The organism is Streptomyces hyaluromycini (assembly GCF_002217755.1).
In the GTDB taxonomy this organism is placed as follows: Bacteria; Actinomycetota; Actinomycetes; order Streptomycetales; family Streptomycetaceae; genus Streptomyces; species Streptomyces hyaluromycini.
On record NZ_BCFL01000027.1, the window covers coordinates 312082 to 358738 of the forward strand.

Below are 46657 nucleotides of genomic sequence, written 5' to 3' on the forward strand. Positions count from 1 at the left end.
GCCGGTAGGCCTCGATCCACTCAGCTCCCTCGGGTGCCGGATCCGGCAGCGGAAGGTCGAGAATGCCGATCGCCTGCCGGTGCCTTCCTCGTGTACAGACCGCCACGATCTGGCTGCCGGGCAGCAGGTTCACCTTCTTCACGGTGACCTCGACCCCGAGGACGACCGTCTTGAACGGGACGGCCAGATGCTCTGCCAGCATCGTGTAGAGGCCCGTGAGCTGCTCCCCGTCGTCGTAGGCGTCGACGGTGGCCTGCTCGACCAGCTCATCGAGATCCGCGTCACTCAACTGCCCGTCCACAGGGAACACGGTACCGGCGGTGCCCGCAGTTCCCCTTCCTCGGTCAACCGCCGAGAGCTCCGCCCTGAGCGACGACGGTCGTTCCTCCCGCCCCGAGGGCAGGCGTGCTGCCTGGCAGCACGGACCAACTCCCCAGTTACCCATCGCGGGTTGGCGCCGAGGAGCCCGCCGACTGCACGGCGCTGATCAGGCACAGGCTCCCCGCTCGCGACGACCGCTGGGCCATGGCTCTTGAGCAGGGGGAACCAGCCATGTTTTGGGTGCCCCATAGGGCTCGAACCTGTGGCTGACCGCTCACAATTTCGAGCCATGGTCGCGGGGCCGTGACCTGCTTTTTTCCCCGGTTTGGGCGGGATTCCGCCCGCTCGGCCTTTCCTGGCTTTCCCAGGGGCGCACAACCACGAGCACCGCGGCTGAGCGAAACGCGTCCCTGACCTGCGACGATGCCCAGGCAGCGCTGACCACAGGTTGGCGCCCCCGGCAGGACTCGAACCTGCGGCCAAGCGCTTAGAAGACACAGACCCCATCATTCTGTAAACGCTTCTGACCTGCACTTTCATGTCAAAATGATGACCCGTCAGGCGTTTTGGGGGACGCATGGGGGACAGGTGAGGAAGGGAGGCAGCCGGATGTAGGGGTGGGTAGTCGGGGTTGGTCGGTGGCAGCCGGATGGTGCACTCGGGGCTTGTGGTGCCGGTGTGTCTTCGGGAGCGGCGTGTTCTCGCGCGGGGTTCGAGTGAGGGGGCAGGGCACGTGTGAGCCCTGCCGTGAGTGCGGGGCGGAGGGGTATCCGTGCCTGCGGGGCCCGGAACGGCTTTGTTGGCGCCTTGATGCGTATGGGCCTCTGGCGAGGGCGCCGGGGAGAGATGATCACGATGGAGATCTCCTACGACGTGCGGGTGTGGCAGATCGACACCCGACAGAGCCAGCGGCGGGATTCCTACGGGGTGCACTGGTCGGTGGCCGGTCGCAGGCGAGGCAGGACGTTCCAGACGTACGCGCTTGCGGACGGGTTCCGCGCGGAGTTGTTGGCCGCGACACACCGGGGTGACCCGTTCGATGTATCGACCGGACTGCCCGCGTCCCATGGACCCCGGGCGTCCACGGTCGGCTGGTACGACTTCGCCCTGCAGTTCGTGGACTGCCAGTGGCCTCGCGTATCGGCGAATCATCGCAGGAACACGGCCCGCACGCTCATGATCGTGACTACAGCACTGTTGACCCGGGATCCGCCAGGTGTGGCCCCGCGCAGAGTCCGTATCGCCTTGCAGTAGTGGGCCTTCAACACCGGCCGTCGCGACAGCGCGCCGGATGACGTGGTGGCGCTCCTGGGCTGGGTGCGCCGGCACACGCCGACGATGGAAGTCTGGAACGATCCCGCTGCGGTCGAGGACGTGCTGTTCGTGCTGGGCACGCTATTGGACGGCACCCCGGCCGCGGCTTCCTCAGTGCAGCGGCATCGGCGGGTACTCAATCTGGTCATGCGGTATGCGGTCCGTCGCCGTGTCCTACCGGAGAACCCGCTGCCCAGAGGGCGGGGCGGCAAAAGCAAGGGGACTATCGCAGTCGACCGCCGTTGCCTGCTCAATCCCCGACAGGCTGCGGGACTGCTGGACCGGGTGCGTCGTCGCCCGCGCGGCGGCGCCCGGCTGCACGCGTTCTTCGCCACGCTCTATTACGCGGGTATGCGACCGGAGGAGGCCGTCGCTCTGAGAGCGAGTGATTTCGTTCTGCCGCAGTCGGAGGAAGATGACCAGTGGGGCGAGGTAACCGTCCACGGCGCGGAGCCCGAGGTGGGACGGCAGTGGACGCAGACCGGAACCGCCCACGAGCAGCGTGGACTCAAAGGACGGGATGAGCGGGAGACGCGGTGCGTGCCGTGCCACCCAGCCCTTACCCGTGTGTTGCGAGACTACGTCGCTGCCCAGCAACTGCGCCCTGAAGACCGTCTGTTCGCTGGGGAGCAGGGCGGCGTCCTCGCCGGTTCCGTCTACCGACGTGCGTGGCGGCAGGCTCGGCAAAAAGTTCTGCCACCGCACGTGTACGCGACGCCGACCGGGAAGCGCATCTACGACCTGCGGCACACCTGTCTGACGACGTCGCTGGACAGCGGGGTGCCGCCGGCGCAGGTCGCCGAGTGGGTGGGCACCAGCGTAGCCATGCTCTTCGCGGTGTACGCGCACTGCATCAGCGGTCAGACCAAGGAGCTTCAGCGCCGTATCGAGGCGGTGTGGGACACTACGTCCCCTGACGCGGCGGCGTGACGATGGGGCCTTCGTTATCTGTGGCGGGTTCAGGACTGCGGGCGGTAGGGATCCGTGTACGGCTCCATGGACTGACGGACTTCGTCCCGGACCGGGTCCATGAGGGGCCCGGGGGCGTAGTAGCGGGCGCGGGCCTTTCCGTGGGGGACGAGCCAGCCGCGGATGACGAGCTCTCGGATGTCGCGGATGGCCTGTTGGTCGCTCAGGTCCGCGTCCTGCTGGTAGACCGTGCGGCGGACCTTCGCGTCCGAGAAGGCGGGCAGGAGGGCGTAGACGACGCGCTCGTCCAAGCCCGTTGCTTCGACAGCATCGACCAGGCGGGTCCAGGCGCGGGACATCACGTCGAAGCGCCGCTGGGCTTGCTGTGCCTGGCGGTGGTGGGCGGTAAGACAGAACCGGATCCAAGGGCGGGTGTCCCGTTCGGGGCTCCAATGCGGGCCGCCTACGTCCTCCAGGACCTGGTAGTAGGCGTACGTGTTCTGTCCCCGGCCGAGCCATTCCTCGATGGAGGAGAACTCGGGTGGCACCAGAGCCTCGCGGGAGAACACCAACGTGGACAGGGCACGGGACATGCGTCCGTTGCCGTCCTTCCACGGGTGGATCTTGACGAGGTTGAGGTGGGCCATGGAGGCGCGGACGTGTACGGGGACGTCGAGGTCGCCTTCGTTGAGCCAGTCGATGAATTCCCGCATCAGCGCGGGGACGTCTCCGTGGTCAGGCGCGGTGTAGGCGGGGACCAGGGGGTCGTCAGGGCTCGTGACGTAGACGGGGCCGTCGCGCCAGCGGCCGGGGCGCTTGTCGAGGTGGTGGCCTTGCAGCATGAAGTGCAGGCCGTTGAGCAGGCCGGCGTCGTAGCGGAAGTCGTCGCCCGCGTCGGCGAGGGCCTGGATGTAGGTCATGCCGCGCTGGTAGCCCTCCAACTCGGCACGCGTCTTCTCTCCGGTCTCCAATGGTTCCTCGCCGGACATGAGGGCTTCCACGTCGTCCACGGTCGCGGCGTAGCCCTCGATGGTGTTCGACCCGGCGATCGCGCGGGCGGTGAGGTTACGGCGCAGCTGGCGGGTCCAGCGAGGAGTGGCCCGGAGCATGTGTCGCAGGGCTCGGCGCATGGCCTCGAGCTCGTCGAGGACGCGCAGATCGTCGGGGTCCAGGGAGGGTGTCACGTACAGCATCACTCAATGACACGATAATTGTGTCATTGAGTCAAGTCAGCGGAGGAGGTGCGCGAGGATAGGCAGGGTGAGCGACCGCTAATCGGGTGTTGCGGCAGCAGCATGGTGAGGGTAGGTGGGTTGATCGGCTGGAGGCGTCACGAAGTGGTTCGGCACGCGGGCATGGGTCTCCATACATGGCATGACAAGGGGGCGGGGGCACCGTGGACGTATTCAGAGCGCATGAACAGCTCATCGAGGATTACGACGAGTTCACGCGTTCGCTGGTCTGGGTGCGCGACCCCGCCATCCGTGCTCATCTCAAAGAGGAGCGCGACCGCAAGACCCGCTGGCCCGACCCCTGGATCTCGCTCAATCCGATGTTCCGCAAGGGCGGCACAGTGGCGGAACTCACCGAGCCGCGGGACGGCGAGCCTCCGGTACTGGCCCCACTGTGCGCCCAGTACTTCCGGGACAAGCAAGCGGTAGAGGACGTGGACGGCCGGGAGGACGTCACCCTCACGCTCCACTACCACCAGAAACAGGCCGTCGAGATCGCGGCGTCCAACAGCTCATATGTGCTCACGACGGGAACAGGGTCAGGCAAGAGCCTGTCGTACCTGCTGCCCATCGTGAACGAGGTCCTCAAGCATCCGCGGCCGGGCACCATTTCCGCGATCATCGTCTATCCCATGAATGCGCTGGCCAACAGCCAGATGGAGGAGCTCAAACGTTACCTTGAGGACGGTGTGCTGGCCGCGGACCGCAAGGTCACCTTCGCCCGCTACACGGGGCAGGAAAAGCTCAAGGACAAGCAGTCGGTGCTGGCGAGCAAGCCGGACATCCTGCTTCTGCCGCGAATGTGGCCACGACTACCCGGCCGTCACCTACGACAGCCGACAGGAACGCTATTTCGCCCGCAAGGACCCCGAGGCCCCGGCGGAGGCGGGCGACGGGTACCTCTTCGTGGACGAGGAAAGACCCTGGCCCAGCGATCCCGAAGAAGTTCTCGACCGTCTTCCCGCCAGCTGGATGGAGACCGACGACAAGGGTCGGCGCACCGTCGTGAAAGCCCGCAAGGACGACCTTCCGGTCGAGGTCTGGCTCTCCCCGCATTCTGGAAGGCGGACCACTCCGAGGCGGTGAAGCGCAGGGGTTCACCACCGGGGTTCTTGGAGTCCCGGACGGCCCTTGCGCCGTTGGGGAGTTCGGCGACCTCGACGCAGTCGTGCTCCGCACCGCTGGCGGATGCCTTCCGCCAAATCGCAGTGTTGAGGTCATACGCGTGCAACTCGGCTTTGCCGGTGGGTCACTTCCGGTGCCGCTTCTCCAACTCGGTGATTCTCGCGAGCGAGTCCTCCACAGGAAGTGCCGTCGCACGAATGCGTTCGAAGGCTTTGGCGAAGGGCGCCGCATCGTCGCCCTCAACGTACGCGGCGCCGCTGAGGTTTTCCAGGAGCACCACCGGTGGCATCGGCCGGGGGAACGTGGTGAGGGTGAAGCCGCCCACATCTCCGCCTCGCCCTCGAACCTTTGCGCCGTCAGGGAGTTGACCCGCACCGAACTCCTCGCGCAGGGCCTTGTCCCCGGCGTCATCGACGCCGCGCAGCTGGTCCTGTACGAGCTGGTCGGTAACTCCGTACGGGCCTGCGGGACCACGTCCCGCTCGTGGTCGAGGTGTACGTGACGTCGTACGGCATCGCGCTGAACGTGCACGATCCGGACCCCGGTGTGCTGCCGAGGCGGCGTGCGATCCCGCTCGACAGCGCGGAGGCGGAGGGCGGGCGGGGGCTCGGGCTGGTCGACCTGCTCGCGCCGGGGTGGCATGTGCGGTGCTCGGCGATCGGCAAGCAGGTGCGGTGCAGGGTTCCTGCCGAGGAGCCTTGACCGGAACCGGCCGACCCGCGACGCCGTGTCCGGCAGCGCACCGCTCCTCCGGGGCGGCAATGACACCGGACGTGCGTTGTCAGTGGTGGCGGTTATGTTGGAGGCGCTGGAGCCGATCTGTTCGGGGAGCCGCGTGGGTGGTCGGTCGTAGCCCACGGGGAGGGGGATTTCATGAGTGCCGTCACGGAGTTGAGCGCGCGGTCGGTACACGCCGCCATGAAGGTCCTGCACAAGCTGCCGGCCAGGCACGGGCTGGCGTTCACCGAGGTGTGGGAGCGCGTGCAGGAGATCGATCCCACCGTGAAGACGGAGTGGGACGAGGAGTTCCCGGACATCGCCACCAACGCCCGGACTAAGTTGCAGTACGACAGCATCAACCTCGTGAAGGCGGGCTGGCTCCGCAAGACGGGTCGGAAGTGGCGGCTGACCGGCCCGGGGCGCCAGGCGTTCACCGCGTACGAGGGGGACAAGGACGCGCTTCTGGCGCGCGCCTTTGCGCGGTACGGGTACTGGAGCACCGAGCGCGCGGCCTTCAATCAGGCAGCGGAGTTGCTGGAAATGCTGCCCGATCGCAATCAGTGGGTCGCGACCGCCGACCTCGCGGCGGCCGTTGGGCTGGAAGAGGAACCGCTGCGGGCCTGGATCCAGGCCGGCCGGACACTCGGCTGGCATCTCGCCTTGGGACAGGACGGAGAGGTGCCTGAGCAGCTTGAGCTGACGGAGGGCGAATACGACGAGTGGCGCATTCTGCTGGAGGAGAGCCGTGTCTACGACCTCGCGGCCTCCGGCGGCCGGGCGGTGCGAGCGAAGCTCGATCGCAGGCTGCCGACCGAGCAGCTGGCCGAGCTGGTGGCCGAGCAGGGCACCGCACCCGCGAAGACCGAACCGCCCCGTCGTGCCTGGCTGATCCGTGGCATGGACCTCGCCGGGGCACCCCTGATCCGCTCCCTCTGGCGGGACAAGGGCGTCTGCACTCTTGCCGCGGACCGCCTCCCCACCCTCGCACCGATGACGGATCCGGGCGAGGTCCGCGAGATCGTCGACACGTACTACACCGATCTGAGCCAGGCCCGCCGTAGTGAGACCGCCGCCTCCTTCCAGGCGTTCCTCTCGCGGATGCGGCCGAACGACATCGTCATCACGACCGACGGCGACCGCATCTACCTCGGCGAGGTCGGGGAGGGCGAGATGACGCAGACGGCCACCGGCGACGGGACGGTACTGCAACGTCCCGTGAAGTGGGCCAACCTTGACGACAAGCCGCTCACCCTCGACGACCTGCCCCGGCACCTCACCGGCCCCCTGGGCAATCCGAACGCGGGCCTGCTGGAAATCTCCGAGTTCACCGCGGACCTGGAAGTACTCCTCGACGAGGACCCCAGCCGAACCCCGAGCGGCGCGGTTGCCGACGCCGAACTCCCGGACGCCACACAGGAGCTGGCCGACAAGCTGACCATGCCGGATACCGAGTGGCTCCAGGAGTGCGTCGAACTGCTGCGTGACCGGCCCCAGTTGATCCTCCACGGCCCGCCCGGCACCGGCAAGACGTACACCGCCCTCGCGCTGGCCCGCCATCTCACCGGCGGACGTGAGGCCAACATCCGGTTGGTGCAGTTCCACCCGGCCTATTCCTACGAGGACTTCTTCGAAGGCTTCCGGCCGCGTGCCGTTCCCCTCGCGGCGAAGGAAGGAAAGGAGGGCAGGAAAGGGGCGGCCGGTTCGCGCACCGGGCACGACCGTTCACCTGGCGGGTCGGCTGACGGCCGGGGCCTGTCCGACGCCGGTTCGGGCATCGTGTTCGACCTGGTACCGGGACCGCTGAAGACGCTCGCCGAGAACGCCGAGGACAGCAAGGGCGAGACGTTCGTCCTGGTCATCGACGAGATCAATCGTGGACACCTCGCCAAGGTCTTCGGTGAGCTGTACTTCCTGCTCGAATACCGCAAGGAGTTCGTGCACCTGCTCTACGGCTCGGACGAGGGCCACCGGTTCCGGCTGCCTCCCAATCTCGTCATCATCGGCACGATGAACACCACCGACCGCTCCATCGCTCTCATGGACGCGGCCATGCGTCGGCGTTTCTCTTTCATGGAACTCCACCCGGCCCGGGAGCCGGTCAGCCTCTTCCTGGCGGAGTGGCTGAAGCAGAAGCAGCTCCCGCCCGACGCCGCCGTTCTGCTCGACGCCCTCAACGCCCGTATCGAGCAGGTCCGGCTGGACGACCGGGACTTCCGGATCGGCCCCTCCTACTTCATGCGGCCCGCCGTGTACACCAACCCGAAGGGGCTGGAGCGGGTCTGGAAGCACCAGATCCTCCCGCTCCTCACGGAGCTCCACTGGGGCGACGATGACGTGGACGTGAAGGCCGAGTACGGCCTGGACGTGCTCCGGGAAGCGACTGGTCTGACCACGGAGACAGGTGACACGGACGGCGCGGTGCAGGCCGCGACGCTGAACGGCGTCCCGTCAGCGCCGGGGGCGGCGGAGTGACTGCTGCGGGAGACGACGCGCAAGCCGCCCTCGTGGTCGCGGAGACGGCGGCGGTCGTCCGACCGGGCGCCCCGCTGCCCACGAGGCCTCCGCTCGCTTCCGGGACCCCGGCCGTACCGGACCCACGCCGTCCTCGGGGTGCGTCGCGTCGCGCATCCCCGGTGCCGTCGGCGAGCCCTTCGCCTCCGACCCGTCCAGCGGGTACCGGGTGGCCGGCAGAAAGACGTGCCCTCCAGCCCGTCGACGTCAGGGAGGGCGCGGGCTGGCATGCCTGGCCGCTGACCGACGCCCAGGTGGACACCCTGAACACGACGGAAGCCCGGAAACTCGTCGACGTCCGTCCCGCTCGGGACCGCCGGGGCGGCGCACGCTGGGAAGTCCAGGCCAGACGAACCGTCGGCGCCGTCAGACTCGGCGAGGGCGACGGCATCGTCGTACTGCGCATCGCCCCGAAGATCACTGTTGACCGGCTGCTGTACCTGCTGGCCCACGCCCAGGACAGACGACTGCGCTGGCAGCCCGACCCCGTCGACGCCTCTGTCCGGAGGGATCTGTTCCCCGCGATCGCGACACTCTTCATCCGCGCCGCCGAACGGGCCCTGCGTGCCGGTCCGCTCTCCGGCTACAGCGGCCGAGAGGACACCGCGATGATGCTGCGCGGCCGACTCCGTGCCGCCGCCCAGCTCCGTCGTCGCCCCGGCCTCGCCCTGCCACTGGAGATCGCCTACGACGAACACACCCCCGACATACCCGAGAACCAGCTCCTGCTCGGCGCCGCCCGTCGGCTCGCCCGCCGGGCGGACGTTCCGCCCGGCCTGCGTGCCAAGCTGCGCCGGATCGACGCCCGGCTCGAAGGCGTCACCGCGCCGCCACCCGGCGCCCCCGTGGCCGCCTGGACACCGAACCGGCTCAACGCCCACTACGTTCCCGCGCTGCGGCTCGCGGAGATCGTTCTGCGAGGGGCCTCGTTCGAATACGAGGACGGTCGGCACGTCAGCGTGGACGGGCTGCTGTTCAACATGGAGAAGGTCTTCGAGGACTTCCTCGCGAACACCCTCGGCGTGGCCCTCGAACGGCACATCGGTGGACGCAGCCAGCCTCATCCACGCACTCACCACCTCGACGACGCGAGCGAACACATCCTGCTGCCCGACCTGGTGCACCGGCTTCCCGGAGCAGACGGCGGTCTCCACCCCGCGATCGTCGTGGACGCGAAGTACCAGGAAGGAGTCAAGCGCGAGAACCTCTACCAGATGCTGGCGTACTGCACCTGCTTCGGGCTGGCCGAGGGGCACCTCGTGTCCGCAGCGGGCGACACCGACGGCACGCCCGTACGTGTCCCCGTCCCCGGGGGCGCTGTCACGCTCCACCGGCACGTCCTGGACCTGAGGCTGCCGTACACCGAACTCGCCGCCAGAGTCGACGAACTGGCCCGGACGATCGCCGCGGCCCGGACGACCACCCCGCGGCCCCGGGCGAGGGCAGCGACATGACCGGCGTAGGTGTGCGTAGGGGTCGTAATCAGGACAGTTCGCCGGTAACCACCCGCGGGATCCGGCCATTCGGGCGTGGCTGTACCCGGGCCGCGAGGACCATGGACGCGCCATGACGTCCCCAGCAGCCGGTCCCGAAGGATACGCCGATCGCGCGGACGGCGCCGCGCGCGCCGACTACGGTCCCTTCGCGCACCTCACCGTCCCCAACACCGCCCTCTACCGCAGTGTGATGCGTGTGTTCACGGAGGCCAAGGAACGCTTCGCGGTGCACCTGCGGCCGGAGGACGTGTACGCGGCGCTGGCGGTGCCCGAGCGGCCGTCGGACATCGACGCCCTGGCCAAGGCACTGGACAGCCTGGACGACTGGGGCAACCTCCGCGCCGACCCGGACACGGCCCGGGTCACAACCCCTGAGGACTTCTACCGCAAACGCTTCATCTACCAGCTCACCCAGGCAGGGGAGGCCGCCGAGGTCGCGCTGGGAACGTACGAGACGACGCTCGGCAGGCGGGGTGAACTCCAGGCCGTGGCGCTGCACGATATCGTCAGCCAGCTGCACGCCCTACTCGTCATCGCCGCGCAGGACGAACCCGATCCGGCGAAGACCCACCTCACGCTGGTGGCACTCACGGAGCGTTTCACCGCCCTCGCCGACAACGCGCGCGCCTTCATGGGCTCCCTGCAACGCACCATCGACCTGCACGGTGTCGAGGTGGACGCCTTCCTCGCCTACAAGGACCGCCTGATCCAGTACCTGGAGCGGTTCATCCAGGACCTGATCACGCTGGGCGGCCGGATTGCCTCGCTCATCGGGACGCTCGCCGAACAGGGCGGTGTGGAGCCGCTGTTGCGCCTCGCGGCAGCCCGGGAGGCCGTCGACGCGGCTCCCGGCGAGACCGAGGCGGCCGAGGAGGAGGCGTACCGGCGCTGGCGGGCTCGCTGGCGCGGGCTCGCCGACTGGTTCGTGTCGGAGGAGGGCAGGGAGTCGCAGGCCGGCCTGCTGCGCAGACGGGCGCTCGGGTCGATTCCACAGCTCCTGTCCGTCGTACGCCAGTTGAACGACCGGCGGGCGGGACGGACGGACCGTTCGGCGGACTTCCGGGAGCTGGCCCGCTGGTTCGCCGAAGCCCCTGACGACGAGGCGCGGCACCGTCTGTGGCGGGTCGCTTTCGGACTGCATCCCGCGCGGCACCTGACCGTGGACGGCGACACCCTGGCGGCCCGCCAGGCCGAGCCGGTGCCCGCCGCCATCCCTTGGCGGGAGGCCGAACCACTCCGCATCAGCCCGCAGTTGCGCCGCACCGGCAGTTATGAACGCCGTGGCAAGCCGCGCCGGGTGGCAGACCGGACCGAGGCCCGTCGGCAACTGGCCGAACTCGCCGCGCGGCAGGCCCGGCAGACGGCCGAGGCCCGCGCGGCGCTCGCCACCGGCGGCGAAACCCGGCTGTCCCGGCTCGGCCAACTGGACCCGACGGCCTTCGCCCTCTTCCTGCGGCTGCTCGGCGACGCGCTCTCGACCTGGCGTCCCGGCATGACCCGGACGGTGGCCACCAGCGGCGACGGCTCGATGGAGATCCGGCTGACCGCCCTCGACGACGGGAGCCGGGCCGAGATCCGCACCCCGGTCGGGGTGTTCCGGGGGCCGGACCATCTCGTGGAGATCATCGACCTGGCCGAGGTCCGCCGGCGCGACGGCCCCGTGGACCGCACCCCGCCCGACGACCCGGAAGACTCGGAGGGTTTCCATGGCTGAGCAGCTCGGCGAGGTACTGGAAGGCCAGCGCGCCGCCGACCTCCAGAAGGCGGCCCGCGCCCTGCTGAAGGAACCGCTGCTGACCGTCGACGGCCCGTACCCGGACGAGTTCCGTCTGGTCCGCCGGTACGAGACGGAGCTGCGCGAGTGGTTCGATCGTAACGTCGGCTGGTCCCTGCGTGTGGACGCGGAGGCCGCCCGGCTGCGCAAGAATCCGGGTACCCTCACCGACGCCACCCACCCGGCCCGCGAGCCGAGCCGTGCGGCTCTGCCCTTCACCCGCCGCCGCTATGTGCTGCTCTGCCTCACTCTGGCCTCCCTCGAACGTGGCGAGACACAGGTGGCCCTGGGCAGGCTCGCCGAGCAGGTGGTGCTGGCCGCCGCCGACCCTCATCTGGCAGCCGCGGGCATCACGTTCACCCTGGAGCGCCGGGACGAACGCCTCGACCTGGCGGCCGTCGTACGGCTGCTGCTGCGGTTCGGAGTACTGCGCCGGGTGGCCGGCGACGAGGAGGCGTACGTCAACGGGGCGGGTGACGTGCTCTACGACGTGCAGCGCAGGGTGCTGGCCGGGCTGCTCTCGACCCGCCGGGGGCCGTCCATGGTGACCGCCACCGGCCTCGACGAGCGGCTGACGGAACTGACCGCCGAGGCCGCGCTGGACAGTGACGAACTCCGGTTCCGGGCGATCCGCTGGAAGCTGACCCGCCGCCTGCTCGACGACCCCGTGGTCTACTACGACGAGCTGACCGAGGACGAGATGTCCTACCTCACCCGGCAGCGCGGGTTCCTCACCGCACGCATCACCCAGATGACCGGACTCGTCCCCGAGGTGCGCGCCGAGGGCATCGCCATGGTCGACCCGCTGGACGACCTCACCGACGTACGCATGCCGGAACAGGGCACCCGCGGTCACATCACCCTGCTGCTCGCCGGACACCTGGCCGCAGGCGAGGGACGCGTCGGCCTGGAGGAACTGGAGCGCAAGGTGCGTGAACTGGCCGTGGAGTACGGGAGTTTCTGGTCGAAGTCGGCCAAGGAGCCCGGGTCCGAGGCCGAGTCGGTCGCGTGGGCCGTCGAACGGCTCGTGGCCCTCGGGCTGGCGACCCGGACGGCCGACGGAATCATGGCCCGGCCCGCTCTGGCCCGCTACGCGGTCGGCGTCCCGCAGGTCAGGGAGAGCGGAAGCCGCGATGGCGGAGGCCGCCGGTGACTTTCCAGCCGACCGCCCACCCCGTCCCCCTACAACGAAAGGCCCGCCGGTGACCGCACTGCCCACCCCCGCCCCCGGCCGGTGGCGCCCCCTGCGCATCGGACTCGTCGACCTCTTCCACTACGACGTCGAGGAGTTCTGGTTCCACGACGGCAGACTCCTGCTGCGCGGCAACAACGGCACCGGCAAGTCGAAGGTGCTGGCCCTGACCCTCCCCTTCCTCCTCGACGGCGACCTCTCGGCCCGCCGGGTGGAACCCGACGGCGATCCAGGCAAACGCATGGAGTGGAACCTACTGCTCGGCGGGGAACACCCGCACCCCGAGCGGCTCGGTTACACCTGGATCGAGTTCGGCCGCCGGGACGAGACGACCGGAGAGGAACACTTCTGCACCCTGCTGTGCGGAATGAAGGCGGTGAGCGGGCGGGGCATCGCCCGGCACTGGTTTGCCGTCACCGACCAGCGCGTGGGCCCCGGGCTCGGCCTCCTGGACGCCACGGGAACCGCGCTGTCCCGGGACCGGCTCGCCGAGGCCATCGGCGCGCACGGGATGGTCTACGACACGGCCAAGGCGTACCGCAGGGCCGTCGACGAGACCCTCTTCGGCCTGGGCGAGCGGCGTTACGGCGCACTGGTGGACCTGCTGATCCAGCTGCGTCAGCCGCAGCTGTCCAAGCGGCCCAACGAGGCGGCGCTCTCCCGCGCGCTCACGGAGGCGCTCCCGCCCATGGACCATGCGGTGATCGCCGACGTGGCCGAGGCGTTCCGGTCCCTGGACGAGGAGAAGGAGGAGCTGCGGGCGGCGAGTGAGGCGGAGCGGGCGGCCACCGCCTTCCTCGACCACTACCGGCGTTACGCGCGCGTCGCCGCCCGCCGACGGGCCCGGCTGCCCCGCAGCGAGCACGCCCGGTACGAGCAACTGCAGCGCGACCTTACGCACGCGCACGCCGACCATGAACGTGCCGTAGCGGACCGGGCGGCGGCCGAGGAGAGGTCCGGGACACTGGAGGAGCGCATCGCCCGCCTTGCCGCGCAGGAAGCGGCACTGCGCGCCGGACCGGAGATGCGTGACGCGCGGGCACTGGAACAGGCGGCGGCCGACGCCTCTCGTACCGCCGCCGAGCGAGTCCGGGCCGACGAGGACCTCGGGCAGGCCGAGGCCACGCATCGTCGTGCCGCGGCCAGGCTGGCCGCCGCAGGGAATCGGCAGGCCGCCGCCGAGCGGGCGCTGACCGGCCTGCGGGACCTGATCGAGGAGACCGCCCAGGCCGCCCGCATCGCCGGCCCGCTCGTGCCGGAGGGTGCCACCGAGGCCGAACTGCGCCGCACGACCGGGGAATCGACCGACCGCCGGCGCCGCACGGTCGAACACCTGGAGCAGCTCACGGACCGTGTGGGCCGGGCGGAGGCCGAGCGCCGGGCGGCGTCGCGCCGGGCCGACGAGGCGCAGGAGGAGGTCGTGCACAGTGGCTTCCGGCAGGCAGAGGCCGAGGAGAACGCCGTCAACCAGGGACAGTCACTGATCGACCGTGTCCGCGCCCACCTCGCCGGTTGCCGGGAACTGCCGGTCCCTGATCTCTTCGGACTGCTCGACGGCCTCCAGGACTGGGTGGTCACCCTGGACGGGCCCAACCCCGCCCGTGCCACCGCGGCCGGAGCGCACCGGGCCCGTGCCGGGGAACTGGCCGACCACAGCGCCGAACTGAGCCGCCAACGTGCCGAACTGGCAGACCAGCAGGCACTGTTGGAGCGCGAGCTGGCCTCCCTTGAGCAGGGCGGACAGCCTGTTCCCGAACCGCCTCACACCCGCACACCCGGTGTGCGGGACCGGCTGGACGGAGCGCCGCTGTGGCGGCTCGTCGAGTTCCACCACACCGTCGAAGACCGCGAACGAGCGGGTTTGGAAGCCGCGTTGGAGGCGTCCGGCCTGCTCGACGCCTGGGTCCGGCCGGACGGTACGGCGGTGGCGGTGGACGGCCACGACGTTCTCCTGCAGCCGAACGCGGCCGTCTTCGGACCGAGTCTCGCGGATGCGCTGCGTCCGGCGGTGGACCACGGCGAGGGGCCGACGGCCACCGTCGGCGAGCCGGTGGTGGGACGCCTGCTCGCCGCGATCGGCCTTGTGCCGAGCGGTGGCGAACCACCCGAAGCCCGCGTCGCGGGAACCTGGGTGTCCGGCGACGGCCGCTTCCGGTCCGGCGCGCTGACCGGAAGCTGGACCAAGCCCGCCGCCGAGTACGTGGGCGAGGGTGCGCGAGAAGCGGCCCGACGGTCACGCATCGAGGAACTGCACGCGGAACTGACTGCTCTGGGCGAGCGGACGGAGGCGGTGCAGGACGCACTGCGGGCGATGGACCTGCTCCGCCACACCCTGGACGACGAACTGGCGTCCTTCCCCGACGACGACGCCCTGCGCACCGCCCACGCGCTCGTCGCGGCGGCCGTGGATGCCACGCACCGGGCACGCGCGCGGCACGAGGAACGGACCCGGGACTTGGCTGAGGCGATCCGCGGCGCCGACGCGGCGACGGCGGAACTGACCGCCACCGCCGCCGAAGTCGGGCTCCCCGCCGACCGGGAGGCCCTGGCCGCCGTACGACGATCCCTCACCGAACTCGCCACGCTGTTGGCCACGTTCTGGCCCGCGCTGCGGGAGCGTGCTGAAGTCGAGGGGGCCGTCGCCGCCGAGCGAGTGGAGAGCGATCGGGCCGCGGAACGGACCGCCGAACTCGCGGCGCGCGCCGGTGAGGCCGCCCGCGCCGCGAACACGGCCGACGAACGCCATACGACCCTGCTCTCCACCGTGGGCGCGGCGGTCGCCGAACTCCAGCGACGTCTCGCCGAGACCGCCGCGGAGACGCGGACCTGCGCGGACGGCCTGAAGGCCGCCCGGCAGGACTGGACCGATGCCGACCGGCTCGCCAGTCACGCCGAGGGCCGCACCGAACAACTCGGCAAGGACCTGACCGAGGCGATCGCGGCCCGGGAACGGGCCATCGCCGCCCTGCGTCGTTTCGCCGCGACCGGACTGTTGGACGTGGCCCTGCCGGGTACCGAAGTCCCCGAGACGGACAACGAGGCCGGGGTCTGGGCGGCCACACCCGCGATCGCCCTGGCCCGAGCCGTCGAGGCGGAACTCTCCGGCGTCGACGACTCGGACGGTGCCTGGGAGCGTGTACAGAAGCGGCTGAGCGAGGAGTTCGCCAGGCTTCAGGACGCGCTGTCCCGCAACGGGCACAGCGCCTCCGCGTATCCGAGCGAGGACGGGATGCGCGTCGACATCGTCTACCAGGGACGACGGCGAGCCGTTCCCGAGATCACCGAGGCGCTCGCAGCGGAGGTCGAGGAGCTGACCCGGATCCTGTCCGCGCATGAGCGCGAGGTCCTCGAAACCCACCTGATCACCGAGGTCGCCGGCACCCTCCAGGAGCTGATCGGCGCCGCCGAACGGCAGGTGCGGGCCATGAACTCGGAGCTGGAGGAGCGGCCCACCTCGACCGGGATGAGACTGCGGCTGGTCTGGCGGGGCTCCCGCAAGGCGCCTCAGGGGCTCGCACAGGCCCGTGAGCGGCTGCGGCAGTCCGCGGACGCCTGGTCTCCCGAAGACCGGGCGGCGGTCGGTGAGTTCCTCCAGGCCCAGATCGCTCGCCAGCAGGCCCACGACAGTTCCGGCAGCTGGCTGGAGGACCTGACCGCCGCGCTCGACTACCGTGCCTGGCACGAGTTCGGCATCGAGCGGCAGCAGCACGGCAAGTGGGTCTCCGCCACCGGACCGGCCTCGGGTGGGGAACGTGTACTCGCCGTGTCCGTACCCCTGTTCGCGGCGGCGTCCTCGCACTACGCGAGCGCGCGGGCACCGTATGCTCCCAGGCTGGTCACGCTCGACGAGGCGTTCGCCGGAGTGGACGACGACTCCCGCGCCAAGTGCCTCGGCCTGCTCCACGCCTTCGACCTCGACGTCGTCATGACCAGCGAACGCGAGTGGGCCTGCTATCCGCAGGTTCCGGGCATCGCCATCGCCCAGCTCTCGCGAGTCGACGGGATCGAGGCGGTCCTGGTCACCCGCTGGGAGTGGGACGGGACCGAGCGTACGCGTGGGACGGAGCCGGACAGTGCCGGATCAGAGGCGATGGCGGCGGTGGACGACGGCCAGCGGTGGGCGGCTGTCGGCGGGCAGACTCAGGAATCGCTGTGGACATGACTGAAGCCGTGGGCATGAAGCGGTGGCCATGACAGAAGACGCCGAGCGGCTACCGGCAGGTGTCGACGAGGAGCGTCTGCGGCGCCTCTTGGGCAGTCCGGAGCTGTCCTGGCTCGTCCAGCGTGTTCGACACCGTATGGCCCGCGAGAAGCCGCTCACTGGCGCGGCCACGCTCACCGCTCCTACAGATGCCCAACGGCGCGCGGCCGAACGCCTGCTGGGACGCGGTCCACGCGAGGGTGGGTCACTCACGGTACGGCTGGAGGACGTGGACGCGGTGTTGCGGCGTTCCGGGGTGAGCCCGGACGGTCTCGCCGCCGCCATCGTCACCCTGACCGGCCCGGTGGATCCGATCGGCGAACAGAGAGCCAGGGAGGCCTGGGCATGGGAGCAGGCATACGCTCCGCTCCGGCTTCTCAGATCTGACCTTGCCGAATGGGCGGCCAGGGTGACCGGCAACGGTCAGGTACGACGGCTCGCCCGTACTCCGCAATCCGCGCGTGTCCTTTTGGAGAACGCCGTCAAGGCGCTTGACGCTCTGCCTGCCGACCCCGCCGTGTCCGTCACGGCTTTCGCGGCACAGATCCTCGGAGACGCCCATGCTCTGGACGACGGAAGGCCGTTGACGACCGTTGTCCGGTCCGCAGTTCACGCGTGGACCGGGCTTGAGGAGGAGAAGGGGACTCGTCGGCAGAGAGAGGTCTGGGCCGCGGTGGGGCTCCTGAAGGACGACGTGTCGTCGACTGTTCTCACCCTCAACCTTCGTGGAACACCGGCTCTGGACTGGATGGCGGACATGGGGGAACCCGTGGTCCTGACCCTGCGCCAATTGGTTCGTCAGCCGATGGCACCGACAGCTGCCGGAGAGTGGACCGGCCCACAGCTGATTCGCGTCTGTGAGAACCCGGCCGTCCTCGCGGCAGCGGCGGAAGCGTATGGGCCGGAATGCCCGCCCTTGGTCTGCGTCCAGGGTCAACCGTCCGCCGCGGCGCTCACCCTGCTGCGCCGGATGCACGACCAGGGAACAGCCTTCCTGTACCACGGAGACTTCGACTGGGGCGGCCTGCGTATCGCCTCGACACTGCTGCGGAGCGTTCCGTGGTCTCCCTGGCGTTTCACGACCGCCCACTACCGTGCTGCGGTCGCTTCAGGTCTCAGTTCGCTGGACCTGACTGGAATACCGACCGACGCGCCCTGGGACCCGTCTCTCGCGCAGTCGCTTGCCGAACTAGGCGTCCGCATCGAAGAGGAGACTGTCCTTGACGACCTCTTGGGTGATCTCAAGCCAGTTCGCTGAGATGGGGAGAACAGGGCGGGTGCCACTTTGTCGCCTGCTCTGTGTTTTCCCAATGGGCCGCCAGGATGGCTCTGACCAGGCATTACTCGCCCGCAGGTGGCGACTGGCCGTGGAGCGACTCCCGAATCGGGGGACGTATGTGGGACGGGGAGCCTGAGTCAGGGGTGTGAATCGGGGCAAAGCTGCCTCTCGGGCACCGAAAAAACCCTCCACGACTGATCTTGTGAAGGGCTGGAAAGCGGCTCTGACCTGCAAAAATGCGCGCCCCCGGCAGGACTCGAACCTGCGGCCAAGCGCTTAGAAGGCGCCTGCTCTATCCACTGAGCTACGGGGGCCGGCTGTGCTGGCCTCGTACGTACTGCCCTGGTGGGGGCGGGTCCGTGACGCTGCCGGGGACAAGGATAGAACTCCCCGATCCTTCTCCCTGCTGCTTCGCCTCCGTGGCTCGATGTGGAGGTTCAGTGAAGCGGTCCTGATAATCGCAGGCAGGTACGAATCGTGCATCGCTTTTGGCGCCTGGCGCACCGGGTGTTGTGCACTCGTTATGCCTGGACTGTGCCTCCGTCCCAGTCGCCCCTTCCGCCCGTTGTGTCCTGTCGGCGCGCAGACATGTCTATATGCTTCATAATTCCCCTAAAATTGGGCATTCTTCGCATGTGGTGACCTTGGACGTACGGCCCCAGCTGCTCGACACACTCTCCGCCCTGCGCGACCGTGTCGCTGCCGCACGCTTTCCGCTGCCCCTGGCGGGGGCTCCACGCGCGCGTGCCAACCGCGACGAACTGCTCGCACAGCTCGACGACTACCTGGTGCCCCGCCTCAGAGAGCCCGAAGCGCCACTTCTGGCCGTCGTGGGCGGATCGACGGGCGCCGGCAAGTCGACCCTCGTCAACTCACTCGTGGGCCGCCGGGTCAGTGAGGCGGGCGTGCTGCGGCCGACCACCCGCACGCCGGTCCTGGTCTGCCATCCGCAGGACCATCACTGGTTCAGCGGCATGCGCGTGCTGCCCGACCTCACCCGTGAGTGGGTACCGCACCAGGAACCCCGCGACGCCCCCTTCCTCCCCGACGAGAACCGCGCGCGCGTGCTGCGCGTCGAGACCGCCGACAGCATCCCGCGCGGCCTCGCCCTGCTCGACGCCCCCGACATCGACTCCCTGGTCGTCGACAACCGCGTCCTCGCCGCAGAGCTCATCTGTGCCGCCGACGTCTGGGTGATGGTGACCACCGCCGCCCGCTACGCCGACGCCGTCCCCTGGCACCTGCTGCGCGCCGCCAAGGAGTACGGCGCCACCCTGGTGACCGTCCTCGACCGGGTCCCGCACACGGTCGTCTCCGAGGTCTCCCGGCAGTACGGCGCCCTCCTCACCAAGGCCGGACTCGGCGACGTACCCCGGTTCACGGTGCCCGAACTGCCCGAGTCGGCCTGGGGCGGCGGCCTGCTCCCGGCCACCGCGGTCGCCCCGCTGCGCGCCTGGCTCCTGCACCAGGCCCAGGACCCCGGCGCCCGCACCCACACCCTGGCCCGCACTGCCCACGGCCTCCTCGACTCCCTCAAGGCCCGCATGCCCGAACTGGCCGGCGCCGCCGCCGCCCAGTACGCCGCCGCCCTGCGCCTGACCTCCGCCGTCGAGACGGCCTACGACAGCGAGCACGCGCGCGTGCGCGGACGCCTCCAGAGCGGAGCCGTCATCGCCGGCGACGCCCTCAAGCGCTGGCGCGCCTACCCCCTCGACTGCTCCCCCGGTGAACTCCTGGACGCCCTGGTGGAGAGCCTCGCCGCCCTGCTGCTGTGCTCCGTCACCGCCGCCGACGAACGCGTCGACGACGCCTGGCGCCGCGAGCCGGCCTCCGCCGCTCCCGGACTCACCGACCGGGACCCCTCCCTGGAGAGCGCCGAGCACCGCATCGGCCTCGCCGTACGGCGCTGGCGGCGCGAGCTGGAGGAGTACGCCGAGGACGAGGTGCGCGAGCTCGACCGCAGCGTCGCACCGGACCCCGAGGCCGTCGCCGCCCTGGTGGCCACCGCGCTGCTCGGCGGACGCCGCACCAAGGCGGCGGGGGAGCGGCTCGCCGAGCGCATCGGCGCCCACGGCGCGCTGCGGCTGCGCGACCGCGCGGGACGGCTGCTCACCGAGCACGTGGACCGCGTCCTGCACGCCGAACGCGAACGCCGCATCGCCCCGCTCGACGCCCTCGACGTGCACCCCGAGCCCCAGGCCGAACTCATCGCCGCCCTGTCCGTCCTGCAGAAGGAGAGGTGACCGGTGACCGCCGTCACTGACCACGACCACACGGATCACATGGAACGCATGGATCACACCAGTGACTACACCGGTGACTACACCAGCGACTTCGAAACCGGCCTGACCGCGGCGGACCCGACACCGGACGCCGCACGGCAGCCCGGACGAGAAGCCGGACGAGAAGCCGGACGAGAAGCTGTACGAGAGCCCGCGCGGGAACGTGTCCCGGACTCCGTACCGGACGCCGCCCCACGCCGGGACGCGACCGGGAAGGAGCCCGCGGGCACCGCCGGGCGTCCCGAAGCCCCGGAGGCCCCCGAGGCGGGCGAAGCCGCCCAGGGCTCCGCCGGAACCGAGAACGTGCCGCACGCGCGCGTGCGGGAGCAGCGGGAGCCGGCAGACGACGACCCGGCCGCCGAGGGCGATGCGGCCGCCGACGACGACGCCTGGGACGACGGCCTCATCGCCCGCCGCGTCACCGAGACCGCCAAGGCCGCCGTACCCGTGGAGACCCGCGGCCCGGGCGCCCCGCCCCCCGCCCCGCTCGCGTACGACGGCCCGCTGCGCTCCCGCCTCGACGCCCTGCGCGAGCTCGTCGGCCTCTCCCGCACCCGCCTCGACAGCACCGCCCTCGCCGAGGCCGGCCGGGTCCTGGACGAGGCGGCCGCCCGGCGCCGGCTCTCCGGCCAGCACACCGTCGTCGCCATCGCCGGCGCCACCGGCAGCGGCAAGTCCCAGCTGTTCAACGCGCTCGCCGGAGTCGCCATCTCGGAGACCGGCGTACGGCGCCCCACCACCGCCGCCCCCATCGCGTGCACCTGGAGCGACGGCGGCGCGGCCCTCATCGACCGGCTCGGCATCCCCGGCCGGCTGCGCCGGCGCCCTGTGCACAACCCGGAGGCGGACGCGCAGCTGCGCGGACTGATCCTCATCGACCTGCCCGACCACGACTCGGCGGCCGTCCAGCACCGCGAGCACGTCGACCGGATCCTGAAGCTGGTCGACGCCGTGATCTGGGTCGTCGACCCGGAGAAGTACGCCGACGCGGTCCTCCACGAGCGCTATCTGCGGCCCATGGCCGGCCACGCCGAGGTCATGTTCATCGTCCTCAACCAGACCGACCGGCTGCCCGGCGAGGCCACCGACCAGGTCCTGGACGATCTGCGCCGGCTGCTCGACGAGGACGGCATCGCGCTCGGCGAATACGGCGACCCGGGCGCGACCGTGCTCGCGCTGTCCGCGCTCACCGGCGACGGCATCGGAGAACTGCGCGAGGTGCTCGGCCAGTTCGTGTCCGAGCGGGGCGCGGCGGTCCGCCGTGTCGCCGCCGACGTGGACGCCGCCGCGGCCCGGCTGCGGCCCGTCTACGCCACCGGGCGGCGTGCCGGGCTCAGCGAGGAGGCGCGCGACGATTTCGCCGCGCGGCTCGCGGACGCGGTCGGCGCCACCGCCGCCGGCGAGGCCGCCGAACGGGCCTGGCGGCGCAATGCCAACCGGGCCTGCGGCACGCCCTGGCTGCGGCTGTGGCGCTGGCGCCAGAAGCGCGGCGAGCTGCCCACCGGGCGCCTGCAGCAGGCCCAGCCGGAGGTGGAGGCCACCGCGCGGCAGCGCGTCGAGCAGGCGGTCCGTACGGTCTCCGAGCGGGCCTCGGCCGGGCTGCCCGCGCCCTGGGCGCAGGCGGTGCGCGAGGCGGCCGTACGCGGCGCGCAGGGCCTTCCGGAGGCGCTCGACGACCTGGCCGCGCGGGCCGGGCTGCCGCCGGGGCGGCCACCTCGGCCGGGCTGGTGGCCGGTGGCGGTGCTCGCCCAGGCCGCCATGACGCTCCTTCAGGTGGTCGGCGGGCTGTGGCTGGTGGGGCAGATCGCCGGGGTGATGGCGCCCAACCTGGGCGTTCCGGTGCTGCTGATGGTCGCCGGGATCGTCGGCGGACCGCTGGTCGAGTGGGGCTGCCGGATGGCGGCCCGCGGACCGGCCCGCCGCTACGGCCTGGAGGCGGAACGCCGGCTGCGGGAGGCGGCGGCCGGCTGCGGCCGGGCCCGGGTGCTGGACCCGGTGGCGGCGGAGCTGCTGCGGTACCAGGAGGTGCGGGAGCAGTACGGGAGGGTGACACAGGCGAACGCCGGAGTGGTGTGACGCGGACGGGCGCCGGAGCGGTGTGACGTGGCCGGGCCGGGGCAGGCGCCCGGTCCGGGTGGGGCTCGGTCTGGGTGAGGCTTCGTCCGGAGGACGCGGGTCACTCCTCAGGGTGGTGGAGTTTTCCACAGGCCTGCGGTGGTCCACAGCGCTCGGCGGGCCCGGGCCGACGGCGGCAGTCTGGTCCCGCGGCGATCGCGACGCACACGGACGCACACGCTCGACGAACACGAGCGTGAACGCATCCCACGCATCCCAACCATGCGGTCGCCGCGGTGGACACCGCCGTACGGGACGGACCCGTACGCGGATCCGCCCGGCCGCGGCGGCCGGGCGAGGGAGGGGTTCGTGATGAACGAGACGTTGGTCTGCGCGGTGGGCAATGTGGCGACGCAGCCGGTGTACCGGGAGCTGGCGGCGGGACCGTCGGCGCGGTTCCGGCTGGCGGTGACCTCGCGCTACTGGGACCGGGAGAAGAACACCTGGACGGACGGCCACACCAACTTCTTCACGGTGTGGGCCAACCGGCAGCTCGCCACCAACGCGGCGACCTCGCTGACGGTCGGTGACCCGGTCGTCGTGCAGGGCAGGCTGAAGGTGCGCACCGAGACCCGGGAGGGCCAGCAGTGGGCCTCCGCCGACATCGACGCGGTGGTGATCGGCCACGACCTCGCCCGCGGCACGGCGGCCTTCCGGCGCACCGGCAAGCCGGACACGGCGACACCGGCACCATCGGCACCACCACGCCCCGAGCCGAACTGGGAGACACCGCCGGAGCCGCCGGCGGAGTCCCCGGCCGCCATCGCGGAACCGGTGGCCGTGCCGTGACGTGAAGTCGGCCCGCACAGCGGCCTGTTCGCTATGGACCACCCGAGCCGCCTCCAACTGGCGACCCGCCGGCGACCCGTGACGGCGCATCGGCTCATCGGTGAATCGGCGCACCGGCGACTGTGTTCGGTGTGCTCGGAAGTACCCGCCAGGACGATCGGGTGGATTTGTCGACAAGCCCTGCTCGCAGGTGCCCCCGCGATAACGATTACGGATCGGATCGCTCATCCGACCATCTCATCGGGAAAGGCCGGTCCGGCTGATCCATAGGATGCCGGGCGTGGCCTCTGGGGTCGCTGATTCTGCTGGTGGGACCACCCCCCCCGCGTCCAACGGGTCCTGCTCGAAGGGGAATTCTGTGCTCGCTGCGTTCTCTGGTTCCTCGGCGCCCCGTGCGTCCGCCAGGCACTACGGCCCGGCCGCGGCCGCGAGAGGCATGGCCCGCCTCGCCGCCGCGGCACTGGTGTCCGGGCTGGTGGCCGCCGCCGCGCTGACCGGCGCCGGCCGGGCCGCCGCCGACGACGGGACCGCCGCGAGCCAGAGCGGGGCGACCGCGACCATGAGCGGCCTGAAGACCTACGGCGAGGCCGTGGTGCACGGCGACAGCGGCGACGAGCAGGTGGCCGCGGGCCTGTTCGAGATGTCCGTGGACGGCGGCGGCACCCTCCAGACGTACTGCGTCGACCTCCACAACCCCACCCAGCGGGACGCCAAGTACCACGAGACGGCGTGGAGCGGCACCTCGCTCGGCGCCAACAAGAACGCCGGCAACATCCGCTGGATCCTGCAGAACTCCTACCCACAGGTCAACGACCTTGCCGCGCTGGCCCGCAAGGCAGGCGTCGGCAACCTCACCGAGCAGGACGCGGCGGCCGGCACGCAGGTGGCGATCTGGCGTTTCTCGGACGGCGCGGACGTCGACGCCGTCGACCCGCAGGCCGAGAAGCTCGCCGACTACCTGGAGAAGAACGCCCGCGGCCAGAACGAGCCGCAGGCCTCGCTGACCCTCTCCCCGCCGGCCGTCTCCGGCCGCCCGGGCGGCCTGCTCGGCCCGGTGACGGTCCACACCAACGCGGGCACGGTCACCGTGGTCCCGCCGTCCGACGCGGCGCTCAGCGGCGTACGGATCACCGACAAGACCGGCAAGCCGGTCACCGCCGCGCAGGACGGCAGCGAGCTGTACTTCAAGGTTCCCGACGACGCCGCGGACAGCTCCGCCGAGTTGGCCGTCCAGGCGTCGACGACGGTCCCCGTCGGCCGGGCCTTCGCCTCCGAGAGCCGCAGCCAGACGCAGATCCTGGCGGGCTCCAGCGAGTCGACGGTCACCGCGACCGCGAACGCGACCTGGGCGGGCCAGGGCGCGATACCGGCGCTGTCGGCCGAGAAGAACTGCGCCCGCGGCGGCGTGGACATCACCGCGGCCAACACCGGGGACAAGCCGTTCACCTTCGAGCTGGTGAGCACCGAGTACAGCATCCCCGCCCGCACCTCCCGGACGGTGACCGTCCCGCTCCAGGAGGACCAGTCCTACGACTTCACGATCACCGGGCCGAACGGCCTCGAACGCCGGTTCACCGGTGTCCTCGACTGCAAGACCCAGGGCACCGACGCCGGCCTCACCACCCAGACCCTCAGCGAGCCCAGCCCCGCCTCGGTCGGCGGCACCGCGGCCGACGTCAACCTCGCGGCGACCGGCGGTGACTCCGCGACCGGCGTGATCACGGGCGTGGCCATCGGCCTGGTGGTGATCGGCGGCGCGGTCCTGGTGATCCTGCGCCAGCGGGAGAACCAGCAGACCGACTGAGTCCGGGACGCGCGGGCGACCCGCCGGGCACTATGGCGTCATGACCAAGTCACCCGGCGCGTCGTCGCCCCCGGACTCCGTCCTGTCCCTGTGGTCGCACGACTCGGTGCTGTCGATCGGCTCGGTGGGCTCCGTGCTCTCCATCGGGTCGGTCGGCTCGGCCCTCTCCGTCGGCTCGATCGGCAGCGCCCTCTCGGTGGGCTCGATCGGCTCGGCGCTGTCCTTCGTCTCGGCCGGCTCCTGGCTGAGCACGGGCTCCGTCCTCTCGGCCAACTCCCGCTGGTCGGCTCTCTCCTGGCACTCCGACCGCACCTTCCGCACCGCCGGCGCGGTGGCGGCGGTGGCGGCGACCGCCCTCCTCCTGCACAGAGCCCGGCGCTAGACAGACCCTTCTTCGTCCCGGTCCCGGCCGTCGTCGAAGACGAAGAGCGGTTTGGCGCCATGGGCGGGTGCTTCGGCGAACGAGACGGCCTCGGCGAAGTCTTCGAGCGGGAACGGCCGGCCCTGGGGGATGCTCAGCACTCCGTCAGTGACGAGGGTGCGCACCTCGCACAGCGCGTCCAGCACATCCGCGGGCGAGGCAGCGCCGAACCAGCGGTTCAGCCAGAAGCCGCGGACCACTTTGGTCTCGTAGATGAGCGAGCGCGCCGACAGCGGGATCGTCAGCGCCGCCGGGTCGGTCTGCCGATGGGTGGAGAGCGCGCCGTAGACCACGGCCTCTCCTCCCGGAGCCAGCGCCTGGGACACCTGGGCACCCAGATGCCCCGCGACACAGTCGACGGCCTTGCGTACGCCGGCCGGTCCCGCGATCTCGGTCACACGCTGCAGCAGGTCCTCGTCCTCGGTGCAGATGACCTCGTCGCCGCCGAGCGCCTTGATCTCCGCAACGGCATCGCGCCGCCGCACCACATTGATCGTGCGAATACCCAGATGCCCGGCCAGCTGGACGACGAGCCGGCCGACGGTGGAACCCGCCGCCGTCTGCAACAGCCATTCGCCCGGCTGTACATCGAGTTCGCGATTCACCAGGAGCAGCGCGGTCAACGGGTTGACGGCGAGTTGACAGGCGCTGGAATCACTCAGACGGCCGGGAACCGGCAGCAGCCTGTGCGTGTCGGCAACGAGGTATTCCTGCCAGGTACCGGCCACCCGCGGCCCGGGTACGGCCGGGACGGCAGCGACCACCACACGCTCGCCGATCCTCAGTCGTCCCCCGGTCTGCGGCCCCAGGGCCTCGATACGACCCACGCATTCCATGTACCCCCCGACAGCGGGAAACCCGGGGGAGAAACCGTAGCGACCACGCACCACGTGCAGGTCACTGGCGTGAACCGGAGTCGCCTGCACACGGATCAACGCCTGGCCGGCACCTGCCGTGGGAACAGGCCGGGACTCCAGCCGCAGCACCTCGTCCGGCTCGCCGACCTCGACGGCTACGAGTGCGCGCATGGATCGCGGCATGAGCGGCCTTCCGTCTCCCGGCACCCGACGGACTCCCGGATGTTCCGGGCACTCCCTTCAGCCTGCGCCCCTCCCCGAGCGCTGTCACGTCGAAAGGAACCGAGCCGGACACCACCCTCCGGCTGCCGCGTCCTCACATCCCGGCCATGCCGCCACCGGTGAGGCCCGGCGCCAGTGCCGGGACCCAGAAGACGGCGCCGGCCAGGGCGATCGAGGCGATTCCCACAGCACGGGCCACCAGCCGGCCGGCCGGCGCCAGCTTCTCGGCGGTGATCACGGCGGTCAGGACCACCATGGCCCAGAGGTTCATCACACCGAACGCCGCCAGCAGGACCATCAGCGACCAGCAGCAGCCCAGACAGAAGGCCCCGTGGTGGGCTCCGGCACGCAGATCGCGCGAGGGCCCCGGGTACGAGGCGTAGCGCAGCATCAGCCCGATCGGTGAGCGGCACCTCGCCAGGCAGCGGTCCTTGAGCGGCGTGAGCTGGTAGACGCCGTTGGCCGCGAACACGGCCGCGGCCACCGCGGTCCCCGCCAGGGCCGGGAGGCCCGCCGCCCGGCCCAGGCCGGCGGCCAGCCCGTACGCGGGCAGCCCGGCCGCGGCCCAGACCAGCAGGTAGGCGACCGCGAAGACGACCATGCGAGGTGCCCGGTGCACGGTGATGGTGCGTGCGTACAGCGCGCCTACGGGCGCCGTGGCGGGCAGCATCATCGCGGCCGTCATCAGCGTCCACACGGCCAGGAACGAGGGCAGGCCGAGGCCCATGGTGCCCGGCATCGCCTGCATGCCGCCCCAGCGTGTCACCACCCAGACCCAGGCGGCGGCCGCCGCGGCCAGCAGCAGTCCCGCCGGACCCGCCCTGCGGCGGACGGCGACCGGCCGACCGGTCACGCGGACCACGTGAAGGGCGCCGAGTGTCCGTTGCCGCCGGAGAAGTCCCAGGACCGGCCGTACACGCCGTCGCCCGTCGCCCGGGTGGACCGGGCAATGGTCAGCGTGCTGTTCACCGGGTGGAAGATGCCGGTCAGGCCCATGACCGGACCGTCCGCACCGAACTGCGGGGCGACCTGGTCCTCGATCTCGATGTCGATGGCGTCGCCCACCCGTGCGCTGTGGCGGCGGCCGTCGTCGCGGTAGTCGATGGGAACGCGCGCCACGCCGAGCACCTCGCCGATGAGCGGAGTGAGCGCCGCCATCGGCCCGCCGGCCTGACCGGAGAAGACCTTGCCCAGCGCCTCCGCCTGGCCGTCGTCGGCCGAGGCGTCCACGTACATCGCCACCTGCCAGCCGCCTTCGGCCATCACTTGGGGCGCGTCGATGAAGACGGCGACGCTGCGGTCGGAGACGTCCACGCCGTCCACGTTCCCGCTGTCCACGTGGAACGCGAAGGTCACCCGGCAGCGCTCGTGGTCGGCCGGTGCGGTGAGGCCCGAGGTGGTGCAGGGGCACACCACGTCGCAGTTGCAGCTCTCCAGATAGGTGCCGTTCAGATTCCAGGGCACGGCTTTCCGCCTCCCTCTTCCACGTCCCCCTCGGCTGAGGGAATGCATCGGGAGGCTCCGTTCCGTCCCGGTGCCACTCCTCTCCAGGCTATTCCCGACGACCCTCGTCGCGCAGATGGCACGCACCGAAGCGTTCCGCGGACAGCCGCCGGCGCAGCGTCGCCGGCGACATCGACGGTGGACAACCTCAAACGTATGTGCGCATCATCGATCGGCACACTCGTGGCGGACTGCCGTCAGCCGGGGTCCGTGCCACAGCCGCGCCGGATGTCGCGGCCGCACCGGTCTCGAAACGCCAGGTCAGTGACATGATGAGGTTGTTTCCGTCGGGATCTGTGCCGACGGCCACAGCGAGCAGGACACACGAAGGCGCATACTGACCCATGACAAAGCCTGCGGCACCGAAGCGTCACCTGCCTACCAGCCCCTTCAAGGCCCCGGTCACCCGGGCTCCCGAGCAGTTCGCCATAGGCGACCAGGTCACACATGACGTGCACGGCCTCGGCCGGGTAGTCGGCATCGAGGACGGAATCGCGGCGCTCGTAGATTTCGGCTCGGCACAAATGCGGATCCTGAGCCCGTACACCAAGATGACCAAGCTGTAGGACCCCCTGTGCCCGGTCACGGCACGCCAGGCCCCATCAGGGGCCTGTAACGAAAGGCAGACCTCCCATCGACTCGACGTCGCTGTTCTCCGCCCTGGAAGGGCAACCCCGCAGTTCCACCGCAGTATCACCGCCTCCGACGACAAAGCCCTTCCAGGCCCCGGACTTCGGAGAAGACGAGAGCTCCTGGTCCGAGGACGCACAGGAGCCCGCCTCGGACCCGCGAGTGGCGCGGTCCCAGGCCGCCTAGCGGTGGTTTCCACGGCTGCCCGCGGGCTGTCCGAGGTGCTGCGGTGAGGAGTACGGGCCGTCCCGGTCACGGCTGAACTCCCCACCGCCACAGTTGGAAGGCGCGCATCTGGCAGCGAGACCGCATACGCCACGCACCACGGCGTCGAGCGCGGCTCGCTGCCAGATCCGCGCTGTACGGTCCGGCCCAAGGCCGGGCGACCGACGACGAGTTGGCGCGAAGGCCCACCCCAGGAAGCCGAGGAACTCACAGCCGGCCCCCTGGAACGCCTCACCGCCCGTGCCCGCCGGTCAGTGCGTCACTGACCATTGGCCCTGGTTCTCAAGGAGCATGAGGGACAGCCACCCCCTTGGCCGCGCTCTCTCCCTGCCGAGACAGGGAGAGCGGCTCAGCCCAACGAGGTGACGCACAAAGGGTTCGGCCATGTCGGCGCACCAACTGCTGCCAAAATGCCTCAGCTTCCCGAGCCGAGGGCACATCGTCGGCCTTGACCTCCTCGCTTCGCCCTGATCGGCTGGTCCCATGGCCACGGACCCCAGCGACTACGACGAGGCGATCCCGATCGTGGCGGCCCACTTGGCGAAGATCGAGCGGGCAGTCGGCCGGACCCGGTCCTCTCACGCCGGACGGGCGTACGCGGTGGTCCGGCCGGCCCTCCGACAGGCGCTGGAGGACGAAGACGCCCCGCGAGTCGTACCCCAGGTCATCGACGAGTTCGCCAGGCGCATCTCCGAGGACCCGGACAACCTCCCGTTCTGACATCCATGTCTGACATCCACGTCTGACATCAACAACGGCGGATGGCAACGGCCACGAACGGCCGACGCCAAGGTCCCCGTACCCGCCGGCATCGCCGCGCGGCTGGGCAGCCCCCTCAGGCCATTCCTCAAGCCCAGGGCAGCGCCCACGCCGGCGGTCCCCGACTTCCCCGCATCCACGACACCGTGCCCGATGTCCGCCTCCGTGGGGAGGCGCCAGCCGGAGGCGCAGGGCATCCTCGCCGGGGACCGCCGCGGTCCCGACGATACCGAGCAGGCCCAGTCACCTGATATCACGGGTCGGCCGGCTCCTGGGCCGCCCGAGGGCACTCGACAGCGACCGGCAGTGACGGACGGGTCACCGTGACCGCCGGCGAAACGCCAGGTCACAGCCCCCGGACCAAACGGGTTAACACCCGAGGCTGGACGTCAGGCAAGATGGGGTGTATCTGCCCACTGCCAGATTTCAAGCTGCCGGACGGTTTCTCTTGGCTGAGTACATCTACACCATGCGCAAGACGCGTAAGGCAATCGGCGACAAGGTGATCCTTGACGACGTTTCGCTGAACTTCCTGCCCGGCGCGAAGATCGGTGTGGTCGGCCCGAACGGAGCCGGTAAGTCGACCATTCTGAAGATCATGGCGGGGCTTGACCAGCCGTCCAACGGCGATGCCTTCCTCTCGCCGGGATACACCGTCGGCATCCTGCTCCAGGAGCCGCCGCTCAACGAGGACAAGACCGTCCTGGAGAACGTCCAGGAGGGTGTCGCCGAGGTCAAGGGCAAGCTCGACCGGTTCAACGAGATCGCCGAGCTGATGGCCACGGACTACTCCGACGCCCTGCTCGACGAGATGGGCAAGCTCCAGGAAGAGCTCGACCACGCCAACGCGTGGGACCTCGACGCCCAGCTGGAGCAGGCCATGGACGCCCTCGGGTGCCCGCCCGGCGACTGGCCCGTCACCACTCTCTCCGGTGGTGAGAAGCGCCGGGTCGCGCTCTGCAAGCTGCTGCTCGAAGCCCCCGACCTGCTGCTTCTCGACGAGCCCACCAACCACCTCGACGCCGAGTCGGTGAACTGGCTGGAGCAGCACCTCGCCAAGTACGACGGCACCATCGTCGCCGTCACCCACGACCGGTACTTCCTGGACAACGTGGCCGGCTGGATCTGCGAGGTCGACCGCGGCCGCCTCCACGGCTACGAGGGCAACTACTCCAAGTACCTGGAGACCAAGACGACCCGTCTCAAGGTCGAGGGGCAGAAGGACGCCAAGCGGCAGAAGCGGCTCAAGGAAGAGCTGGAGTGGGTGCGGTCCAACGCCAAGGGGCGTCAGGCCAAGTCCAAGGCGCGTCTCGCCCGCTACGAGGAGATGGCCGCCGAGGCCGACAAGATGCGGAAGCTGGACTTCGAGGAGATCCAGATCCCGCCGGGCCCGCGGCTCGGCAGCATCGTCGTCGAGGTCACCAACCTCACCAAGGGCTTCGGCGACAAGGTCCTCATCGACGATCTGAGCTTCACGCTGCCCCGTAACGGCATCGTCGGCGTCATCGGTCCGAACGGCGCAGGCAAGACCACCCTCTTCAAGATGATCCAGGGCCTCGAGACCCCGGACTCCGGCGACATCAAGGTCGGCGAGACCGTCAAGATCTCGTACGTCGACCAGAGCCGAGCCAACATCGACCCCAAGAAGACCCTGTGGGCGGTCGTCTCCGACGAGCTCGACTACATCAACGTCGGACAGGTCGAGATGCCGTCCCGGGCCTACGTCTCCGCCTTCGGCTTCAAGGGGCCCGACCAGCAGAAGCCCGCCGGCGTCCTCTCCGGCGGTGAGCGCAACCGGCTGAACCTCGCCCTCACCCTCAAGCAGGGCGGCAACCTGCTGCTCCTCGACGAGCCGACCAACGACCTCGACGTCGAGACCCTCAGCAGCCTCGAGAACGCGCTCCTGGAGTTCCCCGGCGCGGCCGTGGTCGTCTCCCACGACCGCTGGTTCCTCGACCGGGTCGCCACCCACATCCTCGCCTACGAGGGCGAGTCCAAGTGGTTCTGGTTCGAGGGCAACTTCGAGTCGTACGAGAAGAACAAGATCGAGCGGCTCGGCGCGGACGCCGCGCGTCCGCACCGTGCCACCTACAAGAAGCTGACCCGGGGCTGATCGAACTTGCGTCATCTCTACCGCTGCCCCCTGCGCTGGTCCGACATGGACGCGTACGGCCATGTCAACAACGCGGTCTTCATCCGCTATCTGGAGGAGGCCCGGATCGACTTCCTTTTCCGCCCGGACAAGGAGTTCAAGCAGGGATCGGTGGTGGCGCGCCACGAGATCGACTACAAGCGGCAGCTCGTCCACCGGCACCACCCGGTCGACATCGAGCTGTGGATCACCGAGATCAGGGCCGCGTCCTTCACCATCACCTACGAGGTGAAGGACGACGACCTGCTCTACGTACGGGCCTCGACGGTCGTCGTGCCGTTCGACTTCGACGCCGGACGGCCGCGCCGGATCACCGCCGAGGAGCGGGACTTCCTGGAGGAGTACCGCGACGACGACAAGGAGGAGGCCGTCGCCGCATGACGGTGCTCCACCTCGCTGACGACGGGGAGGCGGCGGACCTCGCGGCCTTCCTCTCCCGGCTGCTGCGCTACGACCGCTCGGCCGCGGTGCGGTTGCAGGCGGCCGGCACCGCGCTCGCCGTCTTCGGGCGGCCGCCGTCCTTCGAGGTGCTGGCGATCCGCGCGGTGCGGCTCGCCAAGCCGTACGAGGACGGCCTGGACGTCACCCTCGACGTGACCGTGTCGGCGGGGGAACTGCTGGAGTCGGTCGACGAACAGGCCGCCACGGCCGCCGTGCCGGGGGCGGTGACCGGGCCGCCGTGGGCCGGGGTGCTGCCGCCGCGGGGCGGCTGGCGGGCCGAGCCGGGGCTGCCCGCGCCGCAGGCGCTGCGGGCCACGGTCGCCGCCGCGGTCGGTGAATTCCGGTCCCGCACCGAGGAACTGGCCCCGGACGGTCGTACCCGGGCCGCACTCGACCGGATCGGGCGGGACATCTGGTCCCGGACGGTCGGCGGCACTCTGCTGCCGGTCCGGGCCGTGCACGCGGCGCAGTCACTGGGCTTCCTGCGGCCGGACGACGAGGCCGTGCTGCTCTCGGCGGGCGCGTGGCTGCGGCTGCGGACGCCGTTCGGGTCGATCGCCGTACGGCGGGCGGGACTCGGGGCACTGGACGTCAGCGTCCGCTGAGAGCCGCCGGGAGCCTTCGGCGGAGCTGTTCCATCATGGGGATTGATCGGTACATATAACTGGTGCGTCGTGGCGGTGCCGTTACGTAGAGTATCTACCGTGGCGTGTTCCGACCACGCGAGGTGTCAGTGTGAGAACCCGCTTCGGAACGAAACGGAGATCGGCGCTCGGGGTCACGGTCACGGCGCTGGTCGCGATCGTCGCAGCCTCGGCCGTACCGGGAGCGGCCTCCGCCGTCCCGGACGGAGGAAGCCACGGACGATCGGCCCACTGGGGCGTCATCACCCGCAACACGATCGGCTCTCCCGTCGCCGCCCTGCGGCCACGGCAGCCTCGGCATCGAGGTGGCGGACCACTCCACCTCCCTCAGCCCGCCCAGTGAGGCCGTCCACTTCGGCAACGAGGTCGACTTCTACGGCGACCCGGTCCTGCAACTGCATCAGGTCGGCTTCCACGTCTTCCAGACCGGTGAGAACGTCGGCTACGGCGGCGCCAACGTGAACATGCCGAACATCAGGTTCGAGATCAATCCGAACCTCGGCAACTCGCCCGCCATCTACTCCTCGATGGTGTGGAATCCGCCCGCCTCGCCGGTGACGAACCGGTGGAGCGGCTACCTGGACGCCACCACGACCGGCACGTGGTGGCTCACGGGCAGCGCCGGGCCCGCGATCCACTGCGCGCTGGCCGACAACTGCGACTTCCAGACCCTGATGTCGAGGCTCGACGACGGCGGTGCGGCGCCCGTCATCTACACCGCGGGGGTGAGCAAGGGCCGCGACTTCATGTGGATCGGGGCCGTCGACGGCCTGCGGATCAACCGGACCGTCTTCGACTTCGAGGCCAACGGAGTCAGAGCGTTCAGCGTCCGCTGAACAGCCGCCCGCCGAGGCCGGGCGGCGGTCAGTCGGGTGTGTTGACCATCGAGGCGGCCGCGTAGGCGAGGTAGTTCCAGAGCTGTTCGCGGTGCTCCTCGGAGAGACCGAGCTCGTCCACGGCCACCCGCATGTGCTGCAGCCAGGCGTCGTGCGCCGCCCGGTCCACGGTGAACGGCGCGTGCCGCATCCGCAGCCGCGGGTGGCCGCGGTTGTCGCTGTACGTCGTGGGTCCGCCCCAGTACTGCATGAGGAACAGGACGAGCCGCTCCTCGGCCGGTCCCAGGTCCTCCTCCGGGTACATCGGCCGCAGGATCGGGTCCCCGGCGACGCCCTCGTAGAAACGGTGGACCAGTCGGCGGAAGGTCTCCTCCCCGCCGACCTGCTCGTAGAAGGTCTTCTCCTGAAGCGTGCCGCGCCGAATCTCTCTCACCCGTACATGGTCTCAGACAGGGTGACCCAGGACTCAAGGCTTAGGACCCGGGGCAGGGGCACGCGCCTAGGGTGGAGACATGGGCGCCTACGACAGCGGGACCGAGGGGCTCGCCGCCACGGCCCGGGCCGCGCTGGTGCGGGAGATCGAGGCCGAGGGGGTCTGGGCGGCGGAGCCGGTGTGGCGGGAGGCGTTCGCGGTGGTGCCCCGGCATCTGTTCGTGCCCTACTACTACGTCGCCGGGGCGCACGGCTATGAGCGCCGGTGGGGCGAGAGCCCGGATCCGGCGGCCCGGGAACGGTGGGTGCGCGGCGCCTACGAGGACGTACCGCTGGCCACCCGGCTGCGCGACGGCGAGCTGCTCTCCTCCAGCAGCCAGCCCTCGCTGATGGCGCGGATGCTGGTCGCCCTGCGGGTGGCCGACGGTGACCGGGTGCTGGAGATCGGTGCCGGCACCGGGTACAACGCGGCACTGCTGGCGCATCGGCTGGGCGACGACGACCTGGTCACCACCGTCGACGTGGAGCCGGAGATCAGCGAGTCCGCGCGGCGGCACCTGGCCGCGGCGGGGTACCGGCCGGCCGTGGTCACGGGGGACGGGGCGCGGGGGCTGCCGGAACGGGCGCCGTACGACCGGATCATTGCGACGTGTGCGCTGCCGAGCGTGCCGCGCGCGTGGGTGGCGCAGTGCGGGGAGGGGGCGCGGATTCTCACGCCGGTGGCCACGGGGTTGCTGGCCCTGACCGTGCGGGGCGGGTGCGCCGAGGGGAGGTTCCTGCCGTCGGGGGCGTTCTTCGTGCCGTTGCGGGGCGTGGCGAGGGCGCGGGCGGGAGACATGGGTGAGGTGCCGCCACGGGCTCGGGAGGACGAGCTGTTCCAGTTCCTGGCGGAGCTGACCCAGGGGGTGCTCAGTCCGCGGGAGGCCTACGAGGTGTGGGTGCGGGAGGGGAGGCCGGGGCGGGAGCGGTTCGGGGTGAGCGTCGGGAAAGACGGGGAGTGGGTGTGGCTGGACGACCGGGAGGGGCCGTTTGTCTGGCCGCTCCCGGTCTGAGCACGGTTCTTCGGCTGCGGGCCGGTGGAGGCTGGCCGCGCCCACGCGGCGGCAGCCGCAAATTCAACACAGCCCCGCGCCCCTAAAAGGGGCGCGCTGCAGCTCAGCCCCGCCTGACAGTGATCGTCGTCCAGGCCCCGACGTGCACCCGGTCCCCGTCCTGCAGCGGTACCGGGACGAAGGGCTGGATCGGCTCCTCGCCGCCGTTGACCGTGGTCCCGTTCGTCGAGTTCTGGTCGACGACCGCCCAGCTGCCGTCGGGCTGCTGGACCAGGACCGCGTGCTGGTGCGAGACGCCCGGGTCCTCCGGCGGCACCGACAGGTCGATGTCGGGGGTGTCGCCGGTGGAGTGCCGGCGGCGGCCGATGGTGACCTGGTTGCCGGTGAGCGTGCGCTGCTGCTCCGGGGAGTACGCGGGCAGGTTGAGGCCGGCCGCCTCGGGGCCCGAGCGCTGCATCATCGCCATGAAGTACTCGCGGTCCGGGCCGATCGTCGCCATCCAGGTCGCCGGGCCCTGCGGGGCCTGCGGGAAGGCGGGGCCGGGCGGGGCCTGGGTGGCGCCGGGCTGCGGGTAGCCGTAGCCGCCCGGACGGGCGGGCGCGCCGGGGCCCGCGGCCGGTCCCGGCGGGGAGATCACCCAGTCGTCGTCACCGCCGCCGAAGGACGGGCCGCCGGCCGGCGGCCTGGTCTCCTGCGGGAAGCCGGGCGGCGCGGGCGGGGCCGACTGCTGGAACGCTCCGGGAGCGCCACCGGGGCCGCCGGGCGGCGGCGGAACCGGCGGCCGGGACGGGTCCGCGCCACCGAAGGGCCCGGCGGGGCCGCCGGAGGGGTCGCGGGTGAAGGGGCCGGAGGCCTGGCCGGGGCCGGGAGGGGCACCGAACGCAGACGGACCGCCGGCGTTCTGGCCCGGGGCGCCGCCGTAGGGCGGGGGCGGCGCCGAGGGGCCGCGCTCGCCGCCGAAGGGCGGGGGACCGGACTGGCCCCGGTCGCCGCCGCCGAAGGCGGGCGGACCCGACTGACCGCGATCGCCGCCGAAGGCCGGAGGACCGGACTGGCCCCGGTCGCCGCCGCCGAAGGCCGGAGGGCCGGACTGGCCGCGGTCGGCGCCGAACCCCTGCTGACCAGGCGGGCCCGACGGGCCGGGCGGCTGGCCGCGGTCGCCGCCGAACGCCGACGGGCCGCCGCCGCGCTCGCCCGCGAACGGCGTCGGGCCCGAGGGCTCGCTGCCGAAGGACGGGATCGGCTCGGCCGGACGGTTCATCTGCGAGGGGCGCGAGCCCTGGTACTCGTACGAGTCGCCGCCGCCGAACGTCGGCGGGGCCGGCGGCCGGAAGGTGGGCGCGGCCGGACCGGGACCGCCCGCCGGCGGGCGCGGGGCGGCCGGGGTGTACGAGGTGGCCGTGTTGGTCAGGAAGTTCCAGCGGCACTCCTCGCAGAACGGCGCACCGCCCTCACGGGGCGTACGGCACTGCGGGCAGAGCTCCGGCTCGTGTGCGTTCGGCACCGCGGACAGATGGCGGCCGCCGCCCATCGGGCCACCGGCCGGGGCGCCGGGCGCGGGCGGCGGGAAGCCGTAGCCGCCGGCGGTCGGCGGGGGCGGCGGAGGTACGGCACCGGCCATGCGGTGACCGCACACCTCGCACCAGTCGTCGGAACCCGACTGGTGTCCGTTCGGGCAGGTCGGCATGGCGGGCTTCCCTCTCTGTCAGGATCGTCCTGAGCCTGTCTGGGTGGTCCTGCGTGTGGACTGTCAGGTCACTTCTTTACACGAACAGTCTTTGTGGACCTTGTCTCGAGAGTCATCTCGTCGGCCTCCTCGACCTTCGCCTTCAGTCGCACAGTACCTGTCGTGGCGTCGACCACGTCCACCACCTTCGCAAGCAGTTTCGCAGTATCCGCGTTCCCGGAAGCGCTTGCCAACTGAACGGCCCGACCCAGTTTGGCCGTTGCCCCGTCCATATCGCCTGCTTTGCGAAGATCGAGACCCTGCTGGATGGCTTGTGCCAGTTCGGCCTGGCCGGTGTAGTGGGCGACTTGGGGGTTGATGGAGGTCGAGGCGACCATGTCGTCCGTCCACACCGCCCTGATCAGGCCCTGCGCGCCCAGGTTCTGGATGCTGCCGTCGGGCTGCGGGACGACCAACGACACCCGTGCGGCGAGCATTTCCCGGCCGAGCCCGGCCGTGGGGACCTCCACGCACACGTGGTAGTCACGCGACTCGTCGCCCCAGGAACCGGTCGGGTAGTCCCCGGCGCGCGGCCCCGCCTCGGTGCGCCGGTCGGTCAACGCCTCGACCGTGGGTGCCACTTGCTTGACGAACTTGATGGTCGTGCCGACCGGGGTCCACAGCCGCAGCGCGACGTCCGCGACCTCCTTGCCCATCGCCGTCTCCATCATCTGCGTGAAGTCGGCGGCCAGGCCCGTGGGGTCGGCGACTATGTCGGCGGTGCCGAGCAGCGCGGAGGCGATGCCTGTGACTTCTTTCACTTCCCAGTCGGTGCCGACACCGCGCGCGTCACAGGTGAACCGTCCGGCGCAGGAGTCCAGGGCGGCCCTGAGGTCCTCCGGCGCCTCGTGCTCGTTGCGGCCGTCGGTGAGCAGGATGCCGTGCCGGATGGTGATGTCCGCGGAGGAGAGGAGACGGTCGGCGAGCCGGAGCCAGGTTCCGATCGCCGTACCGCCGCCCGCGCTCAGCCTGCGCAGCGCCTGCTTGGCCTGCTCGCGCGAGGTGCGGTCGGCCACCGCGAGCCGGCCGCCGCCCGGGTAGACCTCCTTGGCGACGTGCGTGCCGCCGATCACCGCGAAGTGGGTGCCGTCGCGCAGGGTGTCGATCGCGGCCGCGGTGGCGTCCCTGGCGTTGCGCATCTTGGTGGGCGGGTAGTCCATCGAACCCGAGCAGTCGACCATGATCGCCACCCCGGCGGAGGGCCCCTGCCCGGGTGCGTACGAGGCCCCGACCGCGGTCCCGACGGTGCCGCCGCCGGTCGCCGTCACCGTGACGATCGCGTTGACCTCGCGGCCGCCCTCCGGCAGGTACTCGTTCTGGTACACGTCCACCGAGAACTGCGGCACGTTCGACTTCGAGAAATTGGCCATGACTGCTCTGGTCCCCCTCCACCCCACGCGTGGTGGGTGCTGCTGACACTGTGCGGACCGGTCCCCTCCGGTCCGCCGATGCTTCCCTGTGCGTCTCTTCCCCGTTTGCGGCCGTTTTGCGGTGGCCTCAGGCGGATCCTGCCCCCTGTGGCGGTTCCGGGAACGGCAGCAGCGCCACTGTTACGTTGTCGTGGCCCCCGCCGTCCAGGGCGTGGCCGACCAGTACCCGGGCCGCGTGCAGCGGTCGTACGGCCGCGTCCGCGGGGACGATCTCGGACATCTCCTCGGCCGTCTCCGCGTAGTTCCACAGGCCGTCGCTGCACACCACCACCACACCGGGCCGGTCCGGCTTGAAGGAAGCGGTGTGCGGCTCCACCTCGTAGGCGTCCGCGCCGAGCCAGCCGGTGATCGCGTGGGCACGCTCGTCGGCGTACGCCTCCGCCTCGCTCATCAGGCCCGCGGCGACCATCTGCGCCGCCCAGGAGTCGTCCTCGGTGAGCCGGGCCGCCGGTGCGCCCCGGTCCACCGGCACCCAGTAGACGCGGCTGTCGCCCACCCAGCCGACCACCAGCAGGCCCGAGGCCACGATCGAGGCGACGATCGTGCACGCCGGGGCGTTCTGGTGCGGGGTGTGCTCACGGGCCGACGGGGGCTCCTCCGCGAGGGCGTTGACCGCCTGGGAGGCCGCGACGATCGCGTCGTGCAGCGCCTGCTGCGGATGGGTGCCCTGCTGCAGCGCGGCCAGCAGCGCCTCGATCGCGGCCCGGGAGGCGGCCATGGACGCCTCGTCGGGACGGGTCGCCGAGGAGACGCCGTCGCAGACGACCGCCACCGAGGCCGGGGTGCCGTCGGGCAGCGCGGTGTGGCCGACGGCGAACGCGTCCTCGTTGCGGTGGTGGCGCAGCCCGCGGTCGCTGACGGCGGCCACCGGGCCCGCCTCCTGCTCCATGTGGTCGCGCTCGCGGGGCTGGGCGTGCCCGCAGTTCTCGCAGTAGCCGTCGTCGTCGACCCGGCCCGCACGGCAGGCCACGCAGACCTTCGGCAGCTCGGTGGTCTCGGCGGCGGAGGCGGCCACCCGCGGGTCCGGCGCCTGCAGCGGGTACTCGTCGGGCTCCGGCGGCCGGTCGAACCGCACCCCGGAGGCCGGCGACACCGGCGATCCGTGCGGGGGCGGCGATCCGTGCGGGGGCGGCGACGCCGGCGAACCGTGCGGCGACGCCGGCAGCTGCTTGCCGCCCGAGTCGGTGCCGGGCAGGTCGGTCGGCAGATGCGGTGCCGCGGGCGTTCCGGAGCTCTCCGGCTCGGGCGGGGGCCAGTCCACGCCCGAGGATCCCACACCGGCGGCGCCCATGGTGAGGGTCGGGTGGTCCTGCGGCGCGGCGGGTACGACCGACAGGTCGTACCCGCACGCACCGCAGAACAGGTCACCCGATTCGAGCGGCTCCGCGCAGCTCGGGCACTTCGCCGGTGCGGCCTGCTGGGGCATCTGCGACATCAACTACACCCACGTCCGGGGGCGGTAACGGTTGGCCCGTTCCACCAGGTCGATCCTCTCCTCACCGCCGGTCGCCAGTCTGGCCAGCGTGCGGTACGAGCGTTCCAGGCCGAAGCGGAGGCCCCGCTCGTCCAGACCGCTGCCGAGCAGCACCCGGCCGCCGACGGCGGGCTGGGAGTCCTGGCCCCCGGAGAGTATCCAGTCCAGCGCGCAGCCGAGGACTTCCGCCGACAACTGCTCACGCCGGGCCGGATCCAGACCGTATGCGTCCAGTCCCTCGATCTGCCCGGCGGCGGCCGTCAGATCGTCCAGGAACGGCGTGTCGTCGGCCGCCGCGGTCCGGTGCCGCAGCCGCGCCCGTACGGCCGCCACCCGGGCCGCCGTGTAGTGGATCGAGGCCTCCGGCACCGACTCCAGCGTCCGTACGGCACCCCGCCGGTCCCCGGCCGCCAACTGCACCCGGGCCAGGCCGAACGCGGAGCTGACGAAGCCCGGGTCGGTCGCCCACACCAGCCGGTAGTACTCGGCCGCGTTGTCCAGCTGGCCGAGCACCTCGGCGCACAGGCCGAGCGCCAGCTTCGGCGCGGTCTCGCCGGGGAAGGCGTCGTAGATCGCGTCGAAGGACAGCGCCGCGCCCTCGAAGTCGCCGGTGACCAGGGCGGCCACGCCCCGGTACCAGACCACCCGCCAGTCGTCGGGCTGCTCGTCCTCCAGCCGGCCGAGGCTCACCAGCGCGGCCTCGAAGTCGCCGTTCTCCAGCCGCGCGCGGATCTGCCGCAGCTCGGTCTCGACCGTCTGCGCCGGGACCGCGGCCAGCGCGCTGAGCAGGCTGACCTCGCCCACCAGCGAGGTCGACAGGCCCGCCAGGAAGCCGGCGTTCGGGTCGTTCTGGTCGACCAGCGGGACCGGCAGGGCGAGCGCGGCGGCCGGGGTGGCGATCGGCCTGACCAGCGCGGGGTCGGCCGGATCCGGGGCCGCTCCCGACGGGTCCAGCGCGAGCGTCCTGGAGGCCACCGCCCGCGCCCCCAGCCGGGACACGTCCCCGTCCAGCTTGGGGAACAGCTCGGTGTCCGTGACCTTCACCTCGGGCCCGAACAGCGTCGACAGCGCGGGCCGCGCGGTGCCGGACTGCACCGACACGACCTCGCGCAGCACGCCGGTCAGCTGCTCGGCCATCTCCTGCGCGGAGGCGAACCGGCGCGCCGGGTCGGGGTCGGTGGCCCGGACCAGCAGCCGGTAGAACGACTCGTACTGCCGGAAGACCTCGATGTTGTCCGGGTCGGGCAGCGAGTCCACGAAGACGGTCGTGTAGCCCTGGAAGTCGAAGGTGAGGACGGCGAGGGTACGGCCGACCGTGTACAGGTCGGAGGCGACGGACGGGCCGACCTCGGCGACCTCGGGCGCCTGGTAGCCGACCGTGCCGTAGATGGCCGACTCCTCGTCGTCCATCCTGCGCACCGCGCCCATGTCGATCAGCTTGAGCTGGTCCTCGGTCTGGATGGCGTTGTCGACCTTGAAGTCGCAGTACAGGAGGTTGCGGCTGTGCAGGTGGCCGAGGGCCTCCAGGGCCTCGATGCCGTAGGCACAGGCCTGCTCCACCGGCAGCGGGTCCCGGCGGCCCTCCGGGGTACGGCGGTCGTTGGCGATCTCCTTGAGGGACTTGCCGCCGACGTACTCCATGACGATGTAGCCGTCGAGGGAGCCGGTGCGCTGGTCGAGGTGCTCGACGAAGTTGTAGATCCGCACGATGTTGGCGTGCTCGATCTCCGCGAGGAACCGTCGCTCGGAGATCGCGGCGGCCATCGCGTCCTGGTCGCCGGTGTCCAGGAGGCCCTTGAGGACCACCCAGCGGTCGGCGACGGCCCGGTCCACGGCGAGGTAGATCCAGCCCAGGCCGCCGTGCGCGATGCAGCCCGCGACCTCGTACTGGCCGTGCACCACGTCGCCGCCCTTGAGCTTGGGCACGAACGAGTACGGGTTGCCGCACTTGGTGCAGAACCCCTCGGTCCGCCCCGGCCGCTCCCCGCGGGCCCGGCCCACCGGCGCCCCGCAGTCCGAGCGCGAGCAGAACCGCTTCCGCTCCGGCACCTCGGGGTTCTCCAGGACCATCTCGCGCGGGTCCGGCTTCGGCACCTGCGGCACCGTGACCAGACCGGCGCCCAGCCGGCTGCGCCCGGACGCGCTCGTCGACGAACCGGAGCTGCGCACCGACACCGAACGGCCCGTCGCATTGCCCGACAGGGACCGCGACAGCCGCCCGGAGACCGAGCGCCGCGACTTCGACGACTGCGACGACGTACGCGTGCTGCCGCGGCTGCTGGAGCGCGAACTCCCGCTGTCCGTCGAGCCCTTGCCGCCGGCCGTGATCCCGGTGTGCGGCGACTCGACCATTCCGGTCGCCGAGACGACCGGCGCCAGACCGCAGGTGTCGCAGTACAGCTCACCGCCGCCCACGTCCTCGTACGACCCCTCGCAGCCCGGCCGCTGGCAGGCCTCTCCCGCCTGACTCACGACTACTCTCCCCTCCGGTCCTCTGGCCCGCCCTGCTGCGGCACCCGCGGCACCCGCGGCGCCCCCAGCGCCTCGGCCGTCGCCTGCTGGTAGCGCAGCACCGCCTGCTCCGCGACCCTGAGATCACAGGGCGCACTCCACAGCATCCGCCGGGCCGCGTCGTACCGCTCGATCAGGAACGGGTCCTCCGCCAGCCCGTGCCGGGCCACCTTCGCCTTGTACGCGTCCAGCCGGCCGCGCAGCTCCGCGCGCACCGCGAGCGGCGCGGTGACCGCCGTCAACGACTCGCGGGCGCGCAGCAGTTCGTCCTCCGCCTTCTGCTCCAGCGATTCGAGCAGCGGTGACAGGCGGTGCCACTGGGCCTGTCTGCGGTACTCGGCGGCCGTCGCCAGCTGCTCCTGCAGCACGGTCGGCGGGCCGCTGACCACCGGCACCTCGGTCGCCGCGATCTTCGCCAGCACCTCACCGCGCGCGGTGCGCGCCTCGGCGAGGGTGCGGTCCGCGCGGGACAGCACGTCCCGCAGCTTGATCAGCCGGGCCTCGGCGTCCTGCCGTACGGTCAGCACGGCGTCGATCTCCCGCCGCACCTCCTCCAGCGCCTGCGCCTCCCGGTCGTACACCGTGGTGTCGGGACGGCCGCCGCCCGGTGCCGAACTCCCCTGCGTGGGAACCCAGAACGTCAGCGGATCCGACACGACGTCCTCCCGGAGCCTCGTCAGCGTCCGGGTGATCCGCTCCAGGTCGTCGCCCGCCGGGTGCTCGCCGGGGCGCACCCCGACGGAGTGTGCCAGCTTGCGGGTGCGCTGCAGCTCCGCGGCGAGTAAATCGATCCGTGCGGGCAGCGCCGACCACACCGCGTCGGCGGTGACGACCATGTCCAGCGAGGTCGCGTACAGCTCGTTCATCCGGTCGACCAGGGCCGCCAGCGAGAACCGCTCGCTGAGCCGGCCGGCCGCCGACAGCAGGGTCGGCGCGTTCGCCGTCGCCGTGGCGCTGCCCGCCACCGTCACGGACTCGCCGCGCAGCAGCTCGGTCAGCTCCACCAGGTCCTCACGGCTGGACCAGCGGCGCCGGGCCCTGATCTCCCGGGCGGAGCGCAGCGCGTCCGTGTAGGCGTCGAAGTAGGCCCACAGCAGGGTGATCGACGCGTCCGCGGCCGCCCACCGCTCCCGGGTCGTCCCGGTCAGCTCGGCGCCTTCGAGGAGCCTGCGGCCCGCGTGGTCCTGCAGGGCGAGCAGCGAGGTCTCGATCGCCTCGTGCTCCGCGCCGAGCCGCGCCAGCGCACGGTCCACCTCGTCCCGGTCCATCACCGGCCCGGCGGGGTCCGTGACGCCCATCGATCACCTCTCGCTTGCTTGTCGGGGCTGGGCCTCGCGGATGCGGGTCAGCTGCTGCGCAGGTACTGCGGCGCGGCCGGTTTCGACGCCGCCGAGTCCCCTCCCAGTGTCGCCGACAGCCACTTGTCGTACGACGCCTGCCAGCCGTCGGCCCGGTACTCCACCAGGATCTGGTTGACCCGGCGTACCAGATCGGTCGCGTCCTTCTTCATCGCCACGCCGTAGTACTCGGTGGTGAACGGGGCACCCTTCAGCTCGACCGTCGGGTCCTGGGCGGCCTGGCTGGCGGCCAGCGCGCCGTCGGTGACCACCGCGTCGACCTCGCCGAGCTGCAGCCGCACCAGGCAGTCGAGTTGGTTGGGGACGGTGGTGGAGATGTCCGCCGAGGCGACCAGCTTCCCGGACTTCCGGTCGGCGTCCAGCTTGGCGTACGCCGTCGAACCGGCCGCCGTGCAGATCTTCTTGTGCGCCAGCGTGCCGTTGTAGCCGGTGATCGAGGACGACTTGGGGGCGAGGACCTGCTGCCCGGTCTTGAAGTACGGCGCGGAGAACGCGACGTCCTTCAGCCGGTCGCAGTTGATGGTCATCGTGCGCACCACCATGTCGACGCGGCCGTCCTGGATCGCCGGTATCCGCTGGCTCGTCGGAATCGCCTTGAACTGCACCGCGTTCGGGTCGCCGAGGATGTCCTGGGCGATCCGGTGCACCAGGTCGATGTCGAAACCCTCCAGCTCCGCATCCGAGTTGTTCGGGTTGCGGTAGCCCCAGCGGTAGCTGTTCTGGTCGACGCCGACGATCAGCTTCCGCTTGGCGCCGGTACGGGCCTTGATGGCGTCGATGGTGGACCCGTCCGCGCCCGACGGCGACCAGGTCTCGTTCTGCGCCTGGGAGTCGGTGCAGTCGTCGGCCTTCGCCGGGCTGCCGGTCGCCAGCCCCGGGCCGCCGAGCCCCTCGCCCCGGCCGCCCTCACCACGGGACTGGGTGAGCGGCAGCAGCAGGACGAACGCCAGCGCCAGCGCGCAGCCGACCGCCATCGCACCCACTCCGCCCCAGCCGCGCAGGGAGGCCCTCATCCGCCGCACGAACATCGCCACGCCCCCTCTCACCGGTACTCCGAAAGCCTGCGCCCGATGCCGAACAGCGCGCCGGACGCCGCCGCGACCCCCAGCATGGCGGCTCCGATCGGCAGTCCGGACATCGCGTTCCGGCCGTCGGTGGCCTGCTCCTTGAACTCGGTCTCCTCGTACGCCAGCGCGCTCTTCAGGTTGGTGTCGACGCTGTCGAAGCACTCGGCGGTCGCGTCCTTGGTGCCTATCACCTTGTCCAGCGCCGCCTGGTAGTCGCCGTTCTCGTCCTCGGTGCGGGCGGCGGTGTGCCGCTCCTTCCACACCTTCATGTTCCCCTCGGCCGCCACGACAGGCTTGCCGCCGGCCGTGCCGTGCGCCAGCGCCGCGGCCTCGGTGAGGCCCTTGCCCAGCGCCGTCATGTCCTTGTCGAAGTCGTAGTAGTACGCGTCGTACGTCTGCCCGCCGACCGTGACCGTCTCGGCGCCGCGCGCCACCAGGCTCAGGTTCTCGTTCCCGCGGGCCTTCAGGGAGGCGATCCGCGCGTCGTGCAGCACGTTCAGCGAGCGGACGCCGTGGTCGTAGGAGCCGTCCAGGCCGGACCGGGCGACGGTGTGGCCGACGACCAGCCACAGCAGCGTCACGACGGTGGCCGCCGAGGCCGCTACCAGGCCGTGGTTCAGCAGGCGGTTCGTCCGGCGGTAGTGGCGCAGCTGGGCCCAGGCGAGCGCGGCGAGCGCGAGGAGGCCGAGGACGATCGCCGCCCACGGGTACGGCGTCGCGTCCGAGTAGTCGGAGGCGAGGCGGGCGTTCTCCTTCGTGTAGAGATCCTCCGCGGCCGGGAGCATCTCCTGCTGCATCTTCTCGTTCGCGTACCGCAGATACGCGCCGCCGACCGGGTAACCCTGCCGGTTGTACACGCGGGCCCGCTCCACCAGCCCCTCGTACTCCGGCAGCAGCTTGTTCAGCTTTGCCACGGCCGCCTCGGAGGGCGAGCCGGGCTCGGAGTTGGCGGCGGCGGTGACCAGCTTGGCGGCGGCGGTCTGGACGTCCGTCTCGTACCGCGTGCGGGAGGCGGCCGTCTCCTGGCCGCCCGCCAGGAAGCCGCTGGAGGCCGTGGTGTTGGCGTCCGCCAGCGAGCGGTAGATGTCGGCGGCGCCCGAACTGAGCGGCTGGCTGCGGTGCAGCACGTCGTCGGCGGCGGCCGCGCGGTCGGTCATCTGCCAGGCGGTGACGGCACCGAAGGCGACGATCAGCACGGCCAGGACGGCGCCGATGATCCGGAGCCGGCCGGGCTCGGTGGTGGCGGCGGCGCGCACCTGCTCGACGCCTTCCGCGAACGCGGAGCGGCGGCGCGGGGGTGCCGCCTCGGGCGCGGGGGAGCCGGTCCGCTGTGCGGGCAGGGCGGTGCCTGCTCCTGGCGGTGCCGCGCTCTTCGTCGGCGGGTGTGTCACTTGACCTCCCCCATGGTCATCCGGTCGCCGCCCAGTATCGCCGCCCGGACTGACATTCGGCACCGGCCTTCACTCGATCTTGATCGGATCGCAGCGGAACCCCTGCCCATGAATACGCCGGGGGAATCGGTTCGGTTCCGGAGGGGTGGGGGAGGTGCACTGCCGGTGGTGAAGGGGGTGGTGCGGTGACGTTTCGGGGTGAGGGCTCGGTGGGGGCTGGTCGCCCACTTCCCCACTCCTACTGCGGGGGGGGGTGCCCCTATGGGGTTCGTCAAGCTGATGGGGCGGGCTGTGGGTCGTAGAAGGTGCCGTCGCGGAGCATTGCGAAGAGCACGTCGGCTCGTCGTCTCGCGAGGCAGAGGAGGGCTTGGGTGTGGTGCTTTCCCTGGCTGATCTTCTTGTCGTAGTAGGTCCGGGAGACCGGGTCGGCCAGAGCCGCGAACGCGGACAGGAAGAAGGCCC

36 protein-coding genes, 1 tRNA gene and 2 pseudogenes (1 of these 39 cut by a window edge) are annotated in these 46657 nt (G+C 71.2%); 23 read left to right on the forward strand and 16 right to left on the reverse strand.

Going from position 1 to position 46657, the window contains the following annotated elements:
• Nucleotides 1–301 carry the 5' portion of a hypothetical protein gene (locus SSP29_RS37210; protein ID WP_089105372.1) on the reverse strand. 14 nt of this gene lie to the left of the window's left edge, so the window shows 301 of its 315 coding nt (coding positions 1–301); it begins with the start codon at nucleotides 299–301; its stop codon lies off the left edge, out of view.
• Between the two features lie 866 nt (nucleotides 302–1167).
• Here SSP29_RS37210 and SSP29_RS60335 point away from each other — a divergent pair.
• Both SSP29_RS60335 and SSP29_RS37215 read left to right on the forward strand, forming a co-directional pair.
• Entirely contained in the window at nucleotides 1168–1575 is a 408-nt protein-coding gene (locus tag SSP29_RS60335; RefSeq protein ID WP_150135632.1) for a hypothetical protein, read from the forward strand.
• A gap of 45 nt (nucleotides 1576–1620) precedes the next feature.
• Nucleotides 1621–2565, forward strand: a complete 945-nt coding sequence (locus SSP29_RS37215; protein WP_150135633.1) for a tyrosine-type recombinase/integrase — start codon at nucleotides 1621–1623, stop codon at nucleotides 2563–2565.
• A 29-nt stretch (nucleotides 2566–2594) separates the two neighbouring features.
• Here the strand turns inward: SSP29_RS37215 and SSP29_RS37220 are convergent, their stop codons facing one another.
• Entirely contained in the window at nucleotides 2595–3737 is a 1143-nt protein-coding gene (locus SSP29_RS37220) for a Fic family protein (RefSeq protein WP_150135634.1), read from the reverse strand.
• A 359-nt stretch (nucleotides 3738–4096) separates the two neighbouring features.
• Here SSP29_RS37220 and SSP29_RS60340 point away from each other — a divergent pair.
• Nucleotides 4097–4555: pseudogene (locus tag SSP29_RS60340) on the forward strand (DEAD/DEAH box helicase); the annotation flags it as partial.
• A 470-nt stretch (nucleotides 4556–5025) separates the two neighbouring features.
• Here the strand turns inward: SSP29_RS60340 and SSP29_RS60350 are convergent.
• Nucleotides 5026–5190, reverse strand: a complete 165-nt coding sequence (locus SSP29_RS60350; RefSeq protein ID WP_245883457.1) for a hypothetical protein — start codon at nucleotides 5188–5190, stop codon at nucleotides 5026–5028.
• A gap of 75 nt (nucleotides 5191–5265) precedes the next feature.
• Here SSP29_RS60350 and SSP29_RS59175 point away from each other — a divergent pair, with 75 nt between their 5' ends.
• The 8 genes from SSP29_RS59175 (at nucleotide 5266) to SSP29_RS37270 (ending at nucleotide 18053) form a co-directional block, all read left to right on the forward strand.
• A complete protein-coding gene (locus tag SSP29_RS59175; RefSeq protein ID WP_174856040.1) occupies nucleotides 5266–5403 on the forward strand; it encodes a hypothetical protein in 138 nt (45 codons plus the stop codon).
• Nucleotides 5385–5603: an ATP-binding protein gene (locus SSP29_RS59180; protein ID WP_150135636.1), complete on the forward strand. Its 219-nt coding sequence runs from the start codon at nucleotides 5385–5387 to the stop codon at nucleotides 5601–5603. The genes SSP29_RS59175 and SSP29_RS59180 overlap by 19 nt, the downstream gene beginning before the upstream one ends.
• Nucleotides 5604–5774: 171 nt before the next feature.
• Entirely contained in the window at nucleotides 5775–8093 is a 2319-nt protein-coding gene (locus tag SSP29_RS37245; RefSeq protein ID WP_123060339.1) for an McrB family protein, read from the forward strand.
• Between the two features lie 293 nt (nucleotides 8094–8386).
• Nucleotides 8387–9586, forward strand: a complete 1200-nt coding sequence (locus SSP29_RS37250) for an McrC family protein (RefSeq protein WP_167450083.1) — start codon at nucleotides 8387–8389, stop codon at nucleotides 9584–9586.
• A gap of 112 nt (nucleotides 9587–9698) precedes the next feature.
• Nucleotides 9699–11342, forward strand: coding sequence for a TIGR02677 family protein (locus SSP29_RS37255; RefSeq protein WP_089105323.1), 1644 nt, complete (start codon nucleotides 9699–9701; stop codon nucleotides 11340–11342).
• Nucleotides 11335–12555 carry a TIGR02678 family protein gene (locus tag SSP29_RS37260; protein WP_089105324.1) on the forward strand — a complete coding sequence of 407 codons (1221 nt, stop codon included), beginning with the start codon at nucleotides 11335–11337 and terminating at the stop codon, nucleotides 12553–12555. The genes SSP29_RS37255 and SSP29_RS37260 overlap by 8 nt, the downstream gene beginning before the upstream one ends.
• A gap of 49 nt (nucleotides 12556–12604) precedes the next feature.
• Nucleotides 12605–16756 carry a TIGR02680 family protein gene (locus SSP29_RS37265; protein ID WP_089105325.1) on the forward strand — a complete coding sequence of 1384 codons (4152 nt, stop codon included), beginning with the start codon at nucleotides 12605–12607 and terminating at the stop codon, nucleotides 16754–16756.
• 28 nt (nucleotides 16757–16784) lie between these two features.
• Nucleotides 16785–18053 (forward strand): TIGR02679 family protein, encoded by a 1269-nt coding sequence (locus SSP29_RS37270; RefSeq protein WP_089105326.1) that lies wholly within the window; start codon nucleotides 16785–16787, stop codon nucleotides 18051–18053.
• 262 nt (nucleotides 18054–18315) lie between these two features.
• Here SSP29_RS37270 and SSP29_RS37275 read toward each other — a convergent pair.
• Nucleotides 18316–18388, reverse strand: a tRNA-Arg gene (locus SSP29_RS37275).
• 321 nt (nucleotides 18389–18709) lie between these two features.
• On the opposite strand from SSP29_RS37275, the gene SSP29_RS37280 reads away from it, so the two are divergent.
• The 5 genes from SSP29_RS37280 (at nucleotide 18710) to SSP29_RS37300 (ending at nucleotide 25446) form a co-directional block, all read left to right on the forward strand.
• Nucleotides 18710–20317 (forward strand): dynamin family protein, encoded by a 1608-nt coding sequence (locus SSP29_RS37280; RefSeq protein WP_089105327.1) that lies wholly within the window; start codon nucleotides 18710–18712, stop codon nucleotides 20315–20317.
• Nucleotides 20318–20320: 3 nt separating this feature from the next.
• Nucleotides 20321–22432 carry a YfjP family GTPase gene (locus SSP29_RS37285; protein ID WP_089105328.1) on the forward strand — a complete coding sequence of 704 codons (2112 nt, stop codon included), beginning with the start codon at nucleotides 20321–20323 and terminating at the stop codon, nucleotides 22430–22432.
• A 351-nt stretch (nucleotides 22433–22783) separates the two neighbouring features.
• Nucleotides 22784–23260, forward strand: a complete 477-nt coding sequence (locus SSP29_RS37290) for a single-stranded DNA-binding protein (protein ID WP_089105329.1) — start codon at nucleotides 22784–22786, stop codon at nucleotides 23258–23260.
• Between the two features lie 436 nt (nucleotides 23261–23696).
• Nucleotides 23697–25064: a Cys-Gln thioester bond-forming surface protein gene (locus SSP29_RS37295; protein WP_089105330.1), complete on the forward strand. Its 1368-nt coding sequence runs from the start codon at nucleotides 23697–23699 to the stop codon at nucleotides 25062–25064.
• Nucleotides 25065–25104: 40 nt separating this feature from the next.
• Nucleotides 25105–25446 (forward strand): hypothetical protein, encoded by a 342-nt coding sequence (locus SSP29_RS37300; protein WP_089105331.1) that lies wholly within the window; start codon nucleotides 25105–25107, stop codon nucleotides 25444–25446.
• Here SSP29_RS37300 and SSP29_RS37305 read toward each other — a convergent pair.
• The 3 genes from SSP29_RS37305 to SSP29_RS37315 form a co-directional block, all read right to left on the reverse strand.
• Entirely contained in the window at nucleotides 25443–26471 is a 1029-nt protein-coding gene (locus SSP29_RS37305; RefSeq protein ID WP_245883447.1) for a zinc-dependent alcohol dehydrogenase family protein, read from the reverse strand. The two genes, SSP29_RS37300 and SSP29_RS37305, sit on opposite strands and share 4 nt — an antisense overlap.
• A gap of 187 nt (nucleotides 26472–26658) precedes the next feature.
• A complete protein-coding gene (locus SSP29_RS37310; protein ID WP_089105375.1) occupies nucleotides 26659–27417 on the reverse strand; it encodes a DUF2182 domain-containing protein in 759 nt (252 codons plus the stop codon).
• Nucleotides 27414–28028 (reverse strand): DUF1326 domain-containing protein, encoded by a 615-nt coding sequence (locus SSP29_RS37315; protein WP_089105333.1) that lies wholly within the window; start codon nucleotides 28026–28028, stop codon nucleotides 27414–27416. Before SSP29_RS37315 ends, SSP29_RS37310 begins: the two co-directional genes overlap by 4 nt.
• Before the next feature lie 383 nt (nucleotides 28029–28411).
• Here SSP29_RS37315 and SSP29_RS37320 point away from each other — a divergent pair, with 383 nt between their 5' ends.
• From SSP29_RS37320 to SSP29_RS37350, 6 genes are all read left to right on the forward strand, one after another.
• Nucleotides 28412–28633 carry a hypothetical protein gene (locus SSP29_RS37320; RefSeq protein WP_089105334.1) on the forward strand — a complete coding sequence of 74 codons (222 nt, stop codon included), beginning with the start codon at nucleotides 28412–28414 and terminating at the stop codon, nucleotides 28631–28633.
• Nucleotides 28634–29405: 772 nt separating this feature from the next.
• Nucleotides 29406–29642 carry a hypothetical protein gene (locus SSP29_RS37330; protein WP_089105335.1) on the forward strand — a complete coding sequence of 79 codons (237 nt, stop codon included), beginning with the start codon at nucleotides 29406–29408 and terminating at the stop codon, nucleotides 29640–29642.
• 487 nt (nucleotides 29643–30129) lie between these two features.
• Nucleotides 30130–31794, forward strand: a complete 1665-nt coding sequence (gene ettA / locus SSP29_RS37335) for an energy-dependent translational throttle protein EttA (protein WP_089105336.1) — start codon at nucleotides 30130–30132, stop codon at nucleotides 31792–31794.
• A gap of 6 nt (nucleotides 31795–31800) precedes the next feature.
• Nucleotides 31801–32214, forward strand: coding sequence for an acyl-CoA thioesterase (locus SSP29_RS37340; protein ID WP_089105337.1), 414 nt, complete (start codon nucleotides 31801–31803; stop codon nucleotides 32212–32214).
• Nucleotides 32211–32879 (forward strand): DUF8010 domain-containing protein, encoded by a 669-nt coding sequence (locus SSP29_RS37345; protein ID WP_089105338.1) that lies wholly within the window; start codon nucleotides 32211–32213, stop codon nucleotides 32877–32879. The genes SSP29_RS37340 and SSP29_RS37345 overlap by 4 nt, the downstream gene beginning before the upstream one ends.
• Nucleotides 32880–33223: 344 nt before the next feature.
• On the forward strand, nucleotides 33224–33754 hold the full coding sequence (locus tag SSP29_RS37350; RefSeq protein WP_150135644.1) for a hypothetical protein: 531 nt from the start codon (nucleotides 33224–33226) through the stop codon (nucleotides 33752–33754).
• A 28-nt stretch (nucleotides 33755–33782) separates the two neighbouring features.
• Here SSP29_RS37350 and SSP29_RS37355 read toward each other — a convergent pair whose 3' ends face one another.
• Nucleotides 33783–34187, reverse strand: a complete 405-nt coding sequence (locus SSP29_RS37355) for a globin (RefSeq protein WP_089105339.1) — start codon at nucleotides 34185–34187, stop codon at nucleotides 33783–33785.
• Between the two features lie 79 nt (nucleotides 34188–34266).
• Here SSP29_RS37355 and SSP29_RS37360 point away from each other — a divergent pair, with 79 nt between their 5' ends.
• Nucleotides 34267–35238 (forward strand): methyltransferase domain-containing protein, encoded by a 972-nt coding sequence (locus SSP29_RS37360; protein WP_089105340.1) that lies wholly within the window; start codon nucleotides 34267–34269, stop codon nucleotides 35236–35238.
• Nucleotides 35239–35341: 103 nt separating this feature from the next.
• Here SSP29_RS37360 and SSP29_RS37365 read toward each other — a convergent pair whose 3' ends face one another.
• The 8 genes and pseudogenes from SSP29_RS37365 to SSP29_RS57060 form a co-directional block, all read right to left on the reverse strand.
• Nucleotides 35342–36925, reverse strand: coding sequence for an FHA domain-containing protein (locus SSP29_RS37365; RefSeq protein WP_089105341.1), 1584 nt, complete (start codon nucleotides 36923–36925; stop codon nucleotides 35342–35344).
• A gap of 68 nt (nucleotides 36926–36993) precedes the next feature.
• Nucleotides 36994–38334, reverse strand: a complete 1341-nt coding sequence (locus SSP29_RS37370) for a vWA domain-containing protein (RefSeq protein ID WP_089105342.1) — start codon at nucleotides 38332–38334, stop codon at nucleotides 36994–36996.
• A 127-nt stretch (nucleotides 38335–38461) separates the two neighbouring features.
• Nucleotides 38462–39829, reverse strand: coding sequence for a PP2C family protein-serine/threonine phosphatase (locus SSP29_RS37375; RefSeq protein WP_089105343.1), 1368 nt, complete (start codon nucleotides 39827–39829; stop codon nucleotides 38462–38464).
• A 3-nt stretch (nucleotides 39830–39832) separates the two neighbouring features.
• Nucleotides 39833–42340: a serine/threonine-protein kinase gene (locus SSP29_RS37380; protein ID WP_089105344.1), complete on the reverse strand. Its 2508-nt coding sequence runs from the start codon at nucleotides 42338–42340 to the stop codon at nucleotides 39833–39835.
• Nucleotides 42341–42342: 2 nt separating this feature from the next.
• Nucleotides 42343–43677 carry a hypothetical protein gene (locus tag SSP29_RS37385; RefSeq protein ID WP_089105345.1) on the reverse strand — a complete coding sequence of 445 codons (1335 nt, stop codon included), beginning with the start codon at nucleotides 43675–43677 and terminating at the stop codon, nucleotides 42343–42345.
• Nucleotides 43678–43724: 47 nt separating this feature from the next.
• A complete protein-coding gene (locus SSP29_RS37390) occupies nucleotides 43725–44765 on the reverse strand; it encodes a glutamate ABC transporter substrate-binding protein (RefSeq protein WP_089105377.1) in 1041 nt (346 codons plus the stop codon).
• Nucleotides 44766–44779: 14 nt separating this feature from the next.
• Nucleotides 44780–46195: a GlnX family signal transduction membrane protein gene (locus SSP29_RS37395; RefSeq protein ID WP_150135646.1), complete on the reverse strand. Its 1416-nt coding sequence runs from the start codon at nucleotides 46193–46195 to the stop codon at nucleotides 44780–44782.
• Nucleotides 46196–46466: 271 nt separating this feature from the next.
• Nucleotides 46467–46657: pseudogene (locus SSP29_RS57060) on the reverse strand (IS110 family transposase); the annotation flags it as partial.

What these genes read in the sequence shown, in the direction of transcription:
- SSP29_RS60335 (WP_150135632.1), top strand. Translation starts at nt 1,168, where the DNA reads ATGATCACGATGGAGATCTCCTACGACGTGCGGGTGTGGCAGATCGAC.
- SSP29_RS37220 (WP_150135634.1), bottom strand. Translation starts at nt 3,737, where the DNA reads ATGCTGTACGTGACACCCTCCCTGGACCCCGACGATCTGCGCGTCCTC.
- SSP29_RS60350 (WP_245883457.1), bottom strand. Translation starts at nt 5,190, where the DNA reads ATGCCACCGGTGGTGCTCCTGGAAAACCTCAGCGGCGCCGCGTACGTT.
- SSP29_RS37245 (WP_123060339.1), top strand. Translation starts at nt 5,775, where the DNA reads ATGAGTGCCGTCACGGAGTTGAGCGCGCGGTCGGTACACGCCGCCATG.
- SSP29_RS37255 (WP_089105323.1), top strand. Translation starts at nt 9,699, where the DNA reads ATGACGTCCCCAGCAGCCGGTCCCGAAGGATACGCCGATCGCGCGGAC.
- SSP29_RS37260 (WP_089105324.1), top strand. Translation starts at nt 11,335, where the DNA reads ATGGCTGAGCAGCTCGGCGAGGTACTGGAAGGCCAGCGCGCCGCCGAC.
- SSP29_RS37270 (WP_089105326.1), top strand. Translation starts at nt 16,785, where the DNA reads ATGACAGAAGACGCCGAGCGGCTACCGGCAGGTGTCGACGAGGAGCGT.
- SSP29_RS37290 (WP_089105329.1), top strand. Translation starts at nt 22,784, where the DNA reads ATGAACGAGACGTTGGTCTGCGCGGTGGGCAATGTGGCGACGCAGCCG.
- SSP29_RS37295 (WP_089105330.1), top strand. Translation starts at nt 23,697, where the DNA reads ATGGCCCGCCTCGCCGCCGCGGCACTGGTGTCCGGGCTGGTGGCCGCC.
- SSP29_RS37300 (WP_089105331.1), top strand. Translation starts at nt 25,105, where the DNA reads ATGACCAAGTCACCCGGCGCGTCGTCGCCCCCGGACTCCGTCCTGTCC.
- SSP29_RS37320 (WP_089105334.1), top strand. Translation starts at nt 28,412, where the DNA reads ATGACAAAGCCTGCGGCACCGAAGCGTCACCTGCCTACCAGCCCCTTC.
- SSP29_RS37330 (WP_089105335.1), top strand. Translation starts at nt 29,406, where the DNA reads ATGGCCACGGACCCCAGCGACTACGACGAGGCGATCCCGATCGTGGCG.
- SSP29_RS37345 (WP_089105338.1), top strand. Translation starts at nt 32,211, where the DNA reads ATGACGGTGCTCCACCTCGCTGACGACGGGGAGGCGGCGGACCTCGCG.
- SSP29_RS37360 (WP_089105340.1), top strand. Translation starts at nt 34,267, where the DNA reads ATGGGCGCCTACGACAGCGGGACCGAGGGGCTCGCCGCCACGGCCCGG.
- SSP29_RS37365 (WP_089105341.1), bottom strand. Translation starts at nt 36,925, where the DNA reads ATGCCGACCTGCCCGAACGGACACCAGTCGGGTTCCGACGACTGGTGC.
- SSP29_RS37370 (WP_089105342.1), bottom strand. Translation starts at nt 38,334, where the DNA reads ATGGCCAATTTCTCGAAGTCGAACGTGCCGCAGTTCTCGGTGGACGTG.
- SSP29_RS37375 (WP_089105343.1), bottom strand. Translation starts at nt 39,829, where the DNA reads ATGTCGCAGATGCCCCAGCAGGCCGCACCGGCGAAGTGCCCGAGCTGC.
- SSP29_RS37385 (WP_089105345.1), bottom strand. Translation starts at nt 43,677, where the DNA reads ATGGGCGTCACGGACCCCGCCGGGCCGGTGATGGACCGGGACGAGGTG.
- SSP29_RS37390 (WP_089105377.1), bottom strand. Translation starts at nt 44,765, where the DNA reads ATGTTCGTGCGGCGGATGAGGGCCTCCCTGCGCGGCTGGGGCGGAGTG.